The organism is Alkalimonas delamerensis (assembly GCF_030717955.1).
Lineage (GTDB): Bacteria > Pseudomonadota > Gammaproteobacteria > Enterobacterales > Alteromonadaceae > Alkalimonas > Alkalimonas delamerensis.
The window spans coordinates 172,053-229,557 of record NZ_JAUZVY010000002.1 but is presented as its reverse complement, the minus strand read 5'-3'; the positions used below and the strand labels follow the sequence as shown (position 1 = coordinate 229,557).

Below are 57,505 nucleotides of genomic sequence, written 5' to 3'. Positions count from 1 at the left end.
TCTGCCGGATCGGTAAAAAAACCAAAACCATCGTCATCCTGATTGGCATCGCCGTTAAGGTGCCATTCAATTTGCTTGGTGGTAGACTCTACCAAGCTCCAATCGGGTTCATGGCCTTCACGGTAGCTGCCTAACAGGGTCCGAAGTACATCAACGGCACTAAGCAAGTCATCCACCACCTTGCTGTGAAAGGTAAACTGGCGTTGGCGGGCTTTGTCGAACAGGTTTTCCATCACATGGGTCACGGATATCAAGGCTTCAAAGCCGAAAATACCACTGCCACCTTTGATGGAGTGCGCCGCTCTGAAAATGCTGTTTAGCTCTTCCAGATCGGGGTTGGCCAAATCGAGTGCCATTAATAAACGCTCAATATCATCTAGGTGTTCCTGGCTCTCTTCCAGAAAAACCCCATGAAATTGACTCATATCTATCGACATAATCCCGCCCTTTTGGTTGAGGACACAGCCTTAGCCTAAAACTTTACTGGCCACTTGCAACAACTTTGCCGGGTCAAAGGGTTTGACCATCCAGCCAGTAGCTCCGGCTGCCCGCCCTTTGGCTTTCATGTCATCACCAGCTTCGGTGGTTAACACCACGATTGGAGTAGTTCGGTAGTTGGGAAGGCCACGTAACGACTTAATTAAGGTGAGGCCATCCATTCGGGGCATGTTTTGGTCAGTGAGCACAAAGGCATACTGATTTTTTTGGCACAGATCAAAGGCTTCCTGACCATCTTTGGCCGCTGTGACCTGGTACTTAGCCGACTTTAAGGTCACTTCGACCATTTGGCGAATGGATGCGGAGTCATCAACAATTAAAATGTGTTTTGTCATAGCGTACTTCCTAGTTGCACCTGTGCACTGCAGGTACAATGATTATTTGAAGGTATAAAGCTTGTGTAAATTGGCCATTTCAATGATGTCTTTGGCCGTACCATGCGCACCGGTGATGGATAAGCCGACTCCAACGCCTTGCATTTTTTTTGCCAGCAATACCATCATGCCCAAAGCCGAGCTGTCCAGATAATTGACCTGGCTGAAATCAAGCTCCAGGCTTTTTATCCCTCTCTCAGTCAATAGAGGCTCGTATTGCGCATTAAAATTTTTATGGTAGCTAAAGTCAAAGCGCTCTGGCAGACGAATGGTGCGATGTTCAGACATAATTATTTCTCTTTAGAATAAATCAACGTCCCCACCTTCAACCGAGGTAGAGGACACCGGGTTTGACCGTGTTTGTCGGTATGCATGGACGTGGTCCAGCTGCTTTGCAAAGTCAGCAGTTGTAAAGGCAATATCGCAGCGCTGAAGCTCAAGCAGTTGTTGCTTGATGAAATGCATACTTTCAGCGGTATAGGTTAAATTTTGAGAATTAATATCCCCAAATTGCAGCCCTCGGATGGCCTTATGCAGGGTGTGTTGCAGCACTTCAGTGTTTTCTGAGAGGTGCTGCGCATGAATGTGATCCTGACCAGCCTTTTCCACCAGTTGCTGCATGGCATGCTGCACGCTTTTCTTGGCGTCCATCACATAACTGACATCCTGAGCCGCGACCTCACCGATGTCTTTGGTCAAGCTTTGGATCTGTTCTGCCATTAATCGTAAACGCTTTTGGATTTGCTCACTAAAGCCGGCGGATCGCGTGGATAGTGAGCGCACTTCATCGGCAACCACTGCAAAGCCCCTTCCCGCCTCGCCTGCCCGCGCTGCCTCAATGGCAGCATTCAGCGCCAGTAAATTGGTTTGAGAAGCAATCTGATCGATGTCTTGCAGGGCCTTGAGTACATCTGGCACCGAGGCGTTAATTTTATCGACCTGCTCAACCAACCCCATGGACGAGGCCGACATGTGCACCGTGGTTTCGACAAATTTGTCCAGCGTCGCTGCCGTGTCCTTGGCAAAGTCTTCCATCCAGGTTTCGCCGGATTCGGTTTTATCCGAGTGCAGCAGTTTCATAATTTCGTTGCTTTGAAATTCTGACAGGTTTTTGAGCTCAGTAAACGAATCGGCTAAGGTGCTCACCGCATCGTTTTGAGTGGTATTGATTGCAACCACACTGTCATGGCTTTCGTCGGTCAACTCTGCAATTTGTTGCAACAAGGTCTGATACGTTTGTTTGGATTGGGTTAATTCCGACTCCAACTGCATCGCTGCCTCTGCTTGCATCGTTGAACCAGCGGCAGGCTCCGCCCAAATAACTTGGGCCGCCAAAGCTACCGCCAAAAAGATCAGCAATGCTACCCCCCCCCAACCTGTTAACCACAACAGCAGAGCAGCAACAGCAAACCCTATGCACAAAGCCGATTTTATTTTTAATGCATTACTCACACTGAGCTCCTTTTGGGTGCCTGAACACCAATAGCTTTAAAGCTTAGTAAGATCCATAGTGAATCTGAACCTGTTCCCAGGTGGGATAATTTCAAAGTGGCTGGTTAGCTGTTCAATTAAACCAAGACCACGACCACTGAGCGCATTGCACTGTTCAGCAGTATCATCTGGTTGCTTAAAGCCGGCACCACTGTCGGTGATCTCTCCATAGAGTATCGACTCCGATGCTGACCAGCGCAAGGAGATTTCGATGGTATCGTCTTCTGTTAATTGCGTTTCGCGTTTTTGTTTCTCTAAATAATATTGCTCAAAACACTCTGCATGGCGCTTTAAATCACTGCTTAACTGCAAGACACCGTGCTCCAATGCGTTGACATACAACTCGGTAAGCACTGTAAACACCTTTTGCCTGGCCACAATCGATACTTGCTGTTCTTTTAACCATTCCACCATTTTTGCGGCCACATCGGCCGACACCAAAGCGCTACCGGACAGAAGTATACTCATTTGCACAGAAGATGTTGGCGGTTTGGTTTGGGTCGCTTCGTTGTCATTCAATTTAGTCTGCACCAAGCCAGGCAGATTCACCAAACAGGCGCTGATGTCATCATCGGCTTGTAGGGTGTCAAATTGTGCAGTTAGTGCCATAAGTGGGTTGGGCTCATTGATCTGCAAACTGGCAATGAGTTGTTGCTCGGTCATGGTGTCGCCCTGCGCTAACGCCGTTTCAGTTAGACCATCGCTAAAAACCAGCATGTAATGAAGATTGTGCAAGGGGAAAGTTTCACCTTTCGCGCTGAAGTGTTGGCCCGACAGCACACCCAGCGCCATGTGCTGTGAGCGTAATTTTTGAACCACATCACCTTGCTGATTTAGAAACAACACATTGGGCATACCGCCGTTCCAGACTTCCAGCTGTTGTTGCCATGGATCGAGCTTTATCATCACTGCGGCTACAAAGCGATCATCGGGTAACAAGTTCGTCAACTGACGATTCATTTCATAAGTAATATTGGGCAAGGGTAGAGATTTTGTAGCCATGGCCTGAAAGGTACGCAATATTGGCATCAATGAGATGGCGGGTGCCAGGCCATGCCCCATGGCATCGGCCATAAAAAAATACCAACAGCCGTCGCTACCGGCGCAACGTAAAATGGCATCCCCACTAAAAATCCCATGAGGCTTTAACCAGGCATGAATAGAAGGGTGCGGCTGATTCACCTCCTCAAACATTCGCTGAAACAAATGTTTTGCCAACAACTGCTGCTGCTGTTCTTGTTCTACCCAATTTTCGAGCGCCTGCTTTTGCTGGTTCGTCAGTGCAATCAACTGTTGCTCACGCACCGAGCGGGTTACTTTGAGCCACAACAACTCCAGATTTACCGGCTTGACCATGTAGTCATGAATGCCAGCTGAAAAGGCTGTTAGGAAAAAATCCGCATCATCGTTGCCACTGACCATAATCACGGCGGTAACTTTACTGCCCAGGTTCAGCTTAGGTAGCAAGTCCAGCCCCTGGCCATCTGGCAATTGATTGTCCAGAATGACCGCATCAAAGTAGTTCGGGTGTTGCTGCAGCAGTAAGCTAGCATCTTTCAATGAATAGGCGCAATGAACGGTGGCATCTTTACTTAGCAAGAAATTTTCATAAAGTGCATTGAAGAGTAAATCGTCTTCGACAATAAGAAAATTTAACGATTCTTTTAAAACAGGATTTAAGTGCATTCAATACCTTGAAATCGTCAGGTAGAGTTCTTGTGTTGTTTTAGATTTAGCACAGCAAGGGTGACTTGGCAAAAAACATAGCCAAGCTTTGCACAATTAAGTTGCTTGATATTCTTGTAAAAAAATCTCAATTAACTGACGTTCCGTTTTTGCTTGTTGCTGCAATTGCTCAATCCAGTGGCACCAAATAGCATCACCAGCAGTACTTGCTTGCTCCTCAATTTGCCTTGCTTGCGCTGCCAATTCTAAACAGCCAACCTGGCCTGCAATTCCTTTAATGCTGTGAGCGGCTTGCTGTGCTTTGGTACGATCGTGTTTTTTTTGGGCTTCGGCTAAGGTGGTTAAATGCGCATCTAACCCCGTTAAAAACGCTTGCAACAATTTGGGGGCAAGGTTTTGCATTGGGCCCAGGCTTTGTAAAAAACGTTCTTTATCCCATTGACTCATGTTGCCCCTCCTTGCTGGGAGAAAAAATGCTATCGACCGCCTGTTGCAGCACCCTGTGCAAATTTTTTGTACGCGGCACCACCAAAACTCTGCTTATAGATACATTCAGTGACGGCTGGCTGCTCAAAATAATGGCCGGTGCTGCTTCATTGATGCTGCGATTTGCCCGAATGGCACTCACAATGGCTGCACCATTGAGGTCAGCATTTTCGAAAGAAAGAATCATCAAGTCCACCGGGTCATGGATCAGTCGTTGCAAGGTCTCCACACTGTTGTGCATGACAATCACCTGAAACCCCATCGCAACCAGCATGTCATGCAAAAAAAGCCGAAGTGAGCGGCTTGGCTCCAATAAAACCACGGTTTTGTTGGAACTTAACCTTGTTTCTTTTAGCGCATCCAATTGTGCCTGCAACTGAGGGCAAACTTGTCCTTGACGGCTTGGTTCGTTACTGGGAATGGCTTTTAAGATATCAACAAAAGCTAACAACCTGTCAATCGCGGTTTCATCAAACTGCGTCAGAGCAGGATCAACCAACACATCTTCGAGGTAGTGACACACCTTGGTCACCAACTGCACACCGTGGGTGCCACCAGAGCCTTTGAGGCTGTGCACAATGCGAAAGATCTCCTCAAACTCAGGGCTTGATTTATCGTTGTGCTGCAACTGCAAAATCAAGACCTCGAGATCCTGGCAACGATTTGCAACAATTTCTAAAAAATTAAGCCGTAACCCCTGTAGTAGATCACGAAATTTATCGTTGGACATTGGTCATAATTCACTCAAGTTAAATACTGCTTCGTCTTATAACTTAAACAATTACGGTCATTTAGCAAGTTTGGCTTAGCTTGGTATTTTGTTAGCTAGTGCCCGTCCAGAAAGGCGGGCACTAGCGCAGCGCAGGGATGCGCTGCAATTTTTAGTGCGTGGTAACGCATTGAAAATGTGAGATAAATGGAAGTCGTAATTTTCATTTGTCGTTCCAGAATAAGGGCAGGAGCCCGTTTATGGATGAAAACTAGCTAGGTTCAGTTCATTGCAACAACAAGGCTGCCATTTAATTCAGGGCTATTGGTACTCGCCGCCCCTTCCCAAAGAGCGGTTGGATCCGTACTTGCGCGCCGAGCAGCAGGCAGGTTAATCAGCAATCTTTCACTTTTAAATGCAAAGTCAACAACTGCAAGCGCCTGTACCCATCAAAAATATATCAGATATTTATCAGAATCGTTCTTTCGCTTATTAAGCAACACTCAAGAAAATCAACTAAGATACAAACCAGGTACTTGATGGCTGCAAGGAGTTGTATCATGCCACAGGACAAAACCAGTAGCTGGCAAAAAATGCAACAAAGTTACCGGGCTAATTTGGTTCAAAAACATGAACAGTTGCAGCATCACTGGCATGAGTATATGACCAACAACAACCTGGTGGCCCGCGTGCAACTGAAGAAGATCAGCCATCAACTGGCTGGCTCAGGTGCCATTTATGGCTATCAGGATCTCGCCAATTCAGCCAGACAACTCATGGATTTTTTGGATTTACCTTTTCAGAATGATTTGGCTCAGCACATCAAAGAACACAACGCCTACAATGAGCTGATGAACACGCTAAGCAAAGCCTCTCAATGCAGTAGTGTTGTAGACCAGAGTTTGAAAGGGCCCCCCTCCCATCAAAGGCAGCATCTGCCCCAAATATTGCTTATCGGACATGATGACAGTATCACACTGCAGCTAAAGCAAAACTTGCAAGATGCTGATTTTGAGATCATACATCTTCAAACCACTGCTGATCTTGCAAAAACCATCCAGCACTATCAGCCTGCTGCCATCATCTGTGATTTTTCAAACAACAAGAAGCAACACAGTGCAAATGAGCCATGGCTGGCTTGTAGGCAGAGACCGGGCAAGCATCCACCACTAATATTTATTGCCGACGACGATAGTTTTGAGGCACGTCTAACCGCAACCAGAGCTGGCTGCAGCCATTTCATGCATAAACCACTTGATATCCTGCAATTGATTCAACAACTTCGCAAACTACTTAATATCAGCACGAATGACCCCTACCGGATTTTACTGGTCGATGATGATAACGAGGTGCTGCGCTTTTACCGCCAAGCACTGATGCTGGGAGGATACAAAGTGTATACCGCCAGCAATGCCAAGCAGGCATTTGACCTCTTATATAGTATAGAACCTGAGTTGATCATCATCGACGTGAATATGCCTGACTGCAATGGTTTAGAGTTGGGGCAAATCATCCGACAAAATAATGCACTTATCGATACCCCTTTATTGTTTATATCTGCAGATCATCACACCGATGAGAAAATGGCTGAACTTAATCTGGCAGGCGATGACTTCATTCAAAAACCAATTGCCCCTTGGCGGTTGCTGATGTCCGTAGAAGCGCGTGTAAAACGCAGTAGAATGTTGAGACAACAGAAACGCGCAGTCATTCAGCGGCCTGAGCTGGTCCAACACATCGACACCCTGACTGCCTTACCAACCTTGTGGCAGCTTAAACGTGACCTGGCCGCCAAACTAAGACAACAGCAGCCCTTTTGTTTGATGAAAATGGATCTGGATCAGTTTCATTTGATCAATGATGCCTATGGCAGAACTACAGGCGATTTATTACTGCAAACGATCGCCTGGCAAGTGGCCCAACTGCTCAAAAGTGATGACTGCCTGTACCGGGAAAATGGCGATGAGTTCTGGTTGCTGTGTATGCATGCTAATTCACTGGAGCTGGCGGCTCAGTTTACTGAACAGATGTTGCTGCGTTTGGAACAAGTTTCAGCTAATTTCGACGTCACAATCCACTTTAGTGCCAGTGTAGGCATTTGTCTGGTAGCTGATGGCAGGCTACAGGTTGATGAAACCATGCAACATACCAGTACAGCTTTGTATGAAGCCAAAAAGAAAGCCGGACATCAGTATCGTTTTTATGACCCAGAGCAGCAACATAAAATCGATTTTCGTATGCGGCTCACTCAAAATATCCGACAAGCCATAAGCCAGCGTCAATTTAGTTGTGCATTTCAACCTATTTTTTCGGCTGAAAAAAGGCTTGCCAGTTTTGAAGTATTGGCACGGTGGCATCATCATGAGTTAGGTGCCATTTCACCAGCCCAATTTATTCCCTTGTTGGAAGAGCATGGCCTGATTGGCTACCTAACTCAGCACATGCTGGATACAGGGTTAAGCCAATTAGCCCTTTGGCGCCAGCAGTATCCGGCCTTACAATTAAATGTCAATTTTAGTGCTCAGGACCTTGTTGATCCATCATTATGCAATCGCCTATCAGAGCGAATGAAACACTATAAATTGCCTCACCACAGCCTTATTATTGAAATCACAGAGAGCATTTTAATTCAGGCGGGAACCAGTGCCGTAGACCAGTTAAACCAACTTGCAAAGCAAGGGTTTAATATTGCACTGGATGACTTTGGTACCGGGTATTCATCGCTGAGTTACCTGGACACCTTTCCTGTGACCAAGCTTAAAATCGATCGCAGCTTTGTCCAACGCATTGATGAGCAGCAACAGGATAAACTGCTGCCAGCCATTATTCACCTGGCACAGGATTTAGCCCTTGAGATCACCGCTGAAGGTGTTGAAACTCATGCCCAATATGAGTTTTTGAAGCAGTTCGGCTGTGAACGCTATCAGGGGTATTTGTTCAGTAAGCCATTAACGGCTTTTGATATTGAGGGCACTGCCTGGTTTCAATCCAAGCAGTCGCGGTATATCAGAACATAATCCAACAGCCATCTTTCTATGGAGCTTGCCGCATTAGAGCAGAGCTTGCTCAGCCAATCGCGCTAAACTTTTAAAAGATAGAGTAGGTGTTAAGAAACAAACCATGGAAAACCAGTAATACCCTGACATATCGAAGGAGTCATATTACGATCGGTACAATAACGTTGAACCTCCAGTGGTTTTTTGTTGTAAAATAAAACCTGCTTCGCAATAAATAAAATCTGATGTTGAGATTTCAGGTGTGGCTCTGTCACAGCCATCGCATCATGACACTTCATGATTAGCTCGCAAAGCTCCGCTTTATAGCCCCATAAACGCATCACATAGGCAGAAATCAATTGGTAATCTGCGCCATCATCTTGCAACATGGCTTCATTGTGCAGGTTGCTTTCATCGCTGCCTTCAGCCAATAAGATAATTTTCCCAATAAAGCTGAGCAATGCCGTAGCAAACAACTCTTCTTGCGCATCGCGGCTCAGGCCACAAGCTTTAGCGAAGGCTTTTACACAGCAGGCGTAATCAGACGCAATATCGAGCTGTCGCTGATGGCATTCGGCAGGCACGGACGTTTGGTAATTTTTAGAAATCGCCATCGAGCTGACAACAGCCATCAGCATTTTGGTTCCAAGCCGCGACACCGCCTCGTCGATAGATGATGTCCGACGCTGAAAGCCGAGATAGGCGGAGTTAGCCAACTGCAACACCTTGGCCATAATAACTGGTTCTTTAGCAACAACGGCTGCAATTTCATGGGCATCACTATTATCATCGTCTACCAACACCTTTAATTTCCGCAGCAAGCCATCTGAAACCGGAAAGCTGGTCATGGCTCCCAAAGCAGTGCGCGCTGCTGATGAAAAAGGTAAACGCTTCAAGTCTGCCACCGCTTCAAACAAGGCTTGCACATCCTGAGCATTGAAGGGCTTGGCAAGATATGCATGCACCACATTGGGCTGACGCATCATGGTTGCAAGAGTCATGTCACCTGTTAGTAAAGCCCGTACCGGATAAGAGTTTTCCTGCGTGCAACGCTCAAGCACATCCAACCCGTGCATGTGTGGCATCAAGTAATCGCTGATCACCAAGTCAACATGGGGATGTTCACGCAAATAGCACCAGAAAGGTTCAAGCTCGCTGAAGGTTTCAATACAGGCCTCTGGACACATACGCTGCATAGTGCGCTTTAATGCTTTGAGTAGAAACGCATCATCATCCAGCATCACTACGGTTATCGAATCCATGCTAGCCCCCTGTCTTGCACTGTCGCACCAGCTGTATTAAGTCTTTCGCCGCCAGTGGCTGCGCCAGTAAAAACCCCTGGAAGAGATCGCAACCCATATCTTTTAATAACTCCAGTTCAAATTGGCTTTCAACGCCTTCGGCCACAACCTTCAATTTAAGATCATGCGACATACGTATGATGTTGCGGACCATGCTTTGCACAGCAAGTGAGCTTTCCAGCTCGTCGATCAAGCTTTTATCCAGTTTGATTGCATCGGCCGGTAAACGCGATAAATACGACAACTACGAGTAGCCACAGCCAAAGTCATCAATGTACAGGGTGCAACCAAGTTCACGTAACCGCTGCATTTGCAACTTGCAATGCTGTAAATCCTGCACCAGGTAAGTTTCGGTTAGCTCAAAGTTCAATGAAGAGGGGGCAATCTGATACTGCTCTAGCAACTCTGCAACGAAAGCAACCAAACCGCCATCTTCTTTGAGCTGCCGACCGGACAAGTTCACCGCAATTGGCAATGGTGCATCGCCTGCTTGTTGCCACTCAGCAAGCTGATGACAAGCTTGGGCTAAAACCCAACGGCCAATATCTAAAATTTGCCCATCCCGCTCGGCGATAGGAACAAACACCGCAGGCGATACCCAACCATGCTGTTGCGGTTCAAACCAACGCAATAAGGCTTCTGCACCTACAATCTCACCTTCACGATTCATCTTGGGCTGAAATCTCAGCTGAAGCTGTTGCTGCAGTTCAGGTTGCAGCAAAGCTCTGCTAATTTCAAAGTTTCGACGATAATCTTTGACCAGTTGCTCATCGAAACGGCAAAACGATTGACGGGCAGATTTAGCCTGATGCGTCATGCACAGACGCATGGGGTTTAGCAATTCTTTGAGGGTTAAACCATCCTCCGGCGCCATTCCATAGACACCAAACAACTTAACTTGCCCCATCTTATGCTGAAAAGACATCGCAGCCTGAAACGCCTGACAGATTTGCTCCAGCCTTTGCAATACTCCCTGCTCATCGTCAACATCCGACATCAATAACAAGAAACGATCGCCGTTCAGGTAACAAAGTTTCTCGCTGGGGTTCAATGATTGCACCAGCGCTTCAGTAATGCCGACAATGAGCTGATCTGCAGTACGAAACCCAAGCAATTCATTCAATACGTCGTATTGGCTAATACCTAGCGCTATGAGAGCGCAACAACGTTGCTCTTCGACAGCACTTTGCATCGCAACACTTAACTCATGCTCGGAGGCAAGCTGAACCTGTGGTGGAAAATCAGGCTCGGCAACCACTGAAACTTCTCGCGAAAGTTGCACAATGTGTCCAAAATCATCGCTCAGATAGCGCTCTAACAAAACAGCACTCTTCGTACGATCCCAGACCAATAATTCATCCAACTGCCCCTGGCAAAAACGCTCCATGTCTTCTGTTTCAAAGTTGCTCACCAGAAAAGACAGTGCTTTCCCTGTATCCGAAAGCTCAGGCATTAAAACTAAGGCGGCTGCATTGGCTCGCTGCAGGGCCCCGGCTTTGTCCAACTCAATTAGCGCTGAGTGGCTGCCCAACAGTAATTGGTCGCGCTCCTTTTTTTGCTGCTTCTGGTAGAAGGCACTGTAAGCATCCTTGACTTGTTGCAGCATGTCGTCTTCATCCCAGGGCTTTTCCAAAAAACGAAATGCCAGGCCTTCATTTAACAGTTCAACCACCGATTTAAAATCGGTATAACCACTCAGCACCAAATTGATGGTTAAAGGCCAGCGATCCCGGACAACACGCAACAGCTCAGCGCCAGACATTTCAGGCATTCTGAAATCTGTGATGATCACAGGGAAAGAACCCATTGCTAGCTGTTCAATGGCCTCACGGCCACTGTTTGCCGTCACAACCTGATAGCCATGGCGGCTGAACAACCGCTGCAGTGCTTTCAGCACACTTTGTTCATCATCGACCAGTAGAATTGCCTGTTGCATAGTTACCTCGCAAGCGTCCGTAAGTTCAGCAATTTTTGTACTTTGGCCAGCAGCATATCGGCATCAAATGGCTTCGTTAGGTAATCATTGGCGCCAAGTGCAACCGCTTTTTCCAGCTCGGGCTCTGGTAAACCGGAAATAACCAGCAAGCGGACATCGTTAAACTCAGGCTGCTTTCGAATCACCCGAATCACATCAAAACCATCGAATCCGGGCATCGCCAAGTCAATGGTTATTAAATCAGGAGCTTGTTGCAGCACCAACATGCCGGCTTCAAAACCGCCAGCGGCTTCCACCACATCCATTTCAAGTCGCTGCAAAGTACGCCGGATGATAGAGCGGATACCGACTTCATCGTCCACCACCAATACCCGAGGATGAACCGATAAGCTTGGCGGTATCGGCATCCCCTGTTTTTCCAAAAAGGCAATAAAATCTACAACTTGCACCCGGTAATTACCTCTTCCGGGTAATTTATGGCCTTTTAACTCGCCAGAAGCAATCCAACGACTGACCGTGCGGTGATGCACATCGCAATAGCTGGCAATTTCACTTGGTTTTAATGTTCTAAGCATAGTACAACTCAGCGAACTTGATTTACTTACGACAATAGCATACATTTATGATGTTTGCGACAAATGAGACAAATACGCCACCAAGAGGGCTTAATCATGACCGCTGCCGCCGCTAAAAAACCTGTTATCTTGTGCGTTGACGACGAGCATAGCATCTTAAACGCACTCAAACGGTTGTTTTTCCCGGTCGGCTTGGATATTGAGCTGGCAACCAACGGTCAGGATGCAATCAAGATACTGGAGTCAAAGAAAGTGCATCTAATCATTTCAGACATGCGCATGCCCGAAATGAATGGCGCTGAATTTCTGGCAAAAGCTGTGGAAATTCAACCCGATGCCTACCGCATCTTAATGACCGGATACAGCGATATGGCATCCACCATTGCGGCCATCAACGACGGCCGCATCCATCGCTATGTGCAAAAACCATGGAACAACAAAGACTTGCTTAACACCGTGAAAGATGGCTTAAAGCTGTTTCATCTGGAACAAGCCAACAAACGGATGCAGCAACAAATAAGCCAGCAAAACAAAGAGTTGAAAGAGCTGAACCATAACCTTGAGGAAATGGTTCATCAACGTACGGCCCAGCTTAAGAAAACGCTGGCGCAACTTCGGGCCAGCATGGCACGCTCTGAGCAAGAAAAGCAAAACAACCTCGATATCCTCTACAACGTGATTAGCATTCACCCTTTAATCAGCGCTGGCTTTGCTGTCAATGTATCCAACCTGGCTAAAGCCATTGCTGAAAAAATGCAATTGCCTGTCAAAGACATTGAAAACGTGGCTTTAACAGCTCTGCTGCATGAAATAGGCATGATAGGTCTACCGGCTGATTTGTTGAAAAAACCTTACCACCAGTTGGAGGGGCTTGAGAAACAGCAATTCATCGAGCATGCCTCGCACGCCGAGTTGATTTTATCGCCGGCCCCGCATCTGCGTGCTGTGGTAGAAGGGATCTGCTGCCAGTATGCTCACTTTAATGGCACCGGCTACCCGGCAGAATTAAAAGACACACATATTCCACTACCGGCCCGAATTTTGGCGGTAGCCAGAGATTATTGGTTGCTAATGACCCGCCGAAGTTACAGCAAGGTGTTAACACCCAAAGAGGCCTGCACCATGATTGTTCGAGCCAGCCATACCTTGTACGATCCGGCTGTGATTAACGCCTTCGAAGCCTGCTATCAAAAAAGCCGTGATATCTTTATTAATAGCATTCGCGATGGCTACAGCATCGACGAGCTCAAACCGGGCATGCGGCTGCGCTCAGCGCTGTACAATGAAACCAAAATTCTGTTGCTTCCCAAAGGCTGTGAGCTGACACCCGTGTTGATCGATAAATTGAAAAAATATCAACGCCAGCATCATCAAGAATTGAAGATTGATATTGCTCCGGAAGACGACGCAGCAACAGCATCTGAGGCGCCAACTGCGCCAAGCGAGGCCTGAATGTTTTCCATAGAAAGTCATCATATCGCCGCATCAAGCACTGCCGAGACAACAGAGAGGCTTCAGTCACTGCTTGCCAGTCACGACCGTCAGTTTTTGATTGGGTTTTGTGAAGCCGCCCTGCTGAAAGCCTTACCGAACGATTTAAGCCGGACGTCGCCTTGTTTGCTTGCCAGCTCCTGCCTGGGGAGCGCCAATGAACATCAGTTATCACTGCAACAGCACAGCATCAGTGTGCTGCGCTTTACAGACAAGGCCGGCTTTTATGGTGTGGCCAGCAGTCAGGAGGCCACTGACGTCCGTGCAGCAGCTGCCAAGACGCTTCTGAGCGCCATGGAAAAAAGTGGTCGCGGTCACCTTTCGCCTCAGCTCATCTGGTGTTTTCAAACGCCAGGGCAAGAGGAGCAGGTGCTGTTAGGAATCCAGGACATCGTTGGCACCAAAGTACCTGTTTTTGGCGGCAGCAGCGCAGACAATAGCATCGAGGGACAATGGGGACTGCATGATGGTAGCCAAAAATTAGCTCAAGGCTTTATCATCGCCGTGCTCTATCCCTCTGTACCGGTACTCGGTTATTTTGGCAGTGGCTACGAGCTTACAGAGCTGTCAGGTAGCGTCACCAAAGTCACTGGAAGAAAGCTGCAGGAAATCGATGGCCAGCCCGCTATCGATGTCATCAATAGATGGCGAACACAACTCGGGCACCCTATGCTTGAAGATGGCAATGTGCTGGCTGCATCCACCATGACGCCGATAGCACGCCTCAAAAGCAGCGGCGATATTCCGTTGTTGCTGCTAAGCCATCCGGCGATGGCATCCGGCGGCTGCCTGGATTTATTTTCAGAAGTGCATCCAGGTGAAACGCTGCATCTGGCATCAGGTTCAACCATGCAACTGATCGAGCGCGGACCTCAGGTCATCCGAACCGCCCGCGATATTGCGAAGCTGCGGGGTATGTTGTCGCTAGAAGGAGCCATCATCATTTTTTGTGGCGGCTGCATGCTGGCCATTCAGACTGCCATGGCCGAAGTGCAGGCTGCCATGGCAGCAGAGCTTCCAAATCTGCCCTTTATCATGGGCTTTACCTTTGGTGAGCAAGGGACTTTTAGCGATGGAGAAAGCCGCCATGGCAACCTGATGATTTCCTGCACGCTGTTTGGAGGTGATCGTGAAACCTGACGAGAGCCTGTTGGATAAACTGCATCAGCTGCAAATCAAAAATCGGGAGCTGGAGCAAGTGCACTTGTTGCAGACACTTATTCTGGACGGCCTGCATGTTATTTTAACGACCGAGGACATTGACGCACTCTTTGCCCAGTTTTTTGGGCTACTGCGCCAGGCACTCCACTTTGATGCCGCCGTCATAACCCAGTTGAGTGATGAACGGACTCAACTATTATCCGTCAGCTGCACGGAAACCGACAGCGATGGTGCACTCAACATTGTGCAGCACATCCACCAGAAAGGTCTGGAGCGCCCGCTGAATGCCTTTCACATTCCTTTGCTGTTTGAGGAACCATTGACTTTGACATCGCCCTGGTCCGACATGCGATCACTGCTTGGGATCGACATTCAAACCCAACACGCAGAGTATCAACTGTGGATTTTTTCTAACGAGCGCGCTGCTTTTGGCCCCCATGACTTGACGTTACTGCAGCAGTTTTCAAGCTTTGCCGGCAGCACCATTAGCCAGGTAGAAAAACGCCGCCTGCAACAGCAACAAAAAGAACTGCAAGCCCGGCAAGACCAGATTGAAAAAGTACTGATATCCTCGGAAAAAATGGCCTCACTGGGTCAAATGGCCGCCGGTGTTGCACATGAAATCAACAACCCGCTCAGTTATGTGCTTAGCAATATTCAAAACCTCGCCTACAACCACGAGCAGTTGCACCAGCTAATCGATGCGCTAAAGCACGAAGTTGCTGCCGACACAGCCCTGTCCATCCTTGAACACTACCGTTACCAAGCCATTTGCGTTGATACCGACGACATCATGGCCGAAATGACCGAGGGTGCAACGCGGGTTAAAGACATCGTGAAAAGCCTGCGGCAATTCTCACATCCGGATCAAAGCAAGACTGATGATATTGATCTGGCTGAACTGATTGACAATACCTTACGGGTGGCCTGGAATCAGATTAAGTACAGTGCCCAACTTGAAAAACATTACGGCAACAAACGCATTGTTGTCACCGCCCGCTCTGCTCAACTGTCGCAGGTATTGCTGAATATTCTGGTCAATGCCGCTCAGGCCTGCGACGAAAAGATAGGACTCATTCAAATCACCTTGTGTGACGACAAGGACAACGCCTTTATCGAAATCAAGGACAATGGCTGTGGCATCCCTGAAGACACCCTGACCAAAATATTTGATCCTTTTTTCACCACCAAAGCTGTTGGCAAAGGCACCGGCTTAGGTTTGGCAATCTCCAAAGCCATTATTGAACAACACAGCGGAAGCATTCAGGTCAGCAGTCAACCCAATCAAGGCACCAGCTTTGTCATCACTTTGCCGAAGCAACCGGATCTCAGTCATGGTGAAGCAGATGGCTATCTTTAAAGCGGCGCACCATGTCAACTGAACAGGACAAGCTTTCCGGTTTATCCAAAACCCTGTTTAGCATCTCTGAACTGAGTTATGCTGACTTGGCAGAAACTACCTATTTTGCCCAGTTGCATCAATGCGTGCATCAACTGGTGCACTGCGATAATTTTATGATTGTGCTCTATCATCCAGACCAATCTTCCCTGGAAATTGCTTATTTTTCCGATCAAAAAGATGCCTGCCCTGCCGTCAAACACTTTGCGCTTGGCGATGGCATTACTTCTTACGTCATTCGTCAGCGTAAACCAATCCTGCTGGATGCCACTGCAATCCAACGCCTGGTTCAACAAGGCGAGATTGCCAGTGTGCTTGGCCACCTTGACAGCATTGTCAGCTGGTTGGGTGTACCCATGCTGCTTGAGGATGAGCTGTTGGGTGTCCTGGTTATTCAGAGTTATTCCAGCGATGTGAAGTACCAGACCACCGATCTGGAGCTGATTGCATACGTTGCGGCCCACCTGGCCGCGCATTTTGAACGCCGCAAAGCGCATCAGGAGCGCCAGCAGCTGATGCAGCTGCTGGCAGAAAAAAACCATCAACTCGAACAGGCATTGCACCAGCTCAGGCAACAAGAGCTGTCGTTAATCCAACAACAGCGCATGGCCAGCTTTGGCAAGCTGGCAGAAAGCCTGGCCCATGAAATTAACAGTCCTCTTGGGGCAACTTTGTGCAACCTGCAACTGCTGCAACATTACGTGGAGACCCTGCCCAAAGTCATTCCTGCAAAGGCCATGGAGGCAATTACACAGCTCACCCCCGAGTTTCCGGAGATGCTAGCAGATGCCAAACAGCTGGTCGCAGAGACAGAAGCTTCCGCAAGCAAAATTGAAACCGTGGTCAAGCAGCTCACCCTATTCCATCACCAGGACAGCACCAGCAGTGCGCCGGTTCATGTCCATACACTGCTGCAGTCGGTTGCTTTGCTGCTTAAAAGCACTCATCATCGATTGATTCCAGTAGAGATTGAATGCGATAGCGCGTTGCAGCTAATCACCAATAAGGCCAAACTGGTTCAGGTGCTCTTTGGGCTGCTGGAAAATGCCATGGAGCATGGCAAGCCCCCGCTTAAAATGCAGGCCTTGCTGGATGAAACCGAGCATCATGTGCTGCTTCGGGTCATTGATCAGGGTTCGGGCGTTGCACCGACCTTGCTGCACGACTTGCAATATCGGCAAAACATGGCTGAGTCTGAGCAAAAAGGACTGGGGTTGGCACTTTGCATTCATACGGTGCAGGAATTAAAAGGCACATTGTCGCTGACGCCACAACGAGAGGGCCACACTTGTTTTGAAGTGCAGCTGCCCATGAGGTCAGGCTCTTAGTCTTTGTTTAGCTGTTAGCTCCGCGAAGGCTGCCCAGGGACACTGTCACAACATCGGACAAGCCCGTTAATTTTAACCAGAGCGCAGTGTAATCCTCCGGCTTCAAGCGTAACTCATGCCGTAACAGTTTCTCCATCGCATCCAACTCAAGGGCCACAGAATCAGCCCCCACAAAACGAGTCGAAGATTTTAAACGGTGACACAAGGCCGCAAGCGCTATCGCATCGCCTGCACGATAGGCTGTTTGCATTTCGTCCATGGTTTTCGTCAAAGACGCCTGGTAATCATGCAACACCTCTGCCAATGCGTCCTGCCCAACCATTGCCGATAAGCTGTCCAGCCTCAAGGATATCGATGGCTGAGCATCTGAACCTAACCAGCGGCTTAAGCCATCACGCAGCGCCTGAAGTGTAATGGGCTTGGTAAGGTGATCGTCCAGTTGATGGGTGCGGCTGCGCTCGATGTCTTCAGGCATGACACCCGCCGACAGCGCCAAAATCGGTTTGCGAAAGCCTTGCTGGCGCAGCAGTTCAGTGGCCGATAGGCCATCCATCACCGGCATCTGAATGTCCATCAGGATGATGTCAGGCTCCTGCAGTGCCACCGCGGCCAGGGCAGCTTTGCCATGCTCGGCTTCACGAACCGACAGGCCCAACCGTTCCAGCATTTTTCGCAGCAATAAACGGTTGGTGCTGTCGTCCTCAACCAGCAGGACCTGCCCGTGCAATTGACCAGCAGGCGTTATAGAGGGACGCTCAGCTAATTCGGTGGTAGCAGCAAAAGGCAAGCTCAGTTGAAATGAGAAACAGCTGCCCTCGCCAGGCGAGGATTGCACCTTGAGCGCACTCTGCATTTTCTGCAGCAACCCCTGGCTGATGAAAAGCCCAAGGCCGGTCCCACCGAACTGGCGGGTAATGCTGGTGTCGAGCTGGTGAAAGGCATCAAATAACTGAGCAATGCTCTCCTCGCTCATACCAATACCGGTATCGGTCACGGCAACCTCCAAGGTAACGGCGTCGTTGTCTGTATCAAGGACTCGGAATTCCACCGTAACACGACCATAGTGGGTAAACTTAATGGCGTTGCCGACCAGGTTAATCATCACCTGGTTAAAGCGAAGCGCATCGAGCATCACTGGACGGTGCAGGGCTGAGTCAACAGAGACCTGCAAACTTAAGCCTTTGCGCTGTGCCTGAAATTGCATCATGTCGTCCAGCTCTAACATCAAACGGGACAGACGGACAGGTTCTGGCTTCAGCTCCAGCTTGTTGGCTTCAATTTTCGATAAATCCAGAATATCGTTGATCACCGACAACAAGTGAGAAGACGCTTGTTGAATTTTTTGGTTAAAATTCTTCGCCTGAGCGGGCAAATCCAGTGACTGCATTAACTCGCTAAAGCCGGTAATGGCATTGAGTGGCGTGCGCAATTCGTGACTCATGTTGGCAAGAAACTGTGCTTTCACCTGAGCAGCAGACTCGGCCGATTGTTTGGCGGTATTTAGCAGCTGCATGGTGTCCATCCGCTCTTTTAGGTTGACCAGCATTTGAGCAAACACGGTCAGCAGTTTGCGCTCCTGCTGATCGTAGTGGTGAAATCGACGCACCGAGTCAAAGCCAACAAAACCGATTAATTTGCCCTGATGCCGCATCGGAATGGTGATGATGCTTTTTATGCCCTGAGGAGCCAAAATGGCCTTAATCGGATCATCGTCTGGCAATGCTGGTACATCGGGGTACAGCATCTGCTCACCCTGCAGATGGGCACTCAACCACTGTGGAATGTGCAAGATTGACACATTTTGCAACTGTTCAATTTCCGCGCTAATCCCTTCTGCACACCACTCGTGTGTATTGCTGCAGGTATTGCGCTCAAAATCGTATGAAAAAATATAAACGCGATCGGCATCGACAAAGCGCCCCATTTGCTCCAGGGTGTCGGCAATCAGGAGCTCCGCTTCAGCCAGAGGCACGTTAATAAAACGCTCAGCAATGGCCAGCAAAATATCGGTTAATTCGCTACCGGTAGCGTCAGTTTTCAAAAGCTGCTCTTGCTGCATATCAACCCCGATAAGCTTTAAAGCAAAAACGGAACCTGGTTCCGGTACCAGGCTCACTGTCCACCTGCATAGTTGCCTCATGCTCCTGCACTATGTTGTAGACTTCGGCCAAACCAAGGCCAGTGCCCTGACCCACAGCCTTGGTAGTAAAAAAAGGATCGAAGATACGGGACAAGGTTTCGTTGTCCATGCCACAGCCATTGTCCTGAATAATCAGCTCAATGCTGTCTTGCTGCAGTGTGCAACGAATTTGCAACAGGCCCATCGGCTGCATCGCCTGCAAGGCATTTAGAATCACATTAAATAGCAGCTGCCGTATGGAGGCTGCTTTGGCCCAAATCAGTGCATTCTGCTCAGGTAGCTCCAGCTGCACTTTCGCTTTGTATTTGATTTCGTTTTCCAGCAATGCAAGGGCCGAGCGTATCACCGCCGCCAAATCAAGAGCCACCCAACCCTCGTCGTCGTAAGTGGCAAAATCACGCAGGCTTTTGACGATGCTTCGAACGCGCTCAGTTCCCTCCAGCGACTCTTTAATAAGATCAGGCAAATCCGACTGGATATAAGCAACACCTAAACGTTCATATAGGTCGCTAAGTAGAGCGATAAACCTCGGTTCGGCTTGTTTCTGAATAATTTTTTGCTGTCGATCCATCACGTTTATCAATTTAGCGGTATAGTCCTGCATGGTCTCTAAATTGGAGCGAACAAAACCTACCGGGTTATTGATTTCATGGGCAACGCCTGCTGCCAACTGACCAATGGATGCCATCTTTTCTGATTGCAACATTTGCTGTTGTGCCTGCTTCAGTTCAGCATGCAGCTTTTGCAACTGCTGATGTTCTTCTTCCAATGCGGCTTTTAACTCACTTTGCTGCAAAAAATAGCTAGCCTCGGCGGTGACATCCGAAATCACCATACACAGGTGTGAAACTTCGTCTGCCGAGTCCAGAAGTGGAATAAATTGCACGTTTTGGTACATTTCGGACTCGTCGCCGGTAATGGGGCGACTGCTGCTCATTGGAAAGACATGCGGACGCTGCTGCCAATAGCTAAAACTCGGGTTTTTCAAGGCGAACACACTGTTGATTTTCCGTTTTAAAAAACGGATCTGCTGCGGAAACACATCATCCAGCAGACGCCCCGTTAAATCGGCTTGCCTGAGCGTAAGACCGCCCGAGAATGCCGCATTGGCAAACACAATGGTTCTCGCCTCATCAATAATGCACACCGCTATCGGCAGTTGCACCAGCACATGCTCGAGCTCAGCTTTTCTCATCAAGACTCCAGCAAGGCGCGAATGGGGATCAGCAACTCACTGGTCGAGCCTTCACTTAAACCAATCAACACCCTGGCATCGAATTGCATTTGCTCAATCCGAAAATCCACATCCATCAGCAAAATGGAAGACCAATCAGCATCTTGTGGTGTTGTTTCGGGATAGTAAAAGGCTGGCATTGCCAATTGTGCGCTGAGCTCCAGTTGACTGGTAAAACCTTGCAGGCAAGCAGCCGATAAAATATTAGTAACTTCCAGTACCAGTTCTTCTGTGGCACTGTGATCAAGCGGCAGCTCAAAATCCATCAGTTCAGCGATGGCTTCACAGCCTTCTTTTTGCAAACTGGTGATGACTTCACCTCGCAAAGTACCCAGGAAAGATTGCCGGGCAAACCAGCTGTTGGACATACCGTGGATCATGGCCTGAAAGTCTTGCGGTGTCATGGTACGAATGGCCGGCACCGACAACGTCACCTTGGTTTGTATCAATCGTGCCATGGCATTGGCTGCCTGCCCCATCGAAATATTCATGATCTCTTGCAGCGCATCACGCTCATCTTCCGATAGGCTAATCATAACAAGCCCACCTCGTGCAGAGTCTGACGCAATTCATCGGCTTGCAATGGCTTTTTAAGAAACCGAAAGGCACCTAAGGAGTTCACCAAAGCCTGAGCCTCTGGCTGAATGTCGGCACTGATCACAATAACCACCGTTTTCTCATGGTGATCATGCAGTGTTTTCAGCACCTCAAAGCCATTCATTTCGGGCATTTGCAGGTCCAAAAACAGCACGTCAGCTTTTCCTGCATGCACGGCATCCATGGCTTCCACACCATTTTTGGCTTCGTGAATATCGACATCCCAGTCTGCCGGTAAAGCGCGCCGGATTGTTTTACGCGACAAGGCGGAATCGTCTGCTATCGTAACCGGTATTCCCATGGTACTCTCCCATAGTCTGCAAAGACCTTACTGTCTCATTTGTCTCATACTAGCTCAATATCAGTTTTTTAGCAAAAACAATTGCTGGGCCAAAAAGTAAGTGAGCCAGAGTGTGGATAGTAAGAGTATAGGTGAAGCAAACGTAAAGGGTGTGATGACCGCAGCCATCTTAGGATTGGCCATCGGAGCACAAAAAAATACAATCAATCGGGCATACGGCGATGCAGGTGGGTTGGTCGTAAAATCCCTCGCACTCGGTGCAGCGGCTGGCATCTACCTCATAGTGGTGCTCACCCAGGTAAATGGCATCGTTTGGGCATTCCGGCACGCACATGTCGCAATTGATGCAACTGACTTCAATCACCGCGGTCATGCATTAACCTGCTGCTTGTTGCAACGGCCCTGACTGAGCTGGCTGCAGTTGTTTCAATAGCATGGCATGTTGCAGTGGCTGGTGCCGCGGCAATTTGACTTTCAGCTGGTAACACGAGCCTGGGGCTAACAGCAGCTCTTGATTTTGCTGATCTCGCAATGCTTCAAGCACAAAGGCTTGATTGCCCTGCGGGCTCATCAGCACCAGTTGATCGCCAACGGCAAACTGGTTTTTAACCTCCACCAGCGCAAAACCGTCCGCATCGGCCTCCCCAATAAACTCACCAACCAGCTGCTGCTGCCCGACACTATGGCTGGTCTGGTAGTTTTGCAGCTCTTGCGGCAGGTGACGGCGTAAAAAGCCTTCGGTAAAACCGCGATTGGCCATGCCATCGAGCTCTTGCAGCAGGCTGGTATCAAAAGCTTTGCCAGCCACCGCATCGTCAATGGCCCGGCGGTACACCTGTGCGGTGCGGGCGACGTAATAAGGCGACTTGGTGCGGCCTTCAATTTTCAGCGAATGCACCCCCATCTCGGTCAGGGCTTTGACATGGGCAATCGCCCGCAAATCTTTCGAGTTTAAGATGTAACTGCCATGCTCGTCTTCTTCCATCGCCATCAGCTCGCCGGGGCGGCCTTGTTCTTCAATCAACACCGGCTCACTGACCGGCTGGTTTTTGACAGGGGTAAACTGGCCAACCGCATCTTCGGTGGCCGGATGCACCTGATAGCTCCAGCGGCAGGCATTGGTGCAGGTGCCCTGGTTCGGATCGCGTTTATTGATGTAGCCGGATAACAGGCAGCGACCAGAATAAGCCATGCACAAGGCACCGTGCACAAAGACTTCCAACTCCATCTCCGGTACCTGGCGACGAATATCGGCAATCTCTTCCACCGCCAGCTCACGTGATAAAATCACCCGCTCCACACCTTGCGCCTGCCAAAATTTGACCGCGGCCCAATTGACGGTATTGGCCTGCACCGACAAATGCAACGGCATCTGTGGAAAGTGCTGCTTTAGCAGGTAAATCACCCCGGGATCCGATACAATCAGCGCATCCGGCTCCAGCGCCACCACCGGCGCCATGTCCTCGACAAAACGGTTTAGCTTGCTGTTGTGCGGCGCAATATTGACCACCACATAGAACTTTTTACCGAGCTGATGCGCTTCACCAATGCCGGTGGCCAGGGTGGGCAAGTCAAATTCGTTGTTGCGCACCCGCAAACTAAAACGCGGCTGACCGGCGTAGACTGCATCGGCGCCGTAGGCAAAGGCCAGGCGCATGGCTTTTAAACTGCCGGCGGGTGAAAGCAACTCTGGTATTAAAGCCATTGTAGGCTCCATCTGAATAAAATTGCTGCATGGTAACTTTCCTGCTTTGGCAAGATTTGATCCAGCACAAAAAAAGCTGACTTACCGGCTCCGTATACCCAGGTTGAGGTATATCTCACTCCATTCAGAGCAATAACAAGCCCGTTGAACAACGACTAAGATGCAATCAAACACCGAGCTGCTGGCTCTAACGCTTCCTGTTAAAGGAAGCCATGACCAGCATGCCGTGGCAATCAGGCCACCGGGTATGGCGGGAAACGGCCCTACCTCCCGATTTGGAAAGGTGAATTATGCTGATCGACGCTTATGCGCGCCGTTTTACCTATTTGCGGCTGTCCATTACCGAAAGCTGCAATTTTCGTTGCAGCTACTGCCTGCCCGACGGGCCGGATTGCAGCTCCCGCAAGGACGAGCTGACGCTGCCGGAAATCAAACGCCTGGTCAAAGCCTTTGCCCTGCTCGGCACCCGCAAGGTCCGGATTACCGGCGGTGAGCCGTCGCTGCGTAAAGACTTAACCGATATTATCGCCGCCTGCAAACAAACCGAAGGTATTGAGCAAGTAGCACTGACCACCAACGGCTATCGGCTGCAGCGCGATCTAAGCAGCTGGCAACAGGCTGGGCTGGATGCCATCAATGTCAGTGTCGATAGCCTGGATGCCGCTACCTTTCATCTGGTGACCGGTGAAAACCGCCTGCCAGCCATTCTCGATGGCATCGATCAGGCCATGGCTGCCGGCATGGGTAAAGTCAAACTCAATACCGTACTGCTGCGCCAGCACAATGCGCTGCAACTGCCCGATTTTCTGGAATTTGTCCGCGACAAAGCCGTCTCGCTGCGCTTTATCGAGCTGATGCGCACCAACGACAATCAGAGTTATTATCAACAACAGCATTTAAGCGGTGCCAGCATTCAGCAGCACTTGCTAAAACAAGGCTGGCAGCTGCAGCAAAAAGGAAAAAGTGCCGGCCCAGCGCTGGAATATGCCCACCCGGATTATCGCGGCCAGATTGGCCTGATCATGCCTTACAGCAAGGATTTTTGCGCCGATTGCAACCGGCTGCGGGTATCCAGCCGTGGCCAGCTGTTTTTGTGCCTGTTTACCGAGCAGCACCAAAACCTGCGCCACTTGTTGCAAGACGATAACCCCGAGCCCTTGATGCATTACCTGCAGCGTGCGGTGCTGGGTAAGGCCGCAAGCCATGAGCTGCATCAGGGCAACAGCGGCTCAACCCGTCATTTGGCGATGATTGGTGGCTGAGATTGGCGGTTGAGATTGGTAGCTAGCTGGAGGTGATTTTGATGTCCGTACCGCAAAAAACAACGCCGATGCCCTTTGATGCCATCCTGCTGGCCGGTGGTAAATCCAGCCGCATGGGCACCGATAAAGCCGAACTGAACTGGCAGGGCCAACCGCTGTGGCAGTACATGCGAGCGCTGGCGATAGAAGCAGGTGCCTCGGACGTGTTCGTCAGTCGCAATGCCGCCGGCTTTATTCCGGATCGTTTCGCCAAAGCCGGGCCGCTGGCCGGTATCGAAGCCGGCTTAAACCGCTGCCGCCGCGATCGGGTGCTGGTGCTGGCCATCGATACCCCACTGCTCAGCGTCAGCGACATTCAGCAGCTGGTATCCACAAATACCCGTAAAGCGGTGTGCTTTGCCGGCCATGCCCTGCCCTGTGTGTTGCCCAACACCCTGTCGGTGCATCGTTATTTGCAGCAGGTACTGTCAAGGCCCCATAGCAATCGTTCGGTGCAGGCGCTGCTTAGTGCCATTGGCGTGGAAAGCTGTGAGCCCAGCCATGCTGCCGCGCTAAGCAATACCAATACCCCGGCTGACTGGCAGCAGGCCCAGCAGTTGGCTTCGAAGGAGTCTTGCCATGGCTAAAGCCCCCCGCACTTTTCAATCACTGCAACTGGCCATTCTCACGGTCTCCGATAGCCGCAGCCGCGCCAATGACAGCAGCGGTGATTTGCTGCAACATCGGGCAGAGCGGGCTGGCCACCAGGTGCCTGAGCGGGCACTGCTGCCGAACAATCGTTATCAGCTGCGCGCTCAAATCAGCCAGTGGATAGCAAGCCCTGCAGTGCAGGTGGTGCTGGTCAATGGCGGTACCGGCTTTGCCGCCGGAAATTGCACTGTCGAAGCGCTAACGCCGCTGTTTGATCACCCCATCGATGGCTTTGGCGAGCTGTTTCGCCAGTTGTCCTTTCAACGCATTGGCAGTGCCAGTGTGCAGTCGCGCGCTTGCGCTGGCCTTGCCAACCAAACGCTGATCTTTGCCATGCCGGGCTCTGGCTCGGCCTGTGAGCTGGCCTGGCAGCAGTTGATCGAACCGCAGCTTAATGCTGCCACCGGCCCCTGTAATTTTGTGCCTCATCTTAAAAACAGCACAGCCGCTGGCTGTGAAGGAATTGCCTGATGTCTGCAGAAAACCCTAGCAAAGTAAACCCAAGCAAAGAAAGCCCAAGCAAAGAAACCCAGCTCACCCATTTGAATGCTGATGGCAGTGCGCTGATGGTGGATGTTTCCGGCAAAGCCAGCAGCATGCGTGAGGCCATTGCCAGTGCCAGCGTGCAAACCCAGCCGGATGTGATTGCGCTGATTGAGCAGGCGCTGGTAAAAAAAGGCGATGTGCTGGCCACCGCCCGCATTGCCGGCATTATGGCAGCGAAAAAAACCAGCGATTTGATCCCACTGTGTCATCCATTGCCGCTGTCCAAAGTTAGCATCGATTTTGAACTCAATGCCGCAAGCGGCCAGATTTTTATCCAAAGCCTGTGCCGGGTGCAAAGCCAGACCGGGGTGGAAATGGAGGCCCTGACCGCCGCCTCGGTGGCAGCGCTGACCATTTACGATATGTGCAAAGCGGTCGATCCGGCCATGGTGATTGGCCCCATTCAATTGCAGCAAAAAACCGGTGGCAAACATGGTTTGTGGCAACGGCCCACTGAAGGAGCAGCCTTATGATCAAAGTCCTTTTCTTTGCAGCACTGCGCGAGCGGTTAAATACCGCGGCTCTGGAACTCGACAGCAGCAGTTTTGAACACGATGCCAGTGCCGCTGCGGTGCTTAAGCATCTGCAAAGCCGCTCTGCCGACTGGCAGCAAGAGCTAAGCCGGCAAGACTTGCTGTGCGCGGTGAACCAACAGCTGTGCCCACTGCACACCAAGGTAAACCCCGGTGATGAACTGGCGTTTTTCCCGCCGGTCACCGGTGGCTGATACAGCCGTAGCGGAGGCAAGCATGAGCATTGTTGTGCAGGTACAAAGCGAGGACTTTTGCGTTGGCACTCAGTACCAGTTGCTGAGCCAGGACAGCCGCTGCGGTGCTGTAGTCACCTTTACCGGTTTGGTGCGGGAACTAAGCAGCGGCGATTTGAAGCAGATGACGCTGGAGCATTACCCCGGCATGACCGAGCAGGCGCTGCACGCTATTGCCGCTGAAGCCCAGCAGCGCTGGCAACTGGGCGCAGTACGGATCATTCACCGCATCGGCGCGTTAACACCGAATGAGCAGATTGTGTTTGTTGGGGTGGCCAGTGCCCACCGCGCCGCTGCCTTTGCCGCCGCGCAGTTTGTGATGGACTACCTGAAAACCCGGGCGCCGTTCTGGAAAAAAGAATGCACCGCTCAGGGTGATACCTGGGTCGCGGCCAAAACAAGCGATCAGGATGCCGCCGAGCGCTGGGGGTAATCGATGCGTATTCTTTGGGTCTTCAGTTTGTTGCTCTGTATGCTGCCGGTCAGGGCCTCGGAGCCAGTGACCATCGCAGCCGCTTCCGATCTGCGCTATGCGCTGGATGAGATCATCGCGCTGTACCAAAGCGAGCACCCCAAGGCGCGGATCCGCGTCAGCTACGGCTCGTCGGGAAAAATCAGCACCCAAATCCGTCACGGCGCTCCTTTTGATCTGTTTTTTTCGGCCGATATTCAGTTCCCCGAGCAGCTCTATGCCGAAGGCCATGTCAGCACAGCACCAGAGCTCTATGCGATAGGCCGCATCGTGCTGTGGAGCCCGCGGTTGGATCTGACGGAAGTCACCTTGTCTCAGCTCAATGCGCTAAACTTTCGCCGCCTCGCCATCGCCCAACCGGCGCATGCGCCCTATGGCCTGCGCGCCAAGGAGGCTTTGCAGGCGCTTGGCCTGTGGGATGCGCTGGAACCTAAGCTGGTCTATGGCGAAAACATCGCCCAAACCGCCCAGATGGCACAAAGCGGCGCGGCCGAAGTGGCCATTATTGCGCTGTCGCTGGCCCGTTTTCCGCAGCTTTCCCGCCATGGCTATCAGCTGATCCCAAGCGATTTGCACCAGCCACTGACCCAGGCCTACAGCGTGACCCGTCATGGTGCCAACAACGCCAGTGCGCATCACTTTGCCGCCTTTATGCAAAGCAGCGAGGCGCGTTCCATCCTTGAGCACTACGGTTTCGAACTACCGGCCAGGCGTGTGGAGTAAGGGTGATGATCGAACTCACTGCACACGACTGGCAAGCCATCCAACTGACGCTGAAGCTGTGTTTGTACACCACGCTGATTTTATTATTGCTGGGCACCCCGCTCGCCTGGTGGCTGGCCCAGGGCCAGAGCCGGGGTCAGTGCCGGGTGCGCACCGCTATTCAGGCGCTGGTGGCCTTGCCACTGGTGCTGCCACCCACAGTACTGGGCTTTTATCTGTTGCTGCTGCTCGGCCCAGAGGGCGCGGTTGGTGGCACTTTGGAGCGGCTGGGGTTTCAGCATCTGGCTTTTAGCTTTCCCGGTATTTTGATTGGTTCGGTGATTTACTCGTTGCCTTTTACCGTGCAGCCGCTCTTGGAGAGCTTTCGCCGCATGGGGCCAAGGCCGCTGGAAGTGGCGCAGACGCTTGGGGCCGGTAAACTGGACCAGCTGTTTAGTGTGGTGTTGCCGCTTTGTCGCGGTGGTTTTATCGTCGCCGCCACCCTGACCTTTGCCCATACACTGGGCGAGTTTGGCGTGATTTTAATGCTGGGGGGCAGCATACCGGGTGAAACCCAGGTGCTGTCGGTGCTGATTTACGATCACACCGAAGCGATGAACTACAGCCAGGCGCATCAGCTGTCGCTCGGCCTGCTGATTGCCGCCTTTGTGGTGCTCTTTATTGTCTATGGCCTGAACAAGCGCTTTGACCGGGGGCCACTGACATGACCGACCATAGCCTTTCCCGCGCAGGCGATAAACTCAGCTTCTGGCACAGGCTTAGCTGGCGCTGGCAGCGTTTTGGCAATACCAGCGTAGCCGCTAGCAGCACCCATTGCCAAAGCCAGCCCGAAGCCGTCACTCTTCGCCTTAACTGCACGGTCAAGCGCGGCGATTTTTGCCTGCAACTGAACGACACCCTGCCGCTTCAGGGCATCACCGCTCTGTTTGGTCGCTCTGGCTGTGGCAAAACCAGCTTGCTGCGCGCTATTGCCGGGCTGGATCGCCATGCCAATACCCATATCCGCTTTGGCAGCATCACCTGGCAGCAGGATAGGGATTTCTTACCTGTGCATCAGCGGCGTATTGGCATGGTGTTTCAGGAAAGCAGCTTGCTGCCGCATTTATCGGTGCAGCAAAATCTGCTCTATGGCTATCAGCGCCTGCATGCCAGGCAGCCGATTGCACTGAAGCCAGAACAAGTCATCACCCTGCTGGAACTGACGCCACTGCTTAGCCAAAGGCCAGAGCAATTGTCCGGCGGTCAGCGCCAGCGGGTCGCGCTTGGCCGGGCACTGCTAAGCCAGCCGCAATTGCTGCTGCTCGATGAGCCACTGGCTTCCCTGGATCAGCAAAGCCGCAACGACATTCTGCCTTTTTTGCAGCGCATCGCCGCAAAAACCGGCATACCGATGCTGCTGGTCAGCCATCAGCTGGACGATGTGGTCAAACTGGCCGATCAGCTGGTGCTGATGCAAAACGGCCGCATCCACAGCCAGGGCCCGCTGCCACAGCAACTGCTCCGCCCCGAACTCGCCGCCAGCGGCGCTTTATCGCTGCTGCATGCCAACCATAGTGCCAGCCAAGCGCACCTGCTAACGCTTAGCATCGGCCAGCAGCAGCTGCAATTGCCAGCACCGCCATTTAGCCAACCAAACTACCGCCTGCGCATCCAGGCCCGTGACGTCGCACTAAGCACCCAACCCATTCAGGACAGCTCAGTCAGCAATCAACTAAAAGTCACCATCACCGGCTTTCACCCAGCCCCCCACCCGGCCGAAACCTTGGTGCAACTCGACCTCGCCGGCCAGCCTTTGCAGGCGCTGCTGACGCAGCAATCGGTTGAGCGGTTGGGGTTGCAGCTTGGACAACAGGTTTATGCGCAGATTAAGGCTGTGGCTTTGGATTGAAAACGGCAAGCTATGTGCGGACTCGCAGATGCCATTTTTCAGGTTCCCGACTCGGATGAAATACTGCCAAAACAAGCACATATTTTTCCTCAACCCGATACAGTACACCATGAGGGAAAGTTTCCAGAGGCCAACGCCTGACAGAAAAGTCTAGCTCTTGCATGGCAAGTGGTTGCTCAGCGATAAGTGCTGTGGCGGCCTCGATTGCAGCTTGAAACCTGCGGGCCAGCTCGGGATGGATAGAGCGGTAACGCGATTTTTCCTGGCGAATATCTTCACGGGCAGACGCCAAAAACCGAATAGGCTTCAATCGTCGTCCGCCCTTAAGTCAGCAAACACCTCGTCAGCAGAGTAGGATTCCTCCTCTCCCTGCAGGTAGGACTGATATCGCCGATTAGCCTCGTGCACCCAAGCTTTTTCAACTTGGGCAGGAGCAATCTTTGGGCGAGGCTCTAAACTATCCAGCAGATGCACTATCAATTCTGCACGCTCTGAAACCGGCAGCGAAAGTGCCTCAGATTCAATCAGCTCAGTAGCAGGCAACATAAATACCTCATTCGCGAATTATCTCTTTGGCAAGTTTACACTCTGCTCCGGACTTACTCCACTACCCACTTTCATCAGCCAATGCTTCGTGAGAAGTCAATTGGTCAAGCCTTGACTTGAACCCTTGAACTGCCCATCAGCTACAATGAGCAAAAAAGTTAGCCAAGCAGTGCCATGCGTTCTTGCTCGGTGAGTATGCCCACCAACACAGTGCGGCGGCGCAGTTTTTTCATCCGCTCGCCGTTATCCAGCAAAGCGGTGCGAAATAGGTCCGGCTGGTCAATGCAATCCAAAATACTGTGCCAGTGAATGTAGCCGCCATGCTTTATCTGCCCGGCCTGATAGCGCTGCTCCAGAGTCTGACGGATACCGCTGATACGCCAGGGCTCAGCCAGCAGCTTTTCGGCCATGGCACTGTGTAACCGCAAAATATGCTGATCGGTGGCGGCTGAAGCTTTGCTGACACTGCGCTGGCGCATTCTTGGTGGTGGCATCTTTACTGCCTTAAAGCGCGCAATCGCCGCCAGTGCAATGGCTGCGCTTGGCGGCCCAATAGGCATAGGCTTTGCTGGCCAGCCAATAGCAAGGTGGCAGACGTAACAGCGCCACCAATCGGGTATGTCCGGCCAATTGCCAGTAGTAGAGGCTGGCATCGATGCCAATCAGAAATTGGTCATGCCGCCACAAATGAATTTGTTGCATCATCGCCGCTTTCGTCACCCCGGCAAAGCCGCTAAAGCCGTCGGCGCTGATATCGACAAGCTCTAGATGCGGCCTTAGTTTGGGTGCCAACCAGTTAATTTCACGCCGACATAAAGCGCAGCTGCCATCAAAAAACAGTTTTTGCATCGCTAAAGGCTCAATTCCGCTATTGGCTACATGCTCCTGTCTGATTACGGTTGGCTCAGCTTATGGATCAATGTTTTAAAGGCGCTGAACTTTATCCTTTGCACAGCACGGCAGTAAAATTAGCAGCTTGCTAGCTCGCTACGCACCAAAGCAGCCCCGGCCGTTAACACCTGAAGCTTGCCCCGTGCTATCTGGCGCGGCAGCGGCGCCATGCCGCAGTTGGTGCATGGGTAGAGCTTGTCGGCATCGACAAACTGCAGTGCCTGACGCAGCGTGGCGGCGACCTCCTCCGGGGTTTCAATGCTGTGGTTTGCCACATCAATGGCCCCGACCATCACTTTTTTGCCACGAATAAGCGCCAGCAAGTCCATCGGAACCCGGGAGTTGTGGCATTCCAGCGAGATGATATCGATGGAGGACTCCCGAAGTTTTGGAAAAACAGCCTCGTACTGGCGCCATTCCGAGCCCAGCGTTTGCTTCCAGTCGGTATTGGCCTTGATGCCGTAGCCATAGCAAATATGCACAGCAGTTTCGCAGTCAAGGCCGGCTATCGCCTGCTCTAAGGCAGCAATGCCCCAGTCATTCACTTCGTCAAAAAACACATTAAAAGCCGGCTCGTCGAACTGGATAATATCCACCCCGGCCGCCGCCAACTCTTTGGCTTCCTGATTGAGAATTTTGGCAAACTCAAAGGCCAGTTGCTCGCGGCTTTTGTAATGGCCATCGTACAGGGTGTCTATCATGGTCATCGGGCCTGGCAGCGCCCATTTGATCGGTTGTTTGGTTTGCTGGCGTAAAAAGCGCGCATCCTCCACGAAGACCGGCTTTTGCCGGCTGACCGCGCCGACCACTGAGGGCACGCTGGCTTCGTAACGATTGCGAATACGCATGATTTCGCGTTTGGCAAAGTCCACGCCATCCAGGTGCTCAATAAAGGTGGTGACAAAATGTTGCCGCGATTGCTCGCCGTCGCTGACAATATCCAGCCCGGCCTGTTGCTGCTCGTGCAGCGCCAGGCGCAGCGCATCCTGTTTGCCATCGGTTAATTCCTGGCCCTGCAATTTCCAGGGCGACCACAGGGTTTCAGGCTCAGCCAGCCAGGATGGTTTGGGCAAGCTACCAGCGGTGGAGGTAGGAAGTAGTCTGTTCATCATGCGATCGCCCGCTCTTCAGTTAACGTTTCAAGCAAAGGGTACTGTGCAGCCCATTGTTCCAGCAGCTGCTGGTGCGGCTTGATAAAGTGCTCCTGGGCAAACCGGCCCTGCTCCACCGCCAGCCGGCTGCGCTCCTCCCGATCGTAGACGATGTCGGTTGCGGCGTGATCCGGGTTTTTCAGATTGGGCCGATAGCGCTCCCCTGCCGCGACATGGGCACTGTAAATTTCCGGCCGGTATATTTTTTGAAAGGTTTCCATGGTGCTGATGGTGCCAATCAGCTCCAGATTGCTGTAATCATTGAGCAAATCGCCAAAGAAATAAAACGCCAGCGGCGCGGCGCTTTGAGCCGGCATAAAGTAGCGCACATTCAAGCCCATTTTTTTGAAGTACTGCTCGGTCAGCGAGCTGTCATCCGGCTGATACTCCACGCCCAACACCGGGTGCCAATTGTTGGTACGCTGGTAGGTTTTGTTGTCGGACACACTGAGGCAAATCACCGGTGGCTTACGAAAGTGTTGCTGGTACTCGCTGGAGCTGACAAAGCACTGAAACAGCTTGCCGTGCAAATCGCCAAAGTTTGGCGGAATGCTGAAATTGGGCTTGTTTTTGTTGTGCTCCAGCAGCACCACACTGAAATCATAATCGCGCACATAGGACGAAAAGTTGTTGCCAACAATGCCTTCAACTTGCTGATTGGTTTTACGGTCAATGATGCTGGTTTTAAGCACTTCTATCGCCGGAAACCCCTGCGCTTTGCCTTCGATGTGGATATCGACGGAAATGATGTCCAGCTGCACCGCATAGCGATCAGCATTTGGGTTATCCCAGGGCGCCAGTGCATTAAAGCGGCGGTCAATCATCGCCAGGGTTTTGCGTAAATTCTGCTGACGGCTGGCCCCTCTGGCCAGATTGGCAAAGTTGGTAGTGATGCGGGTGTTATCGGCTGGCTGATAATGCTCGTCAAAAGCGATGCTTTTAATGCTGAATGTAAAGTTGTTCATAGTCTTTGCTACCCTGTTGTCTGTTACCTATGCTGCTGGTTTGCGCACGGCAAACCCTGTTGCATGCATTTGTTGCCAGTGCATCCGACGCCAAATTAGGCATCTGGACATCTAAATGGCAACCATGGGTGTGTTATACGCGCAAAATCCGGGGAAGGAAAATGGTGATATTTCAGATGCAGTATGAAAAATTTTCATACTGCTATTTTCCTCTTAGCAACGGCTCTGCTGCATAGCTCTAATTGAAACGCATAGGGCTTGTGATAGGTAGCTATAGGGAGTGCATGTGATAGGCAGACTAAAACGATGGCCACTGCCAGAAAGCCGCACAAATCGCACGATTTAAGCGTATTGACCGCTTTGTGCGATACGTTATACTTCAAGGGGTGGTTAACAATGGAGCTTTACCATGCAAACATTAACCGCAAATGATGCAAAGCGGAATTTTGGCGAATTGCTGCTCAATGCGCAGCGGGAACCGATTAAAATAAGCAAAAACAGTAAAGATGCTGTGGTGGTGATGTCTATTCATGATTTTGAAGCATTGGAGGCGATGAAGGCGGAGTATTTGAAACAGTGCTTTGATGCTGCGAAGAAGGACCTTGCCAACGGCAAGGTAGTTGATGGCGAAAGTTTTCTTAACGCGCTCTAAAGCCATTGATGCAACAGAAAAGCTTTCAGCTAAGCAGCCTGGCACAGGCACATTTGCGTGCAATTAGAGATTACACCCTAACAAATTTCTCTGAATCGCAGTGGCTAAAATACAAAGCAAGTCTGCTGTCTGGCTTTCAAATGTTGGCCGATAATCCTGAACTGGGACGAAGTTGTGACGACATCTACCCCTCGGGGTTCTATTTCCCAATTGGCAAACATACCGCCTACTTCACACAAGAAGACGGCTTTATTCTGATCGTGGCCGTATTAGGGCAGCCACAACTGCCACAAAAGCATCTTCCCTAGGAAATCTGACCTCTCAACTTTTTAAAAGATGCTTATGATCTTGTGGCATCATCTGGCACTTTAAGCCTCATGGACAATACAACCAGCAAGCCACAAGCAAACCCCGTTGCCAGGGAACTGCTGAAACCGCCATTGATAAAGAGCAACTTGATTGCTTGCAAACTGACAAAAACAGGAATAAATAAAATAGCAGCCCATTTAAGGCTTAAATAGGTTTTAACCGGCTGATTGCACTTTGGGCACAGCTGCATAGAGCCAAATTTATTGATGCTTCTGGAAAAGACACTCACATGTTGCGAGCAATGCGGACACTTCATCAGAACCTCTTTGTGTTAGGCTAAGCAAACTGAAATTTGACTGACGGCCTTATTGAACAAGTTCGGCCAATTGAGCCGCTCTTTCTGACCGTTTCTGAGCCGTTGCTTAAAGGTGCGACAAGCGCACGACGATCTTACCATTATGTGCAGCAACACCAAACCGCTGAAAAGCCTGGCGCACATCGGATTCGGTGAAGTCGTACAGCTTATCCAGCACCGGCTTAAAGTGACCGCTCTCAAACAGCTCGTTAAAATACGCCAGATCGCCGTTCGCCTGCAGGCCTATCACCCGCAGCTTTTTGTCGCGTTCGCGCTGGATGCGTAAACCAGAAAGCGCGATTCGAAGCAACTTGGTAAGTTGCCCGCCAACAGTTGCGTACACCCCACCCGGACTCAAAGCACGTTCATAGTCTTTGGGCGACTGCTCGGTTTTCACGTCGATAATCAAGTCATAACGCTGGCCATTACGAGTGAAATTAACGGCCCGGTAGTCGATGACCTGATCGAAGCCCCAGCATCGCATCAGCGCCAGTTTTTCTGCACTATCAACCCCTGTGACCTCGACGCCTTGAGGTTTCAGCAGTTGAACGGCGATACTGCCTACCCCGCCGCCAGCGCCGTTGATCAGCACCTTTTGATCTGGTGGCAGCGAGTGCTTAGCCCGGATCCCTTGCAGCGCCAACATACCGGCCTGCGGGATCGCCGCTGCTTGCTCAAACGACATACTTGGTGGTTTTCGGATCAGGGCATCTTCGGGCGCACAGACAAACTCGGCAAAACCACCAAAGCCACAACCAGACAGATCGCCGTACACTTCATCGCCCGGCTTGAAGCGGGATACATGGCTGCCAACGGCCTCAATGCGCCCCGCAATATCTGAGCCCACAATGATGCTCGGTTTAAACAAGCCGACCATCAAACGATTGGGAATAAAAGGGCTGCCATGCAGCAGTGCCCAATCCCAATCATTGATGGAAACAGCATGCACCTTGATAAGCACCTGGTGCTTAGCGGGGATCGGCTTTTTAACCTCGCTTAGTTCCAGCGAGTCCAAACAGCCGTACTGTCGTTGACGCAAGGCTTTCATAGCACTCCGGGAGCCCTCATTTGCTGAACTTGCTTAGATCCCATAGTCGCGCTCAACTTTGGCAATTCTGGTTTTAAAACTGCGATACCACTGCTCGCGACCGAGCTTTTGGGCGAGCAGGTGCTCTGTATTTGCTTTCCATTGCTTGATGGATGCCAGGTCTTGCCAGTAGGAGACAGTAATACCAACGCCCTCCCTGGCCGACTCGATGCCAAGAAAGCCAGGTTGTTCGGCAGCAAGTTGCACCATTTTATCAGCCATCGCAGCATAGTTGTCTTGGTCCCCCTTGGTGCGTACTGAGGTAAAAATCACCGCATAATATGGTGCTTTCGGTGTCGTTGCGATGGGGCTCATGGCCGCTCCCTTGTTTAAATGTATCAAGCAATTTCTGAGCACTACAGCCGCACACTGCCATGTGCAAACATGGCTTACTGGATTTAGCCCCCATACAACTGCTTGGCACGCTGCATCAGCTCTTGCTCTGAGACATCTTCGACATGGGTCGAAAACATCCAGTTATGACCATAGGGATCTTGCAGGCAAGCCATGCGATCGCCATAGAATTCATTGGAGGGGGGCCTGGTGATGGTAGCGCCAGCCGCTTCAGCCTGGGCCACCAGGGCATCGACATCCGGCACATAAATCATCACCCCAACCGGCGTACCACCCAACATCGGTGGGCTTTTGGTGCCCCAGTCATCGTTTTGCTCGCTCAGCATAAACAGCGCTTGTCCTAGCCGCATTTCTGCATGCATCACGCCTCCGCCTGGCATGTCCATTTTGACGATCAACTCGGCGCCAAAGGCCTGTTGGTAGAAGCCGATGGCATCGGCAGCATTTTTAATGGTCAGATACGGAATGGCTCCGCTGTAACCTTCTGGTATCGCTTGAACCTGCGACATGATCTCTCTCCTTGTTGCTTGGGCCCGCTTTTATCAGGCGGCTTCGTATGCACCAGAACAACAACCAACTCTGGTATGGGACATGTCCAGCCTTAACTTCAGGATGGCGCATACTTGGCAAATACCTCGGCTTCGGTCAGGTTCTCGGTCTGCTCACGGAAATTGTAAAAAGCCGGTTTTTGATCGATAAAAATTTGCTCGGTCAGGGCTAAGCCGTCTTCATCCTGAAACAAGCCGGCAGGCAGAATGTATTCGTTGGCATCCAGCAACCGGTAGTACAGATGGGTACCGCACTGTCGGCAAAAACCCCGGCTGGCCCAGTCGGAAGACGAATAATCGGTGATAAAATCCCGGCCTTCAAATTGAACTTCTTGGCCACAGTGCACAGCAAACAAGGGGCCGCCGCCCCAGCGACGACACATACTGCAGTGACAAACACTAACCTGATGGTGCGCTTTGGCGCTGATTTTTACCGAACCACATAAACACTGTGCTTGCATGCCTCTTCCTCCATTAGAGCTTGCCCTATGTGCTTACACACTATAATGCAAAGCACAGCCTCCGCCAGTGCATTTTGTTACGGAATGTTATGCAGATGAAGCAGAGCCGCGATGAACCGCCCATTCCTTGCTGGCACGATGCCGGTCTGGATCTGGCACGGCCATCACCGACTCGATGGTCTGTACATAGTAATCTGGCAGTTGCACTTCTTGCGCCCCCACCAGCACATGATGTTTGTACCAGTCGTATGGGATCACATCATTCCGAATACGAATAGCGTAGTAGATTAACGCTTCCAGGCTGTGGCCATCGGCGTGTTGCACCCACACCTGTTTGGCGTTGTAGCCGGTGCCCAGGCTTTCTGCCTGATCCAGCACCGGCCGCTCGGCTGGATCCATCTTATAGACGGCTCCGAGTACCCGATGGCTGTTCTCGCCGGTATAAAAAGCGTCGCATTTGGCCGAGCCATCGGTACTGGCTTTGTGAAATCGCAGCTGATATCCCACCAATTGGTACACACCAAGCCGCTCAGCGCTGGGTACCCGTTGGCGTAAGCGGGCCAGCGACAAATTGGAGCCATAGGCAAAATACAACATCAGCCGCGCTCCTGGTTTTCTTGTTGCCGGGCTGTGGCAATCTCGTCCAGCATGGCGTCCAGCGCCTGTCGACTAAGCCACTGGCCCCGCACCATGACGCCGGCCGGATGATAGAGCCCGGAGAGATCATCCAAAGGATTGCTGTCTACCAGCAGCAAATCGGCCCGGTGACCGGCTTTTACCAAACCAAAGGTATCCTGATCGCCAAAATACTCGCCCACCAATACGGTACCGCTGCGGAGGATATCGTAATGGCTCATGCCAGCCGCCGCCATCAACGGCAGTTCACGACGCAGCGATAGCCCTGGCACACTGTATAGCTGCGGTGCATCGGTACCCATCAAAATAGTGACCCCAGCCTGATACAAGGCACTGAGTAGCCGCTGGCGATTTGCTGCGTGGATGGCAGCCGTTTCACCGGTATAGTAAGCGCCGGAAGCCGAGTCCAGATAACGCCGCCAACCGCTTAGCACCCGGGCCGGCATGTATTTCAGCTCCTCAAAACTTTCCAGCGCCTCCCTATCGGCAGCACCAATAATGGTTTCCCACAGCGCCTGGGTCGGCACCACGGCTACCCCGTGCGCTTTGGTCAGGGCAACCAAGCCGGCCATGTCATCCTGACTAAGCTCGCGGTCAAAACCACCCAAGGCTGCCATGTAGCCATCCAGGTGATCAATGGTGCGGCTGCCTAGCTGAATGGCTTGCTCTACTCCGACAGCTGCCGGTACATGGCCCGCAAAATCGATGCCTTGTTGTTTGGCTTCAGCGGCGATGGCCTGATACTGCGCCAGGCTTAAACCCGGGTGAATTTTAAGCAAGTCCCAGCCCTCGCTTTTGTGCTGGCGCACACGCTCTCGGGCTTGCTCTGGAGAAGTCACGGTATGCTGATTGAAACTGGGACCGGCCAGATACAAAGTTGGCCCCAGCCGTTTGCCACTGGCAATGTCGTCTTTTAACCGCAATTGGTGCTCATGGCCCAGCATGCCTCGTACGGTAGTGACACCACCGGCCAGATAGAGCTTGAGCACATCATCCAGGTAGCGGGCCGGCATGCCACTAAAATCCACCATCGGCGGTACATGGCCATGCATTTCGGCAAGACCGGGCAGCAAATAACGCCCCCGACCATCAATCACTTTGGCGCCCTCTGGGATCGCCAGCTCCGCCGCCGGTGCCACCGCCACAATGCGATCGCCTTGCACCAGTACCCGCTGATTGGACAGTAGCTCTGCCGAGTCCATCGGCAGCACCTGCACCTGATCAAACACAATTACGCTGTGCTGAGCTGATTCCGCCTGCAATTGCCAGCCTGCAACCAACAACAAAGCGCCAAGCAAAACACCAGAAAGCCATCGCATAACCGTCAACCTGTGATGAGTGAACATGACGATAAGTATGATAAGCCCTGGCTATTCCTGCAACCAGACTGCTGCCAATGGTGCCAGCACTGCGACCAAGCTACTGGGCTAGCAGCCCAAAAACCGCCGGGCAAAACGGCTCAATTGCTGGCTTTGCTGGCCCGCCTGGTAACGCGCCTCGATCAGCACCGGCTGTTCGGGCCTGGCCAGCGCCAGCCGGATAGCCTGACTCAGGCTTGCTTCATCGTCGGCAACCAGTCCCAGCATGCCCATGGCCTCGGCCAGCTCGGCATAATGCCACTGACCAAGGTTGGCGCAGTCCAGCTTAGGTGCAAAGGCTTTGATCATCTCCCAATTGCTGTTGTTAAAAAGCACCACAATGGGACTCACGCCATAGCGCTGGCAATGCCCGAGCTCAAGCCCAGTCATGCGAAAAGCACCATCCCCCACCAGGACCACCGGCCGAAGACCGCTGGTTAACTGCACACCTATGGCAGCCGGTACTGCATAGCCCATCGAGGCATAAAAAGCCGGTGCCAGCAGCAAGCTGGGTGCAGCCTGCAACGAGGCAAACAAACAGTCGCCGATATCGGCCACCATCGGCAGGGTCGCCGGCTGCGCCGACAGTTCCCGGTGCAGGCACTGCATTAAGCGAATGGGATCCAATGCTTTGCTCGCGTCCGGCTCTGCTGGCACATCCAACGACCGAGCTACCTTTGTACTCAGGTTAAAGACCGGCAACTTCATAGCAGAGAGGGCTATCAGCAAATCGCGGATACCAAAACCAACGTAGAACTGCTCGCCAATGCGACAGCCCTGCTGCTGCACGTCAAGCACCCTGTCGGCCTGAAACAGGTGCTGATGGGCGGCAAAATTGCTGTCGGTTGGCAAGACACCCAGCTGAATGATTAAATCGGCCTGCTCAATCAGGGCAAAACTTTCGCTGTCTGCCTGATCCAGGAAAATGCCACGGTAATATGGATGCGTCTGATCAACCGCAGCCCGGCCAAGCAAGGTGGTCAGAATGGGAATTTGGCAGCTTTGGGCCAATTGCTCGACTTGCTCGACCGCGGCAAAACGCCGCACATCAACATCCACCAACAGCACTGGCTTCTTTGCTGCAGCCAAGCGCTGCTGCATGGCTTGCGCCGCCAATTCCAGCTGGGCTTCATCTACCTTGCGCCTCGGCAACCTGGGACGCTCAGCTACCGGAAAGTTGGCTGCATCACGGGGCCATTCAATCAGCACCGGCAAAGATTCCTGCTGACAAAGACGGCAGGCATGCTGCAACTGCTGCCAGGCGGTGGCCGGATCGTCCAGCCGTACCTGGCAGGCGGTGATCTCTTCAAAGATTTTCTTTTGCGAGTCAAAACGCCTGGCCTGATGATGGATCAGCAGCTGGCGCTCTTTCTCCGCTTTGGCCGGATAGCCGGCAATCACCAGCAGCGGCACATGCTCGACATAGGCTTGAGCCACGGCATTCACCGCATTCAATGCGCCGGCGCCGTAGGTCAGGATCACCGCCGCAGGGCGGTTGCTGATCCGGGCCGCTGCATCGGCGGCGAACACCGCCGCCGGTTCATGGCTTAAATACACCAGGGGCAGCTGATTTTTCTGCTGCAACTGCTCAAACAGCGGCAGTACAAAATCGCCGGGGATCCCATACAGGTGCTGCACGCCCATATCTTTGAGTTCACACAGCAGTGCATCCACTAAATTCATCGTCATCTCCAAAGTTAAGCTTTGCACTTAGTCTCGGAGTAAAGGGGTGACACTGGCTTGATCACGATCAAGGAAGGGTTGCTCGCTTTAAGCGCAGAAGGGGTAGTTGTCAGCTACCCCCTGCTCAACGGCGGCGACTAACGCAGCAATTGATAAAACGGCAGGATTTGCACCGACTCGCCGGCTGCGACCTGGCCCCGCTCTTGCTCCAGCGCAATGTAGCAATTGGCTTTAGCGGCACCACTGAGCACGGCCGAGCTTTGCTTGCCGACGGCCTGCACCTGCAACTGCCCATTCTGTTGCTGGTAATAACCGCGCTGAAAATCGGCTCTGCCGGGGGACTTTTTCAAAGGCTCGGTAGCGATGGCCTGCAAGCTTTCAGGCTGCGGCCGCTTTTCACCGGCCAAACGGCGCAGTACCGGTTGCACCAGCAGATCCATGGTGGCTGCCGTGGCCACCGGATTGCCGGGCAAGCCAAAAAACCAGCAAGAGCCCAAAGAACCAAAGGCGAAAGGCTTGCCTGGCTTCATTGCCACCTTCCAAAAGCCAATATCGCCCAGCTCAGACAACAGTTGACGGGTGTAATCGGCTTCGCCCACCGACACCCCGGCACTGGTGATCAGCACATCGGCTTCATCACTGGCGCGCAAAATCGCCTGCCGAATGGCCTCGGGCTTGTCCGGCAGCAAACCTAAATCCAGCACCGCCACTCCTAAACGCTGCAACATCGCCTGCAGCACATAGCGGTTGCTATCGTACAAATGCCCCGCCGGCAACGACTGCCCCGGCGCGACCAGCTCGTCGCCTGTGGAAAAAACCGCCACTTTCAGCCGGCGCAGCACCGCAATTTCCGCCAGGCCAATCGAGGCCAACAACCCAATGTCCACCGCGCTGAGGCGATGCCCTTTTGCCAACAACAGCTGGCCTGGGGCAATGTCTTCACCGGCCCGCCGCACATGCTCACCCGTTTTAGGAGCATGCAACAACCGAATGCCGGCTTCGGTTTGCTGCACCTGCTCTTGCATCACCACAGTGTCCAGTCCCTCGGGAAGAACAGCGCCAGTGGTAATGCGCACACAATGCCCGGCAGGAGTAACCCCCTCAAAGGCGTGACCAGCCAAAGCGGTGCCCGCCAACGGCAGCAGACGGTCCGCTGTGGCCTCTGCTGAGCGCAAGGCATAACCATCCATCGCCGAGTTATCAAAGGCTGGCACCGTGATCTCAGCCCGAACATCCTGCGCCAGTACCCTATCCAATGCCTGGGTTAAGCCGACAGCCTCGGTGGCATGCAGCGGCATCACCTGGCTGAGCATGGCATCAATGGCATCCTGCACCGGCATCATGCTCATGCTTTGGCTCCTTGCTGATTGACCATCCAGACCGCAGCTTCCACCCGTGAGCGCAGCCCCAGCTTTTTCAGCAGATGCTTAACATGCACCTTGACGGTGCCATCGGAGATGTCCAGTTCACGGGCAATCACTTTGTTGCTCATGCCTTTGGCAATCAAGCTGAGAATTTCGTACTCGCGGTTGGTCAGGCTGTTGAGCTCGGCATTGGGTTTAGGGCCGGGTTTTCGCAGTGCCGTCGCCAGCACCGCGGCAACCGATTCACTCAATACCATTTTACCGGTCACAGCCCGGCGAATTTGCTCTAACAATTGCTCCGGCTCCATGTCTTTTAACAGGTAACCATCAGCCCCCAGCGTAATGGCCTGCACCACATCTTCATCGGCATCCGATACCGTCAGCATCACAATACGCGAGGTCACCCCTTCTTTACGAAGTGCCTGCAAAGTAGCCAGGCCATCCATGCCCTGCATGTTCAGATCCAGGATGATTAAGTCCGGGTCCAGCTCTACCGCTATCGGGATGGCTTCTTTACCACTGCTGGCTTCAGCCACCACGGCTAAATCGTCCTCAAAGGACAACAATTGCTTTAAGCCTTTGCGCAATAAAGGATGGTCGTCAATCAGCATCACGCTGGCTGCTTCAACACTCATAAGGAACTCCTTAGCTCGCTGGTTTTGGCTATTAGCCGCGATCCCTGGCTGTGATTCTTTGATTCAGGTCATAGTTTGGTGCATTCACGTAAAAGTAACAAGGTCATAGCTGCAACAACAGGCCCAATACAGCCATATCTAAATAAATGATTTTAGACATTAAATTTATATGACGCAGCAGCAGCTACCTCTTTGTAGGTACCCATGGATAGTTGATGGCACAAAGGAGCTAACCCCTGAGTTGCATTGTCGTGCGAGCCAGCTGCACGCATAGTTAGCGCATCAGCAAACAGGAGTCTGACTATGTCTGATCTAAAACGATGGGAGCCGGAAAACGATAGCTTCTGGCAGCAAGAAGGCAACCGCATTGCCACCCGCAACCTTTGGATTTCGGTCCCAAGCTTGTTGTGTGGCTTTGCGGTCTGGATGATGTGGAGCATTATCAGTGTGCAGATGCTCAATTTAGGGTTTCCCTATTCGGCACCAGAGCTCTTTACCCTGGCCGCCATTGCTGGCCTGAGTGGCGCAACCCTCCGTATTCCGGCCAGTTTCTTTGTCCGGCTTTGCGGTGGCCGCTACACCATTTTCTTAACAACCAGTTTGCTGATGATCCCGGCATTTGGCACCGGAGTCGCTCTGCAAGATCCAAATACGCCGTTTTGGGTGTTCCAACTGATGGCCTTACTGTCGGGGATTGGTGGTGGTAACTTTGCCGCTTCGATGTCCAACATCAGTTTTTTCTATCCGAAGAAAAAACAAGGCCTGGCGCTGGGCATCAATGCCGGTCTTGGCAACTTCGGCGTCACCACCATGCAGATCCTGATCCCGCTCTTTATGACCTTCGGCGCTTTTACCCTGGTAGGCGGTGGCGATTCAATGACACTGCAACAATCCAGCGGCACCTTAATCGGCAGCATCCCCGCAGGCAGTGAAACCTGGATCCAAAACGCTGGTTTCCTGTGGCTGTTGCTACTGCTGCCATTGTCCTTTGCCATCTGGTTTGGCATGAACAACATCAATACCGAGGAGGTGACACCTCAATTACCGAGCGCTGCAGGCTCTTTCTCCATTCAGCTGGCGATGTATGGGATTGGTTTTATCACATCAATTCTTGGTTTGTGGTTGATTTTGCCAGCCTCGGCCAATGGCGCTGGCTTTAACATTCCGAATGAGCTGGTGCTGGTGCTGGTGCCACTGGCAACGGTGCTGGCGCTGAAGTTCTTACCCGGTGCCATTCGCACCAGTCTGGAGCGCCAGTACAAAATTTTCAACAACAAACACACCTGGGTGATGACCATACTGTACATCATGACCTTTGGCTCTTTTATTGGCTTTGCTGCTGCCCTGCCGCTGTCGATTCAGGTCATTTTTGGCTACAGCCACATTATGGTGGATGGCGTGATGACACACGACACCCCCAACCCGAATGGCCCGAGTGCTCTGACCTATGCCTGGATCGCCCCCTTTATTGGCGCCTTAATTCGCCCGGTTGGTGGCTGGATTTCTGATCGCTTGGGCGGTGCCCTGGTGACCCAGGTCTGTGCCGTGGTAATGGTGATTGCCGCGCTTGGTGCTGCCTACTTTATGCAGCAAGCCTATCAATCGGCCAGTCCAGAGCAGTACTTTATGCCGTTTTTCCTGCTGTTCTTACTGCTGTTTGCAGCCAGCGGCATTGGCAATGCCTCCACCTTTAAAACCATCGCGGTGGTGTTTCCGAAGGAGCAGGCAGGCCCGGTGCTGGGCTGGACCTCAGCCATGGCTGCCTATGGCGCCTTCTACATTCCGCAGGTGTTTGGTGAACAAATCCGTGCTGCAACCCCTGAGCACGCCATGATTGGCTTTGCCATTTTCTACGCGCTTTGCCTGGTGCTGAACTGGTTCTACTACCTGCGCAAGTCCGGCGAGTTCTACAATCCTTGAGCCATCAGCAGGCAGCAGCTTGACCGCTGCTGCCTCTGCGACTTTGGTCGCAATTTCCCTGTTTTTGGGAGGCTGCTTTGCGCTGGATCAATGGCAAGCATCACCCCCACTCTTATACTGCCGGCTGCTTTTTAACCAGCCAAGGTGATATGTGGTAAGCCATCTGACCGAACTGCTCAGCAGCGCGCACAACCCGGAACCTAAAGTTTGCCAGATCATCAGCCAGCAATTGATTCGCTGCTCACCCAACACCTCAGTGCAGCAAGCGGCCCGGCTGATGCACCAGCATCAAGTTAGCTGCATTCTTATTTGTGACGACTCAGCAGTACTGGGGATCTGGACAGAAGCCGATGCTAAGCGTTTAAATTGCCTGCAAGCCGATGCCTTCAGACAACCAATCCATCAAGTGATGACCAGCCCGGTGATCCATGTCAGCGCCGATATTGCGCTGAATCAGGCAGCCAGTCTGATGCTGCAAAAGCGCATTCGTCGTTTGCTGGTGCTCGATAACGAGCAGCGTCCACTGGGGATGCTGACCCAAACCGATATCATCCGACAGCAACGCATCGAACACTATTTACGCTTGCGTGATGTTGGCAGCAGCATTTCCAGGCCGCCTTTGATTCTGTGCAGCAAGACACCCCTGAATCATGCGGTCAAAGCGATGCAGCAGCACAATGCCGAAGCGGCGATAGTCACCTTTACCGACGGGGTGCACGGCATTATCACTGAGCGGGATCTGATTCGGTTGATTGCCGATGGCAATTGCCATGCTGAGCTCTGGCAACTGGCAAAGCGCCCGGTTTTAACCGTTTCGCACAGCTGCAGCCTGTTGCAGGCGGTTGATTTACTGAAAGAGAAAAACTTTCGCCACCTGGCCGTTTGCAACGAGCATGAAGCGATCTGCGGCTTGCTGTCATTCAGCGATATTTTAATCCACGTCGAGTACGCCTACGTGGAGCAGCTGAAGCAAGCACTGCAGGCCCGGGATCAGGCGCTGCGAACTTCAGCCGACTATTTGCGGCTGGCACAAAAGGTCATTGATGCCTCGCTGGATGGCATCATGATCACCAATGTCAATGGCATCATCGAATCGGTCAACCCCAGCTTTAGCCAGCTGACCGGTTACAGCGCCGAAGAAGCCATCGGCCAGACCCCGGCTTTACTCAGCTCTGGCCTGCACAACAAAGACTTTTATCGCACGCTCTGGGCAACCCTGCTGCAGCAAGGCCACTGGCAAGGCGAGATCTGGAACAAGCGCAAAAATGGTGAGATTTACCCGGAGTGGCTATCCATCACCGCCATTCGCGGCGAAGATGGGGACATCTGCCAGTTTGCAGCCATTTTCAGCGACATCAGTGAGCGCAAATATCAGGAAACTAAAATTCATCAACTGGCCTACCTGGATGAATTGACCGGCCTGGCCAACCGCCGGATGTTTCTGGATCGGCTGAAATTGGCACTGGCCAATGCTCATCGCCACCAGCACCAGATGGCGGTATTGTTTCTGGATTTGGATCTATTCAAACGCATCAATGATACCTTAGGGCATCAGGCTGGCGATGACGCCTTGAAAGAGGTTGCCAAACGTCTGCAAGCCACGGTGCGCGAAGGCGAGTCGGTGGCCCGGCTTGGCGGTGATGAATTTACCATTTTACTGCCGGAAATCACCGATACCACCTCGCTGGAGAACCTGGCCAAACGTCTGGTTAGTCAGTTCGATTTGCCGTTTCGCTTGCTGGAGCAGGATTTTTTCCTTACCACCAGCATTGGCATCAGTGTCTACCCCAGAGATGCACAAAGCGCCGATCAGTTGATCAAGCATGCCGATGTCGCCATGTATCAGGCGAAAAATGCCGGTCGCAATCAATACTGTTTTTATCAGGAAAGCGTTGGTCAGCAAACCCAGAATGAACTCAAGCTGGAGCAAGCGCTGCGCCAGGCGCTGCAACAACAACATCTGCAGGTGTTTTACCAACCCAAAGTCTGCCTGAAAACACAACAGCTAACCGGGCTGGAAGCACTGGTACGTTGGCAACACCGTGAGCATGGCTTTATTTCGCCGGCCAGCTTTATTCCACTGGCAGAAAAGCTGGGGCTGATTTCATTGCTCAGCGATCAGGTACTGGCGCAAGTCTGTCGCGATATCCGCGATTACAAGCTGGCGCTACCGGTTGCCGTGAACATTTCCGCCATGCAATTGCTGGAGCCAACCTTCAGCCAGCGACTGCAACACCAGCTGCAGCAATACCAGATTGCTCCCAAATGCATAGAACTGGAGCTGACTGAAAGCTGCTTAATTCCAGAGCACGCCGACAACACCCTCATGCTGCTCACAAACCTGCGTCAGCAAGGCTTTCGGCTGTCGATTGATGACTTTGGCACCGGTTATTCGTCGCTTTCCTACCTAAGACGCTTGCCGATCGATTGTTTAAAAATCGATCGCAGCTTCGTTGATGAACTACCAGATAACAGTGAAGATGCCCAAATTGCTCAGGCCATTATCGCCATGGCCAAGGCACTGGGCCTGGATGTGATTGCTGAGGGTGTCGAGCACCCACAGCAACAAGCATTCTTACTAAAAGCGGGCTGCAGCATGGCGCAAGGCTATTTGTATGCACCGGCTTTGCCCATTGCCGAGTTAAACAGCCAGCTCGCCAAGGCATGAGCACGAACTAAGCGCTGGCCAGCTGCGCCATGCACTCCGGCACAAAACGGAAATAGATACCGGTGCCGCCATCCGCGCGGTTCTGGATAGCAAGCTCACCACCCAGTTGCCTGCTGCGCTCCTGCATAATGGCCAGGCCATAGTGGTTGAGCTTTTCCGGTTGCGCCGGCAAACCTACGCCATTATCTTCCAACTTCAGCTCTATCGCTTTGTCCTTGCCCTGTCGCAGCTCTATTGACAGCTCAGAGCCCTGGCTGTGGTGCACCGCATTTTGGCTGGCTTCTCGAATGATCTGCAGCAAGTGAATTTCTTCCGTTGGCGTCAGTGGCAAGTGCTCCAGTTGATAATCCAGCCGGATCCGCAGGCTGGATTGCTCAGTCAGTTGTTTAACGGTGGTTTGCAAAGCTTGCTGCAAACCGGCTCCATCCACCTTAAGCCGGAAAGTGGTAAGCAGTTCGCGCAGCTGCCGGTAGGCCGAACTTAAGCCTTCTTTCAGTTCATCGGCCACATCCTGCAACATGGCTTTGTTGTCACTGGCCAGGCCTTTATTCAGCCGGGTTACCTGAATTTTTAAATAGGATAGGGATTGGGCCAGTGAGTCGTGCAGCTCACGGGCAATCACCGAGCGCTCCTGCATCAGAGCCAAACGTCGTACCTGTTCCTCTTCGCCTTTTAAACTCAACGCCAATGCCAGCAAATCGGCCACCGATTGCAGCAATTGCTGCTGCCAGTCGTGCAAGGCTTTGTCTTTGGCCTGGCGGGCCACCAGCACGCCATAGTGGTGCTGCTCCCTGTCCAGTGGATAGCGATACACCAGCTGCGCTTGCTCGGTGCGAATATCCTGCCCTTGCGATACGCAATCCTGACAGCTGGTTTTCACGCAGTGCATGTGTGGATTCTGCTCCGGCTGCACCTGCAAGTAGGGGCTGGAGCCCTGCTCGGTCAACAGGCACAGCTCGAGCTCATCGGTTTGAAGAATGGTCTGCAGCTCGGTCACCAGTTCAGAAAAATCTGCCGAGTGCAGACTGTGCTCACTGATGCTGCGGGCTATATCAAACAAAAACTGCAAACGGGTGTTGCTGTGCTGCAGCGCTTCAGTTTGTTGCTGCACCCGCTTTTCCAGATTGCCGTACATGTAACCGATGGCACTGTTCATTTTGTTAAAGCTATGGGCCAAAGTGCCCAGTTCATCCTGCTGCTGCGCTGTAATGCGGTGGGTAAAGTCGCCCTGCGCAATGCGACGGGCCCCTTTAATCAAGTCCTGCAATGGCTCCTGCACCATCACCCGCAGCCAGTACATCACAATAATGGACAGCAAAATGGTGGCCAGTACCGCCACCACCTGCACGGTGCGAAAGGCCCGCACTTTTTGCTCGGCATCCTGCTGAATAGCCAGTACCAGCACATCCAGCAAACGGACTTGCTCGGTCAATACGGACTCCAGCTCAGCAATGTCGGTTTGCTCGGCCGCCAGCAACGGTGCCACCGTCAACCAATGACGATAAGCGGTATCGTACTTGGTCTGGATCTCTGGCTGGTGCAAAAAGCGTTTAAATACCGGATGCTGCCAACTGCTGTTTAACTGCTGTTTTGCCCCGGCTAAGCGCTCAGGTTCTTGCTGCAATTTAAGCCAGGCCAGCCGGTAACTTTGCATCCGCAAGGAGCCCGCCACATTGACCGCATGGGCATCGCTGTCGGCTTTATCCGACAACCAGTACGACACCATCATGGTGGTCAGCGCCAGCGTCACGATGCAAGCCAGCGCAATGTTGATACGGGTAACGACGGAAAAAGGGCGCATAGTATCTCCAATGCGAATTCATCTAAGCATAACCTGAAAAGCAGCAGCGTGCAGCCGCGATTGTTCCTGCAGCTGGCACAATCGAGCTACCCCCTTTGCCCCGCCCAGGTTAGCACGCCACACCAAGGGGGTAGTTCCGTGATTTCAGCCCCAGCATTTTCAGGCATTTAGCCCAAAAACACACTACCACTTAGTGGGTATTACCCTTCTTAATCAGTAAGTTAGCTAAGTGGCAGCCTTGATCCAAATCAAGCATCATTAAGCGGTTCTTTCTATGATGTGCCTACTGAATAAGTAAAAACCGTCTGTTCATGCAGGACAAGACCAGGAGTGTACGATGAGTCACCTACTCGACAAACTGCGCTATTTTACTGCGCGCAAAGAGCCCTTCTCCGACGGGCATGGCGTTACCACCGATCAGGACCGCAGCTGGGAGCAAGGCTACCGCCAGCGCTGGCAGCACGACAAAGTGGTGCGCTCGACCCATGGCGTCAACTGCACCGGCTCGTGCAGCTGGAAAATCTACGTCAAAGATGGCCTGGTCACCTGGGAAACCCAGCAGACCGATTACCCACGCACCCGGCCGGATTTACCAAACCATGAGCCACGCGGCTGTCCGCGGGGTGCCAGTTACTCCTGGTACATCTACAGTGCCAACCGCTTAAAGTACCCCAAGATGCGCGGCCAGCTGATGAAGCTATGGCGCGAAGCCAAAGCGCAGCACAGCGATCCGGTCAAAGCCTGGGAGTCCATCGTCAGCGATCCGGTCAAAGCCAAAAGCTACAAAGAGCGCCGCGGCCTGGGTGGTTTTGTCCGTGCCAGCTGGGATGAAGTGAACGAGCTGATTGCCGCCTCCAACACCTACACCGCCAAAACCTATGGTCCGGATCGCATCACCGGCTTCTCGCCCATTCCGGCGATGTCGATGGTGTCCTACGCCGCCGGTGCCCGTTACTTATCCTTGATTGGCGGCAACTGCTTGAGCTTCTACGACTGGTACTGCGACCTGCCGCCAGCTTCGCCGCAAATCTGGGGCGAGCAAACCGACGTGCCGGAGTCGGCCGACTGGTACAACTCCAATTACATCATTGTCTGGGGTTCGAACGTACCGCAAACCCGCACGCCGGATGCACACTTTTTAACCGAGGTGCGTTACAAAGGTACCAAAACCTGTGTCATTACCTCGGACTACTCCGAAGCCTCCAAGTTTGGCGACACCTGGCTAGCCCCGCGTCAGGGCACCGATGCCGCCCTTGCCATGGCCTTTAGCCATGTGATTTTAAAAGAGTTCCACGTCGATAACCCAAGCACTTATTTTACCGACTACATCAAACGCTACACCGACATGCCAATGCTGGTGCTGCTGGACGAGGCCGGCGACCACAAAACCCAGGGGCGCTTCCTGCGGGCGGCCGATTTGGTTGATCAGCTGGGTGAGAGCAACAACCCGGACTGGAAAACCATCGCCATCAATGCGGCAGATCAGCGTCTGACCAGCCCGAATGGCGCCATTGGTTACCGCTGGGGTGAAGATGCCGCCAAGTGGAACCTGGAGCAAAAAGACCGTCAGGGTGAGGTTGATTTACTACTGAGCTTAAAAGATCAGCACGACGAACTGGTTGAAGTCGCCTTCCCCTACTTTGGCGGCGCACCGCACGAGTACCAGTACTTCCAGCACACCGAGCACAGCGACACCCAGCTGCGTAAAATCCCGGCCAAACGGGTGCAACTGGCCGATGGCAGCACGGCTTTAGTGGCTACTGTGTTTGACATGATGCTGGCACACTACGGCGTCGACAATGGCCTGGGCGATGACAGTCGCGCCAAAAGCTTTGACGACAATGTACCGTACACCCCAGCCTGGCAAGAAGCCATTACCGGCGTCAAACGTGCCGATGTGATCCGCATTGCCCGCGAGTTCGCCCGCACCGCCGATAAAACCCGTGGTCGCTCTATGGTCATCGTCGGTGCCGCGCTGAACCACTGGTACCACATGGACATGAACTACCGTGGCCTGATTAACATGCTGATGCTGTGTGGCTGTATTGGCCAAAGCGGTGGCGGCTGGGCGCACTATGTCGGCCAGGAAAAACTGCGGCCGCAAACCGGCTGGGCCCCACTGGCCTTTGCGCTGGATTGGCAACGTCCGCCACGCCATATGAACGGTACCTCCTTTTTCTACAACCACTCCAGCCAGTGGCGCTATGAAAAACTGGATATGAGCGAAGTGATTTCGCCGCTGGCCAACAAAGACAAGTGGTCTGGCAGCATTATCGACTTCAACAGCCGCGCCGAGCGCATGGGCTGGTTGCCTTCCGCGCCGCAGCTTGGGGTCAACCCACTGGGCCTGGCAGCCGAAGCCAAAGCTGCCGGGGTGGAGCTAAAAGACTATGTGCTGCAGCAGCTGAAAGATCGCAAAGTCAAGTTTGCCTGCGAGCAGCCGGAAAACCCGCAAAACTTCCCGCGCAACATGTTTATCTGGCGCTCAAACCTGCTGGGCTCCAGCGGCAAAGGCCATGAGTACATGCTGCGCCATCTGCTGGGCACCAAGCATGGTTTGCTCGGTAAAGATCTGGGCGAATTTGGCGGCAAAAAACCGGAAGATGTGGAATGGACCGACCAGCCGGCCGAAGGCAAGGTCGATTTGTTCGTGACGCTGGATTTTCGGATGTCCACTACCTGTCTGTATTCCGACATCGTGTTGCCGACGGCCACCTGGTACGAAAAAGACGACATGAACACCTCGGACATGCACCCCTTTATTCACCCGCTGACCGCCGCCATTGACCCGGTGTGGGAAGCACGCAGTGACTGGGAAATCTTTAAAGGCATTGCCAAAGAATTCTCCCGTGTCTGTGTGGGCCACCTGGGCAAAGAAACCGATGTAGTCACCACCCCGATGCACCACGATACCCCGGCCGAGCTGGCTCAGCCTTATGGTGTCAAAGCTTGGTGGAAAGGCGAATGCGAAGCCATTCCGGGGAAAACCATGCCGCACATCAATGTGGTGGAGCGCGATTACCCCAACACCTATGCCCGCTTTACCTCGCTTGGCCCGCTGATGGAAAACATCGGCAATGGCGGCAAAGGCATTGGCTGGGATACCAAAGAAGAAGTCGAGTTCCTGCGTAAACTGAACCGCACCCACACCGGCGAAGGCGCAAATCAAGGCCTGGCCAAAATTGAGTCGGCAGTCGATGCCTGTGAAGTGATTTTATCGCTGGCACCGGAAACCAATGGCCATGTGGCGGTAAAAGCCTGGGGCGCACTGAGTAAAATTACCGGCCGCGATCACACCCATCTGGCCAAACCGAAAGAAGAGGAAAAGATCCGCTTCAACGACATCGTGGCGCAGCCGCGCAAAATCATCTCCTCCCCCACCTGGTCGGGTTTGGAAGATGAGCATGTGTCCTACAACGCCGGCTACACCAATGTGCACGAGCTGATCCCATGGCGCACCATCACCGGCCGACAGCAGTTCTATCAGGATCACGAGTGGATGCGTGACTTTGGCGAAACCCTTTGTGCCTACAAGCCGCCAATCAACCTGAAAACGGTGCAGCCGGTGCTGAACCAAAAGCCCAATGGCAACAAGGAAATTGTGCTGAACTGGATCACCCCACACCAGAAATGGGGCATTCACAGCACCTACTCCGACAACCTGTTGATGCTGACCTTATCCCGCGGCGGCCCCATTGTCTGGTTAAGTGAAATCGACGCCAAAGCCGCCGGCATTGAAGACAACGACTGGATTGAAATCTTCAACGTCAATGGTTCTATTTCAGCCCGGGCTGTGGTGTCACAGCGGGTTCCTGAAGGCATGAGCATGATGTACCACGCTCAGGAGCGGATTGTGAACGTACCAGGCTCGGAAATGACCGGCAGCCGCGGCGGCATTCACAATTCAGTGACCCGCGCAGTGATGAAGCCAACCCATATGATTGGTGGCTACGCCCAGCAGGCCTATGGCTTTAACTACTACGGCACCGTCGGTTGCAACCGCGACGAGTTCGTCATTGTTCGCAAAATGAACAAAGTCGATTGGCTGGATACCGAATAAGGTTGGAGTAAGGAGTTATCATGAAAATCAGAGCACAAATCGGCATGGTGCTGAATCTGGACAAATGCATTGGCTGTCACACCTGCTCCATCACCTGCAAGAACGTCTGGACCTCGCGCGAAGGCGTGGAGTACGCCTGGTTCAACAACGTTGAAACCAAGCCAGGCATTGGCTTTCCAAAAGAATGGGAAAACCAGGACAAGTGGAAAGGCGGCTGGCAGCGTAAAAGCAACGGCAAGCTGGTGCCCAAAATCGGTGGCAAACTGCGGGTGCTGGCGAATTTATTTGCCAACCCGGACCTACCGGAAATCGACGACTACTACGAGCCGTTCGATTTTGATTACCAGCATCTGCACAACGCCAAAGACAGCAAGCACCAGCCGGTCGCCCGGCCCCGCTCGCTGATCAGCGGCCAGCGGATGGAAAAAATTGAGTGGGGCCCGAACTGGGAAGAAATTCTTGGTACCGAGTTCGAAAAACGGAAAAAAGATCAGAACTTCAACGAAGTGGTGCAAAAAGACATCTACGGTCAGTTTGAAAAGACCTTTATGATGTACCTGCCAAGGCTGTGCGAACACTGTCTGAACCCGACCTGTGTTGCCTCTTGCCCCAGTGGTGCCATTTACAAGCGCGAAGAAGACGGCATTGTGCTGATTGATCAGGACAAATGCCGCGGCTGGCGGATGTGTGTGTCCGGTTGCCCGTACAAAAAAATCTACTTCAACTGGAAAACCGGCAAGTCGGAAAAATGCACCTTCTGCTACCCGCGGATTGAAGCCGGCCAGCCCACCACCTGTTCAGAAACCTGCGTCGGCCGCATCCGCTACCTTGGTGTGCTGCTGTACGATGCCGACAAAATTGAAGCCGCGGCCAGCGTTGCCAACGAGAAAGACTTGTATCAGGCCCAACTGGACCTGTTCCTCGACCCGCACGATCCCAAGGTGATTGAAGCGGCACGCAAGGAAGGCATTCCGGATAACTGGTTAAAAGCCGCCCAGCGCTCGCCGGTCTACATGATGGCGATGGACTGGAAAGTGGCGCTGCCACTGCACCCGGAGTACCGCACCCTGCCGATGGTCTGGTACGTGCCGCCACTGTCGCCGATTCAGAGCGCGGCCGAAGCCGGCCATGTCGGCATGAACGGTGAAATCCCGGATCTGAAATCGCTGCGCATTCCGCTGCGTTACCTGGCCAATATGCTGACTGCAGGCGACGAAGCACCGGTCGTTCGGGCGCTGGAGCGGATGATTGCAATGCGTGCTTACAAACGCTCGCAGCAGGTGGATAGCGTGGAAGATCTGGAAGTACTGAAACAGGTCGGCCTGAGCAAAGATAGGGTCGAGGAAATGTACCGCTACATGGCGCTGGCCAACTTTGAAGATCGTTTTGTTATCCCAACCAGCCACCGGGCTTACGCCGAAAATGCCTACGATTTAAAAGGCGAATGTGGCTTTAGCTTCGGCAATGGCTGTGGCGGTGGTGACAGCAAGCTGAACATCTTTGGCGGCAGCAGCAAAGGGGTCCGCAAAGTGATCCCAGTCACGGTAAAGGAGTAAGGCATGCGCATACTACAACTGATTTCCCTGTTGCTGGAATACCCAACCGAAGCGCTGTTGACAGCAAAAGCCGACGCCAGGCAGCTGGTGGCCGAGTCGCCGCTGTCTGAAGCGCAGCAGCAAGGCCTGCTCGATTTTATCGAGCAACGCTTTAGCGGCGATTTGATGGACTGGCAGTCCGATTACGACGGCCTGTTCGAGCGCGGTCGCTCCTTGTCCTTGCTGCTGTTTGAGCACCTGCATGGCGAGTCGCGTGACCGCGGTCAGGCCATGGTCGATTTGATGAACCAGTACAAGTCGGCTGGCCTGCAGATTGATGTGCGCGAGCTGCCGGATCATCTGCCGCTATACCTGGAGTTCTTAAGCACTCAGGGCGACGAGAATGCCGCCCTCGGCCTGGCTGAAGTGGCGCATATTCTGTCGGTGCTGCTGTGCCGGCTGGAGCAGCGCAACTGCAATTATCAGGTGCTGTTCAGTGCTTTGCTGGAACTGTCTGGGGTCGATGTGGAACTGGACTCGGTGCGGGAGCAGCTGAAAAACGAGCAGCGCGACGATACCAAAGAAGCGCTGGATAAAGTCTGGGAAGAAGAAATGGTGACCTTTGGCCCGGGCTCAGAACAGGATGGCTGCGGCAGCAGCCACAAACCCTCTGAAAAGCAGCGGCGCGATCACCACGTGCCACTGCAATGGACCGATGCCAGCCAGGCACCCGGAAACACTGTCCGCTCAGGAGTTGCGTCATGAACTTTACAGATATGTTGTTGTTTGGGATCTACCCTTACATTGCTTCGGTGATTTTCTTTCTGGGCAGCCTGCTGCGCTATGATCGCGAGCAGTACAGCTGGAAAGCCCAGTCCAGTCAGATGCTGGATAAAAAGTACTTCCGCGTGGCCAGTGTGTTTTTCCACGTCGGTATTATCATGATTTTCTTTGGTCACTTTGCAGGTTTGGTGATCCCTTACGAAGTCTGGGATTTCCTTGGCATTACCCTGGCCGGCAAGCAACTCATTGCCATGGGTGTCGGTGGCTTCTTCGGGGTGATCTGCTTTATCGGCATGACCATGCTGGTGTACCGCCGCTTGTTCAATCCACGGGTTCGTGCCAGCAGCTCGACCATGGATACACTGATTTTGCTGCTGATTTACTGGCAGCTGATCCTGGGCATCCTGACCATCTTTGTCTCCACCGGTCATATGGACGGCTATGTGATGAAAGATCTGATGAGCTGGTCGCGTTACCTGCTGACCTTCCGTCCGGCTGAAGCCATTGGTTTTGTCGAGGATCTGCACTGGATTTACAAAGCCCATATCTTCTGGGGGGTGACCTTGTTTGTGCTGTTCCCGTTCAGCCGCCTGGTGCATATCTGGAGCGTGCCGGTTGGTTACTTCGGCCGCAACTATCAGGTGGTACGCCGTCGCTTTGGTGGCCGTAAGGCTTAAACATCAATGCCTGAAGGCGATGCTGCGGTAAGCAATAAAGGGGACCTGAGCAGCATGGATGTGATCAAGAGCCTCCAAGGATGGATCCACAGCGTTCCCCTTTATTGGCTTGCCGCAGCAGCGTTAAATATGAAGTACCAGGACTATACACCAATGCCTGAAGGCGATGCTGGGGGAAGCACTAAACAATAGTCCGGTGTTAGCTGAATGGTGGAGACAAAAATCAGGGATGCCGTAAATCCTTCCCTGGAGGCGCTTGACCAGCTTCCTGCTGGTCAGGCCCTGATTTTTGCTCCACCATCCAGCTCTACCAGATCGCGGTATAAACGAGCACCTTTTGGTCTATAGGAAATTTCAAATGATCCAAGTCAACCAAACCCAAATTTCTGAACAGGCCATCCTGGCAGAAATGCAGTACCACCCAGCCGATTCGCAGCGTGCTGCCATGCTAAAAGCTGCCGAGTCGCTGGTGATTGCCGAGCTACTGCGCCAACGCGCCCAGCAGCTTGGGATGGAAGTAGCCACCAATCAAAGCAGCACCGGCGAACACGATTACCTGGAACAGCTGATTGAACGCGAAGTGCCCATTCCGACCGCCAGCCGGCAGGAATGCGAGCACTACTACCAGCAAAACCCGCAACGTTTTACCAGCTCGCCTTTACTGGAAGTGCAACACATTCTGCTGGCCGCAGCGCCGGATGATGACCAAGAGCGGGTGCACGCCAAAGCACTGGCCGAAGAATTGCTGCAACAACTGCAGCAAGGGCATGCTTTTGCAGAACTGGCGCGTAAGTACTCGGCCTGCCCTTCCAATCAGACCGGTGGCAGCTTGGGCCAAATCAGCAAAGGCCAGACCGTACCGGAATTTGAGCGTCAACTGTTCGCAGCCGAAGCAGGGCTCTTGCCCTCGCCGGTTGAAAGCCGCTATGGCTTACATGTAGTCTTTATTCAGCAAAAAATCGCCGGCCAGACGCTGCCCTTTGCAGCTGTAGAGCAGAAAATTGCCGATTATCTGAATGAAAAAGTACGCCGAAAAGCCATCGCCCAGTACATCCACACCCTGGTGGTGCAGGCCGAAATCGACGGCTACGATTTTAATCTGTCCGACTCGCCATTAATGCAGTAATGCACCAACCCGGCCATAGTAACGGCCGGGTCCCTCTGCGTCGCAAAAAAACAGCAACTTTATTTTTACCATCGGCTGTCCCTGGGTTAGACTTAAAACGATGCACTTTTTGGAAGGAAAAGCATGCGAGCTCTGATCATTGAACCCAGCCCGACCTACCAGCGCATTTTGTCCCGCATGCTGGA

General features: G+C 52.5%; 55 protein-coding genes, 2 pseudogenes and 1 riboswitch (2 of these 58 only partly in view). Of the genes and pseudogenes, 24 read left to right on the top strand and 33 right to left on the bottom strand.

The genetic code is table 11. From position 1 onward, the window contains the following. From Q3O59_RS05580 to Q3O59_RS05550, 7 genes are all read right to left on the bottom strand, one after another. On the bottom strand, window positions 1–437 hold the beginning of the coding sequence (locus Q3O59_RS05580) for a chemotaxis protein CheA (RefSeq protein ID WP_305944637.1). The gene continues 1,498 nt to the left of window position 1, outside the view; 437 of the gene's 1,935 nt are visible here — the first part of the coding sequence; the start codon lies at window positions 435–437; the stop codon falls past the left edge of the window. Window positions 438–467: 30 nt separating this feature from the next. Beyond that, window positions 468–833, bottom strand: coding sequence for a response regulator (locus Q3O59_RS05575; protein WP_305944636.1), 366 nt, complete (start codon window positions 831–833; stop codon window positions 468–470). 42 nt (window positions 834–875) lie between these two features. After that, a complete protein-coding gene (locus Q3O59_RS05570; protein ID WP_305944635.1) occupies window positions 876–1,160 on the bottom strand; it encodes an STAS domain-containing protein in 285 nt (94 codons plus the stop codon). 12 nt (window positions 1,161–1,172) lie between these two features. Beyond that, window positions 1,173–1,829: a methyl-accepting chemotaxis protein gene (locus Q3O59_RS05565; protein ID WP_440132268.1), complete on the bottom strand. Its 657-nt coding sequence runs from the start codon at window positions 1,827–1,829 to the stop codon at window positions 1,173–1,175. Between the two features lie 531 nt (window positions 1,830–2,360). Beyond that, on the bottom strand, window positions 2,361–4,049 hold the full coding sequence (locus Q3O59_RS05560; RefSeq protein ID WP_305944633.1) for a fused response regulator/phosphatase: 1,689 nt from the start codon (window positions 4,047–4,049) through the stop codon (window positions 2,361–2,363). A gap of 96 nt (window positions 4,050–4,145) precedes the next feature. Beyond that, window positions 4,146–4,496, bottom strand: a complete 351-nt coding sequence (locus Q3O59_RS05555) for an Hpt domain-containing protein (RefSeq protein WP_305944632.1) — start codon at window positions 4,494–4,496, stop codon at window positions 4,146–4,148. After that, complete coding sequence (locus Q3O59_RS05550) at window positions 4,480–5,265, bottom strand: hybrid sensor histidine kinase/response regulator (RefSeq protein WP_305944631.1); 786 nt, start codon at window positions 5,263–5,265, stop codon at window positions 4,480–4,482. Before Q3O59_RS05550 ends, Q3O59_RS05555 begins: the two co-directional genes overlap by 17 nt. Before the next feature lie 539 nt (window positions 5,266–5,804). On the opposite strand from Q3O59_RS05550, the gene Q3O59_RS05545 reads away from it, so the two are divergent. Further along, window positions 5,805–8,261 carry an EAL domain-containing protein gene (locus Q3O59_RS05545; protein WP_305944630.1) on the top strand — a complete coding sequence of 819 codons (2,457 nt, stop codon included), beginning with the start codon at window positions 5,805–5,807 and terminating at the stop codon, window positions 8,259–8,261. Between the two features lie 89 nt (window positions 8,262–8,350). Here the strand turns inward: Q3O59_RS05545 and Q3O59_RS05540 are convergent, their stop codons facing one another. The 3 genes and pseudogenes from Q3O59_RS05540 to Q3O59_RS05530 form a co-directional block, all read right to left on the bottom strand. After that, entirely contained in the window at window positions 8,351–9,502 is a 1,152-nt protein-coding gene (locus Q3O59_RS05540; protein WP_305944629.1) for an HDOD domain-containing protein, read from the bottom strand. Window position 9,503: 1 nt separating this feature from the next. Continuing rightward, window positions 9,504–11,477, bottom strand: a pseudogene (locus Q3O59_RS05535) (EAL domain-containing response regulator). Between the two features lie 2 nt (window positions 11,478–11,479). Further along, on the bottom strand, window positions 11,480–12,052 hold the full coding sequence (locus Q3O59_RS05530; RefSeq protein WP_305944628.1) for a response regulator: 573 nt from the start codon (window positions 12,050–12,052) through the stop codon (window positions 11,480–11,482). A 96-nt stretch (window positions 12,053–12,148) separates the two neighbouring features. Between Q3O59_RS05530 and nosR the strand changes: the two genes are divergently transcribed. Genes nosR through Q3O59_RS05510 form a run of 4 tightly spaced genes read left to right on the top strand, consistent with a single transcriptional unit; the run spans window position 12,149 to window position 17,431 of the window. After that, on the top strand, window positions 12,149–13,504 hold the full coding sequence (nosR, locus tag Q3O59_RS05525; RefSeq protein ID WP_305944627.1) for a response regulator c-di-GMP phosphodiesterase, NosR family: 1,356 nt from the start codon (window positions 12,149–12,151) through the stop codon (window positions 13,502–13,504). Next, window positions 13,505–14,683 carry an FIST signal transduction protein gene (locus Q3O59_RS05520; RefSeq protein ID WP_305944626.1) on the top strand — a complete coding sequence of 393 codons (1,179 nt, stop codon included), beginning with the start codon at window positions 13,505–13,507 and terminating at the stop codon, window positions 14,681–14,683. Then, window positions 14,673–16,064, top strand: a complete 1,392-nt coding sequence (locus tag Q3O59_RS05515; protein WP_305944625.1) for a sensor histidine kinase — start codon at window positions 14,673–14,675, stop codon at window positions 16,062–16,064. Before Q3O59_RS05520 ends, Q3O59_RS05515 begins: the two co-directional genes overlap by 11 nt. An 11-nt stretch (window positions 16,065–16,075) precedes the next feature. Beyond that, a complete protein-coding gene (locus Q3O59_RS05510) occupies window positions 16,076–17,431 on the top strand; it encodes a GAF domain-containing sensor histidine kinase (RefSeq protein WP_305944624.1) in 1,356 nt (451 codons plus the stop codon). A 7-nt stretch (window positions 17,432–17,438) separates the two neighbouring features. On the opposite strand, the gene Q3O59_RS05505 is transcribed toward Q3O59_RS05510, so the two are convergent. The 6 genes and pseudogenes from Q3O59_RS05505 to trhP form a co-directional block, all read right to left on the bottom strand. Then, window positions 17,439–19,472: a GAF domain-containing hybrid sensor histidine kinase/response regulator gene (locus Q3O59_RS05505; RefSeq protein WP_305944623.1), complete on the bottom strand. Its 2,034-nt coding sequence runs from the start codon at window positions 19,470–19,472 to the stop codon at window positions 17,439–17,441. A 19-nt stretch (window positions 19,473–19,491) separates the two neighbouring features. Then, the gene (locus tag Q3O59_RS05500; protein ID WP_305944622.1) at window positions 19,492–20,766 is read right to left on the bottom strand and encodes a PAS domain-containing sensor histidine kinase; all 1,275 of its coding nucleotides are present in this window, start codon (window positions 20,764–20,766) and stop codon (window positions 19,492–19,494) included. After that, window positions 20,766–21,341: a chemotaxis protein CheC gene (locus tag Q3O59_RS05495; protein WP_305944621.1), complete on the bottom strand. Its 576-nt coding sequence runs from the start codon at window positions 21,339–21,341 to the stop codon at window positions 20,766–20,768. Before Q3O59_RS05495 ends, Q3O59_RS05500 begins: the two co-directional genes overlap by 1 nt. Beyond that, on the bottom strand, window positions 21,338–21,703 hold the full coding sequence (locus Q3O59_RS05490) for a response regulator (RefSeq protein WP_305944620.1): 366 nt from the start codon (window positions 21,701–21,703) through the stop codon (window positions 21,338–21,340). The genes Q3O59_RS05495 and Q3O59_RS05490 overlap by 4 nt, the downstream gene beginning before the upstream one ends. A gap of 196 nt (window positions 21,704–21,899) precedes the next feature. After that, window positions 21,900–22,076 (bottom strand): annotated as a pseudogene (locus Q3O59_RS05485) (YfhL family 4Fe-4S dicluster ferredoxin); the annotation flags it as partial. A 3-nt stretch (window positions 22,077–22,079) separates the two neighbouring features. After that, window positions 22,080–23,408, bottom strand: coding sequence for a prephenate-dependent tRNA uridine(34) hydroxylase TrhP (trhP, locus tag Q3O59_RS05480; RefSeq protein WP_305944619.1), 1,329 nt, complete (start codon window positions 23,406–23,408; stop codon window positions 22,080–22,082). A 159-nt stretch (window positions 23,409–23,567) separates the two neighbouring features. Then, a riboswitch (molybdenum cofactor riboswitch) is annotated at window positions 23,568–23,710 on the top strand. Here trhP and moaA point away from each other — a divergent pair. The 9 genes from moaA (at window position 23,699) to modC (ending at window position 29,755) form a co-directional block, all read left to right on the top strand. Then, on the top strand, window positions 23,699–24,670 hold the full coding sequence (gene moaA / locus Q3O59_RS05475; RefSeq protein WP_305944618.1) for a GTP 3',8-cyclase MoaA: 972 nt from the start codon (window positions 23,699–23,701) through the stop codon (window positions 24,668–24,670). Its footprint overlaps the riboswitch before it by 12 nt. A 41-nt stretch (window positions 24,671–24,711) precedes the next feature. Beyond that, window positions 24,712–25,296 (top strand): molybdenum cofactor guanylyltransferase, encoded by a 585-nt coding sequence (mobA, locus tag Q3O59_RS05470; protein ID WP_305944617.1) that lies wholly within the window; start codon window positions 24,712–24,714, stop codon window positions 25,294–25,296. Beyond that, entirely contained in the window at window positions 25,289–25,831 is a 543-nt protein-coding gene (moaB, locus tag Q3O59_RS05465) for a molybdenum cofactor biosynthesis protein B (protein WP_305944616.1), read from the top strand. Before mobA ends, moaB begins: the two co-directional genes overlap by 8 nt. A gap of 95 nt (window positions 25,832–25,926) precedes the next feature. Beyond that, complete coding sequence (moaC, locus tag Q3O59_RS05460) at window positions 25,927–26,379, top strand: cyclic pyranopterin monophosphate synthase MoaC (protein WP_305945110.1); 453 nt, start codon at window positions 25,927–25,929, stop codon at window positions 26,377–26,379. After that, window positions 26,376–26,633, top strand: coding sequence for a MoaD/ThiS family protein (locus Q3O59_RS05455; protein ID WP_305944615.1), 258 nt, complete (start codon window positions 26,376–26,378; stop codon window positions 26,631–26,633). Before moaC ends, Q3O59_RS05455 begins: the two co-directional genes overlap by 4 nt. A 22-nt stretch (window positions 26,634–26,655) precedes the next feature. Then, window positions 26,656–27,105, top strand: coding sequence for a molybdopterin synthase catalytic subunit MoaE (gene moaE / locus Q3O59_RS05450; protein WP_305944614.1), 450 nt, complete (start codon window positions 26,656–26,658; stop codon window positions 27,103–27,105). A 3-nt stretch (window positions 27,106–27,108) separates the two neighbouring features. Beyond that, window positions 27,109–27,867 (top strand): molybdate ABC transporter substrate-binding protein, encoded by a 759-nt coding sequence (gene modA / locus Q3O59_RS05445; RefSeq protein ID WP_305944613.1) that lies wholly within the window; start codon window positions 27,109–27,111, stop codon window positions 27,865–27,867. Between the two features lie 5 nt (window positions 27,868–27,872). Beyond that, complete coding sequence (modB, locus tag Q3O59_RS05440) at window positions 27,873–28,574, top strand: molybdate ABC transporter permease subunit (protein WP_305944612.1); 702 nt, start codon at window positions 27,873–27,875, stop codon at window positions 28,572–28,574. Beyond that, a complete protein-coding gene (modC, locus tag Q3O59_RS05435) occupies window positions 28,571–29,755 on the top strand; it encodes a molybdenum ABC transporter ATP-binding protein (protein WP_305944611.1) in 1,185 nt (394 codons plus the stop codon). Before modB ends, modC begins: the two co-directional genes overlap by 4 nt. Window positions 29,756–29,765: 10 nt before the next feature. Here the strand turns inward: modC and Q3O59_RS05430 are convergent, their stop codons facing one another. The 6 genes from Q3O59_RS05430 to Q3O59_RS05405 all read right to left on the bottom strand — a co-directional run bounded on the left by Q3O59_RS05430 (window position 29,766) and on the right by Q3O59_RS05405 (window position 33,308). After that, window positions 29,766–30,047, bottom strand: a complete 282-nt coding sequence (locus Q3O59_RS05430; RefSeq protein ID WP_305945109.1) for a type II toxin-antitoxin system RelE/ParE family toxin — start codon at window positions 30,045–30,047, stop codon at window positions 29,766–29,768. Window positions 30,048–30,061: 14 nt separating this feature from the next. Beyond that, complete coding sequence (locus Q3O59_RS05425; protein ID WP_305944610.1) at window positions 30,062–30,301, bottom strand: addiction module protein; 240 nt, start codon at window positions 30,299–30,301, stop codon at window positions 30,062–30,064. Between the two features lie 158 nt (window positions 30,302–30,459). After that, window positions 30,460–30,795, bottom strand: coding sequence for a hypothetical protein (locus Q3O59_RS05420; RefSeq protein WP_305944609.1), 336 nt, complete (start codon window positions 30,793–30,795; stop codon window positions 30,460–30,462). A 10-nt stretch (window positions 30,796–30,805) separates the two neighbouring features. Continuing rightward, window positions 30,806–31,150, bottom strand: coding sequence for a thiol-disulfide oxidoreductase DCC family protein (locus Q3O59_RS05415; RefSeq protein ID WP_305944608.1), 345 nt, complete (start codon window positions 31,148–31,150; stop codon window positions 30,806–30,808). Between the two features lie 119 nt (window positions 31,151–31,269). Continuing rightward, window positions 31,270–32,304 carry a methionine synthase gene (locus Q3O59_RS05410; RefSeq protein WP_305944607.1) on the bottom strand — a complete coding sequence of 345 codons (1,035 nt, stop codon included), beginning with the start codon at window positions 32,302–32,304 and terminating at the stop codon, window positions 31,270–31,272. Beyond that, window positions 32,301–33,308, bottom strand: a complete 1,008-nt coding sequence (locus Q3O59_RS05405; protein WP_305944606.1) for a DUF1852 domain-containing protein — start codon at window positions 33,306–33,308, stop codon at window positions 32,301–32,303. Before Q3O59_RS05405 ends, Q3O59_RS05410 begins: the two co-directional genes overlap by 4 nt. 409 nt (window positions 33,309–33,717) lie before the next feature. Here Q3O59_RS05405 and Q3O59_RS05400 point away from each other — a divergent pair, with 409 nt between their 5' ends. After that, window positions 33,718–33,960 carry a type II toxin-antitoxin system Phd/YefM family antitoxin gene (locus Q3O59_RS05400; RefSeq protein ID WP_305944605.1) on the top strand — a complete coding sequence of 81 codons (243 nt, stop codon included), beginning with the start codon at window positions 33,718–33,720 and terminating at the stop codon, window positions 33,958–33,960. 8 nt (window positions 33,961–33,968) lie between these two features. After that, a complete protein-coding gene (locus Q3O59_RS05395; protein ID WP_305944604.1) occupies window positions 33,969–34,268 on the top strand; it encodes a type II toxin-antitoxin system RelE/ParE family toxin in 300 nt (99 codons plus the stop codon). 32 nt (window positions 34,269–34,300) lie between these two features. Here the strand turns inward: Q3O59_RS05395 and Q3O59_RS05390 are convergent, their stop codons facing one another. The 10 genes from Q3O59_RS05390 to narL form a co-directional block, all read right to left on the bottom strand. Beyond that, on the bottom strand, window positions 34,301–34,585 hold the full coding sequence (locus Q3O59_RS05390; protein WP_305944603.1) for a hypothetical protein: 285 nt from the start codon (window positions 34,583–34,585) through the stop codon (window positions 34,301–34,303). A gap of 106 nt (window positions 34,586–34,691) precedes the next feature. Continuing rightward, window positions 34,692–35,672 carry an NAD(P)-dependent alcohol dehydrogenase gene (locus Q3O59_RS05385; RefSeq protein WP_305944602.1) on the bottom strand — a complete coding sequence of 327 codons (981 nt, stop codon included), beginning with the start codon at window positions 35,670–35,672 and terminating at the stop codon, window positions 34,692–34,694. A gap of 33 nt (window positions 35,673–35,705) precedes the next feature. Beyond that, the gene (locus Q3O59_RS05380; RefSeq protein WP_305944601.1) at window positions 35,706–36,026 is read right to left on the bottom strand and encodes an antibiotic biosynthesis monooxygenase family protein; all 321 of its coding nucleotides are present in this window, start codon (window positions 36,024–36,026) and stop codon (window positions 35,706–35,708) included. A gap of 83 nt (window positions 36,027–36,109) precedes the next feature. Continuing rightward, window positions 36,110–36,574, bottom strand: a complete 465-nt coding sequence (locus tag Q3O59_RS05375; protein ID WP_305944600.1) for a VOC family protein — start codon at window positions 36,572–36,574, stop codon at window positions 36,110–36,112. A 98-nt stretch (window positions 36,575–36,672) separates the two neighbouring features. Beyond that, window positions 36,673–37,074, bottom strand: coding sequence for a GFA family protein (locus Q3O59_RS05370; RefSeq protein ID WP_305944599.1), 402 nt, complete (start codon window positions 37,072–37,074; stop codon window positions 36,673–36,675). An 87-nt stretch (window positions 37,075–37,161) separates the two neighbouring features. Further along, on the bottom strand, window positions 37,162–37,671 hold the full coding sequence (locus Q3O59_RS05365) for a gamma-glutamylcyclotransferase family protein (RefSeq protein ID WP_305944598.1): 510 nt from the start codon (window positions 37,669–37,671) through the stop codon (window positions 37,162–37,164). Beyond that, window positions 37,671–39,029: an amidohydrolase family protein gene (locus tag Q3O59_RS05360; protein WP_305944597.1), complete on the bottom strand. Its 1,359-nt coding sequence runs from the start codon at window positions 39,027–39,029 to the stop codon at window positions 37,671–37,673. Before Q3O59_RS05360 ends, Q3O59_RS05365 begins: the two co-directional genes overlap by 1 nt. Window positions 39,030–39,137: 108 nt before the next feature. Then, window positions 39,138–40,751, bottom strand: coding sequence for a thiamine pyrophosphate-binding protein (locus Q3O59_RS05355; RefSeq protein ID WP_305944596.1), 1,614 nt, complete (start codon window positions 40,749–40,751; stop codon window positions 39,138–39,140). A 137-nt stretch (window positions 40,752–40,888) separates the two neighbouring features. Then, complete coding sequence (gene moeA, locus Q3O59_RS05350) at window positions 40,889–42,100, bottom strand: molybdopterin molybdotransferase MoeA (protein ID WP_305944595.1); 1,212 nt, start codon at window positions 42,098–42,100, stop codon at window positions 40,889–40,891. Then, window positions 42,097–42,750 (bottom strand): two-component system response regulator NarL, encoded by a 654-nt coding sequence (gene narL / locus Q3O59_RS05345; protein ID WP_305944594.1) that lies wholly within the window; start codon window positions 42,748–42,750, stop codon window positions 42,097–42,099. Before narL ends, moeA begins: the two co-directional genes overlap by 4 nt. A 303-nt stretch (window positions 42,751–43,053) precedes the next feature. Between narL and Q3O59_RS05340 the strand changes: the two genes are divergently transcribed. Further along, window positions 43,054–44,670 (top strand): MFS transporter, encoded by a 1,617-nt coding sequence (locus tag Q3O59_RS05340; protein ID WP_305944593.1) that lies wholly within the window; start codon window positions 43,054–43,056, stop codon window positions 44,668–44,670. 151 nt (window positions 44,671–44,821) lie between these two features. Beyond that, complete coding sequence (locus Q3O59_RS05335; RefSeq protein WP_305944592.1) at window positions 44,822–47,338, top strand: EAL domain-containing protein; 2,517 nt, start codon at window positions 44,822–44,824, stop codon at window positions 47,336–47,338. Between the two features lie 7 nt (window positions 47,339–47,345). Here the strand turns inward: Q3O59_RS05335 and Q3O59_RS05330 are convergent, their stop codons facing one another. Beyond that, window positions 47,346–49,139, bottom strand: coding sequence for a histidine kinase (locus Q3O59_RS05330; protein ID WP_305944591.1), 1,794 nt, complete (start codon window positions 49,137–49,139; stop codon window positions 47,346–47,348). Between the two features lie 337 nt (window positions 49,140–49,476). On the opposite strand from Q3O59_RS05330, the gene Q3O59_RS05325 reads away from it, so the two are divergent. The 6 genes from Q3O59_RS05325 to Q3O59_RS05300 all read left to right on the top strand — a co-directional run. Beyond that, window positions 49,477–53,199, top strand: coding sequence for a nitrate reductase subunit alpha (locus Q3O59_RS05325; RefSeq protein ID WP_305944590.1), 3,723 nt, complete (start codon window positions 49,477–49,479; stop codon window positions 53,197–53,199). A 20-nt stretch (window positions 53,200–53,219) separates the two neighbouring features. Further along, on the top strand, window positions 53,220–54,755 hold the full coding sequence (gene narH / locus Q3O59_RS05320) for a nitrate reductase subunit beta (protein ID WP_305944589.1): 1,536 nt from the start codon (window positions 53,220–53,222) through the stop codon (window positions 54,753–54,755). A 3-nt stretch (window positions 54,756–54,758) separates the two neighbouring features. Beyond that, entirely contained in the window at window positions 54,759–55,499 is a 741-nt protein-coding gene (gene narJ / locus Q3O59_RS05315; protein ID WP_305944588.1) for a nitrate reductase molybdenum cofactor assembly chaperone, read from the top strand. Continuing rightward, on the top strand, window positions 55,496–56,194 hold the full coding sequence (narI, locus tag Q3O59_RS05310) for a respiratory nitrate reductase subunit gamma (RefSeq protein ID WP_305944587.1): 699 nt from the start codon (window positions 55,496–55,498) through the stop codon (window positions 56,192–56,194). Before narJ ends, narI begins: the two co-directional genes overlap by 4 nt. 358 nt (window positions 56,195–56,552) lie before the next feature. Further along, the gene (locus Q3O59_RS05305) at window positions 56,553–57,320 is read left to right on the top strand and encodes a peptidylprolyl isomerase (protein ID WP_305944586.1); all 768 of its coding nucleotides are present in this window, start codon (window positions 56,553–56,555) and stop codon (window positions 57,318–57,320) included. A 123-nt stretch (window positions 57,321–57,443) separates the two neighbouring features. After that, a protein-coding gene (locus tag Q3O59_RS05300) for a diguanylate cyclase (RefSeq protein ID WP_305944585.1) crosses the window boundary here: on the top strand, window positions 57,444–57,505 show its start. It continues 1,216 nt past the right edge of the window; only the first 62 of its 1,278 coding nucleotides appear in the window; the start codon lies at window positions 57,444–57,446; its stop codon lies beyond the right edge, outside the window.

Coding starts and splice junctions, on each gene's coding strand:
- Q3O59_RS05330 (WP_305944591.1), bottom strand. CDS start 49,139: ATGCGCCCTTTTTCCGTCGTTACCCGTATCAACATTGCGCTGGCTTGC.
- Q3O59_RS05490 (WP_305944620.1), bottom strand. CDS start 21,703: ATGGGAATACCGGTTACGATAGCAGACGATTCCGCCTTGTCGCGTAAA.
- Q3O59_RS05385 (WP_305944602.1), bottom strand. CDS start 35,672: ATGAAAGCCTTGCGTCAACGACAGTACGGCTGTTTGGACTCGCTGGAA.
- Q3O59_RS05555 (WP_305944632.1), bottom strand. CDS start 4,496: ATGAGTCAATGGGATAAAGAACGTTTTTTACAAAGCCTGGGCCCAATG.
- Q3O59_RS05325 (WP_305944590.1), top strand. CDS start 49,477: ATGAGTCACCTACTCGACAAACTGCGCTATTTTACTGCGCGCAAAGAG.
- Q3O59_RS05370 (WP_305944599.1), bottom strand. CDS start 37,074: ATGCAAGCACAGTGTTTATGTGGTTCGGTAAAAATCAGCGCCAAAGCG.
- Q3O59_RS05570 (WP_305944635.1), bottom strand. CDS start 1,160: ATGTCTGAACATCGCACCATTCGTCTGCCAGAGCGCTTTGACTTTAGC.
- modB (WP_305944612.1), top strand. CDS start 27,873: ATGATCGAACTCACTGCACACGACTGGCAAGCCATCCAACTGACGCTG.
- Q3O59_RS05405 (WP_305944606.1), bottom strand. CDS start 33,308: ATGAACAACTTTACATTCAGCATTAAAAGCATCGCTTTTGACGAGCAT.
- moaB (WP_305944616.1), top strand. CDS start 25,289: ATGGCTAAAGCCCCCCGCACTTTTCAATCACTGCAACTGGCCATTCTC.
- moaA (WP_305944618.1), top strand. CDS start 23,699: ATGCTGATCGACGCTTATGCGCGCCGTTTTACCTATTTGCGGCTGTCC.
- narJ (WP_305944588.1), top strand. CDS start 54,759: ATGCGCATACTACAACTGATTTCCCTGTTGCTGGAATACCCAACCGAA.
- moaC (WP_305945110.1), top strand. CDS start 25,927: ATGGTGGATGTTTCCGGCAAAGCCAGCAGCATGCGTGAGGCCATTGCC.
- Q3O59_RS05550 (WP_305944631.1), bottom strand. CDS start 5,265: ATGTCCAACGATAAATTTCGTGATCTACTACAGGGGTTACGGCTTAAT.
- modC (WP_305944611.1), top strand. CDS start 28,571: ATGACCGACCATAGCCTTTCCCGCGCAGGCGATAAACTCAGCTTCTGG.
- Q3O59_RS05455 (WP_305944615.1), top strand. CDS start 26,376: ATGATCAAAGTCCTTTTCTTTGCAGCACTGCGCGAGCGGTTAAATACC.
- Q3O59_RS05375 (WP_305944600.1), bottom strand. CDS start 36,574: ATGTCGCAGGTTCAAGCGATACCAGAAGGTTACAGCGGAGCCATTCCG.
- narH (WP_305944589.1), top strand. CDS start 53,220: ATGAAAATCAGAGCACAAATCGGCATGGTGCTGAATCTGGACAAATGC.
- Q3O59_RS05530 (WP_305944628.1), bottom strand. CDS start 12,052: ATGCTTAGAACATTAAAACCAAGTGAAATTGCCAGCTATTGCGATGTG.
- Q3O59_RS05395 (WP_305944604.1), top strand. CDS start 33,969: ATGCAACAGAAAAGCTTTCAGCTAAGCAGCCTGGCACAGGCACATTTG.
- Q3O59_RS05340 (WP_305944593.1), top strand. CDS start 43,054: ATGTCTGATCTAAAACGATGGGAGCCGGAAAACGATAGCTTCTGGCAG.
- Q3O59_RS05415 (WP_305944608.1), bottom strand. CDS start 31,150: ATGCAAAAACTGTTTTTTGATGGCAGCTGCGCTTTATGTCGGCGTGAA.
- Q3O59_RS05510 (WP_305944624.1), top strand. CDS start 16,076: ATGTCAACTGAACAGGACAAGCTTTCCGGTTTATCCAAAACCCTGTTT.
- nosR (WP_305944627.1), top strand. CDS start 12,149: ATGACCGCTGCCGCCGCTAAAAAACCTGTTATCTTGTGCGTTGACGAC.
- moaE (WP_305944614.1), top strand. CDS start 26,656: ATGAGCATTGTTGTGCAGGTACAAAGCGAGGACTTTTGCGTTGGCACT.
- Q3O59_RS05425 (WP_305944610.1), bottom strand. CDS start 30,301: ATGTTGCCTGCTACTGAGCTGATTGAATCTGAGGCACTTTCGCTGCCG.
- modA (WP_305944613.1), top strand. CDS start 27,109: ATGCGTATTCTTTGGGTCTTCAGTTTGTTGCTCTGTATGCTGCCGGTC.
- Q3O59_RS05520 (WP_305944626.1), top strand. CDS start 13,505: ATGTTTTCCATAGAAAGTCATCATATCGCCGCATCAAGCACTGCCGAG.
- Q3O59_RS05545 (WP_305944630.1), top strand. CDS start 5,805: ATGCCACAGGACAAAACCAGTAGCTGGCAAAAAATGCAACAAAGTTAC.
- Q3O59_RS05400 (WP_305944605.1), top strand. CDS start 33,718: ATGCAAACATTAACCGCAAATGATGCAAAGCGGAATTTTGGCGAATTG.
- trhP (WP_305944619.1), bottom strand. CDS start 23,408: ATGGCTTTAATACCAGAGTTGCTTTCACCCGCCGGCAGTTTAAAAGCC.
- moeA (WP_305944595.1), bottom strand. CDS start 42,100: ATGAGCATGATGCCGGTGCAGGATGCCATTGATGCCATGCTCAGCCAG.
- mobA (WP_305944617.1), top strand. CDS start 24,712: ATGTCCGTACCGCAAAAAACAACGCCGATGCCCTTTGATGCCATCCTG.
- Q3O59_RS05565 (WP_440132268.1), bottom strand. CDS start 1,829: ATGGGGTTGGTTGAGCAGGTCGATAAAATTAACGCCTCGGTGCCAGAT.
- Q3O59_RS05560 (WP_305944633.1), bottom strand. CDS start 4,049: ATGCACTTAAATCCTGTTTTAAAAGAATCGTTAAATTTTCTTATTGTC.
- Q3O59_RS05305 (WP_305944586.1), top strand. CDS start 56,553: ATGATCCAAGTCAACCAAACCCAAATTTCTGAACAGGCCATCCTGGCA.
- Q3O59_RS05390 (WP_305944603.1), bottom strand. CDS start 34,585: ATGAAGTGTCCGCATTGCTCGCAACATGTGAGTGTCTTTTCCAGAAGC.
- Q3O59_RS05365 (WP_305944598.1), bottom strand. CDS start 37,671: ATGTTGTATTTTGCCTATGGCTCCAATTTGTCGCTGGCCCGCTTACGC.
- Q3O59_RS05495 (WP_305944621.1), bottom strand. CDS start 21,341: ATGATTAGCCTATCGGAAGATGAGCGTGATGCGCTGCAAGAGATCATG.
- Q3O59_RS05355 (WP_305944596.1), bottom strand. CDS start 40,751: ATGAATTTAGTGGATGCACTGCTGTGTGAACTCAAAGATATGGGCGTG.
- Q3O59_RS05410 (WP_305944607.1), bottom strand. CDS start 32,304: ATGATGAACAGACTACTTCCTACCTCCACCGCTGGTAGCTTGCCCAAA.
- Q3O59_RS05500 (WP_305944622.1), bottom strand. CDS start 20,766: ATGAGAAAAGCTGAGCTCGAGCATGTGCTGGTGCAACTGCCGATAGCG.
- narL (WP_305944594.1), bottom strand. CDS start 42,750: ATGAGTGTTGAAGCAGCCAGCGTGATGCTGATTGACGACCATCCTTTA.
- Q3O59_RS05420 (WP_305944609.1), bottom strand. CDS start 30,795: ATGCCACCACCAAGAATGCGCCAGCGCAGTGTCAGCAAAGCTTCAGCC.
- Q3O59_RS05540 (WP_305944629.1), bottom strand. CDS start 9,502: ATGGATTCGATAACCGTAGTGATGCTGGATGATGATGCGTTTCTACTC.
- Q3O59_RS05360 (WP_305944597.1), bottom strand. CDS start 39,029: ATGCGATGGCTTTCTGGTGTTTTGCTTGGCGCTTTGTTGTTGGTTGCA.
- narI (WP_305944587.1), top strand. CDS start 55,496: ATGAACTTTACAGATATGTTGTTGTTTGGGATCTACCCTTACATTGCT.
- Q3O59_RS05380 (WP_305944601.1), bottom strand. CDS start 36,026: ATGAGCCCCATCGCAACGACACCGAAAGCACCATATTATGCGGTGATT.
- Q3O59_RS05575 (WP_305944636.1), bottom strand. CDS start 833: ATGACAAAACACATTTTAATTGTTGATGACTCCGCATCCATTCGCCAA.